This window comes from Mixta mediterraneensis, assembly GCF_014946725.1.
GTDB classification, from domain to species: Bacteria; Pseudomonadota; Gammaproteobacteria; order Enterobacterales; family Enterobacteriaceae; genus Pantoea; species Pantoea mediterraneensis.
Genome location: NZ_JACFXY010000015.1, coordinates 1 through 57671 on the forward strand (window position 1 = coordinate 1; position 57671 = coordinate 57671).

43 protein-coding genes and 7 pseudogenes (1 of these 50 running past the window's edge) are annotated in these 57671 nt (G+C 48.2%); 24 read left to right on the forward strand and 26 right to left on the reverse strand.

All coding sequences use genetic code 11. From position 1 onward, the window contains the following. Positions 1 to 64 precede the first annotated feature (64 nt). A pseudogene (locus H2P46_RS19755) lies at positions 65 to 316 on the reverse strand (DUF3147 family protein); the annotation flags it as partial. Positions 317 to 1366: 1050 nt separating this feature from the next. On the opposite strand from H2P46_RS19755, the gene H2P46_RS19760 reads away from it, so the two are divergent. The 3 genes from H2P46_RS19760 (at position 1367) to H2P46_RS19770 (ending at position 3938) form a co-directional block, all read left to right on the forward strand. Beyond that, positions 1367 to 2575, forward strand: coding sequence for an AAA family ATPase (locus tag H2P46_RS19760; RefSeq protein WP_193406552.1), 1209 nt, complete (start codon positions 1367 to 1369; stop codon positions 2573 to 2575). Continuing rightward, positions 2572 to 3558: a ParB/RepB/Spo0J family partition protein gene (locus H2P46_RS19765; protein ID WP_193406553.1), complete on the forward strand. Its 987-nt coding sequence runs from the start codon at positions 2572 to 2574 to the stop codon at positions 3556 to 3558. The genes H2P46_RS19760 and H2P46_RS19765 overlap by 4 nt, the downstream gene beginning before the upstream one ends. 155 nt (positions 3559 to 3713) lie before the next feature. Then, entirely contained in the window at positions 3714 to 3938 is a 225-nt protein-coding gene (locus tag H2P46_RS19770) for a hypothetical protein (protein WP_193406554.1), read from the forward strand. A gap of 226 nt (positions 3939 to 4164) precedes the next feature. On the opposite strand, the gene H2P46_RS19775 is transcribed toward H2P46_RS19770, so the two are convergent. After that, positions 4165 to 4860, reverse strand: coding sequence for an IS6 family transposase (locus tag H2P46_RS19775; RefSeq protein WP_193405569.1), 696 nt, complete (start codon positions 4858 to 4860; stop codon positions 4165 to 4167). A 72-nt stretch (positions 4861 to 4932) separates the two neighbouring features. Between H2P46_RS19775 and H2P46_RS19780 the strand changes: the two are divergent. Both H2P46_RS19780 and H2P46_RS19785 read left to right on the forward strand, forming a co-directional pair. Continuing rightward, positions 4933 to 5331: pseudogene (locus tag H2P46_RS19780) on the forward strand (NAD(P)-dependent oxidoreductase); the annotation flags it as partial. Between the two features lie 76 nt (positions 5332 to 5407). Further along, the gene (locus tag H2P46_RS19785; RefSeq protein ID WP_193406556.1) at positions 5408 to 6715 is read left to right on the forward strand and encodes an MFS transporter; all 1308 of its coding nucleotides are present in this window, start codon (positions 5408 to 5410) and stop codon (positions 6713 to 6715) included. A gap of 243 nt (positions 6716 to 6958) precedes the next feature. Here H2P46_RS19785 and map read toward each other — a convergent pair whose 3' ends face one another. The 3 genes from map to H2P46_RS19800 form a co-directional block, all read right to left on the reverse strand. Next, on the reverse strand, positions 6959 to 7744 hold the full coding sequence (gene map / locus H2P46_RS19790; protein WP_193406557.1) for a type I methionyl aminopeptidase: 786 nt from the start codon (positions 7742 to 7744) through the stop codon (positions 6959 to 6961). Further along, complete coding sequence (locus H2P46_RS19795) at positions 7744 to 7986, reverse strand: ParD-like family protein (RefSeq protein WP_193406558.1); 243 nt, start codon at positions 7984 to 7986, stop codon at positions 7744 to 7746. The genes map and H2P46_RS19795 overlap by 1 nt, the downstream gene beginning before the upstream one ends. Before the next feature lie 433 nt (positions 7987 to 8419). After that, complete coding sequence (locus H2P46_RS19800; RefSeq protein ID WP_193406607.1) at positions 8420 to 10594, reverse strand: TonB-dependent siderophore receptor; 2175 nt, start codon at positions 10592 to 10594, stop codon at positions 8420 to 8422. Between the two features lie 400 nt (positions 10595 to 10994). Here H2P46_RS19800 and H2P46_RS23100 point away from each other — a divergent pair. Then, a pseudogene (locus tag H2P46_RS23100) lies at positions 10995 to 11132 on the forward strand (integrase); the annotation flags it as partial. A 94-nt stretch (positions 11133 to 11226) separates the two neighbouring features. Here the strand turns inward: H2P46_RS23100 and istB (H2P46_RS19805) are convergent. After that, positions 11227 to 12015 carry an IS21-like element helper ATPase IstB gene (gene istB / locus H2P46_RS19805; protein WP_193404138.1) on the reverse strand — a complete coding sequence of 263 codons (789 nt, stop codon included), beginning with the start codon at positions 12013 to 12015 and terminating at the stop codon, positions 11227 to 11229. Further along, the gene (gene istA / locus H2P46_RS19810; protein WP_193403243.1) at positions 12012 to 13040 is read right to left on the reverse strand and encodes an IS21 family transposase; all 1029 of its coding nucleotides are present in this window, start codon (positions 13038 to 13040) and stop codon (positions 12012 to 12014) included. The genes istB (H2P46_RS19805) and istA (H2P46_RS19810) overlap by 4 nt, the downstream gene beginning before the upstream one ends. A gap of 57 nt (positions 13041 to 13097) precedes the next feature. Here istA (H2P46_RS19810) and H2P46_RS19815 point away from each other — a divergent pair, with 57 nt between their 5' ends. Beyond that, positions 13098 to 13271, forward strand: a complete 174-nt coding sequence (locus H2P46_RS19815; RefSeq protein ID WP_193406559.1) for a hypothetical protein — start codon at positions 13098 to 13100, stop codon at positions 13269 to 13271. Between the two features lie 697 nt (positions 13272 to 13968). On the opposite strand, the pseudogene H2P46_RS19820 reads toward H2P46_RS19815, so the two are convergent. The 9 genes and pseudogenes from H2P46_RS19820 to H2P46_RS19860 form a co-directional block, all read right to left on the reverse strand. Beyond that, positions 13969 to 15182: pseudogene (locus H2P46_RS19820) on the reverse strand (IS3 family transposase). Positions 15183 to 15455: 273 nt separating this feature from the next. Continuing rightward, positions 15456 to 16148, reverse strand: a complete 693-nt coding sequence (locus H2P46_RS19825) for an amino acid ABC transporter permease (RefSeq protein WP_193406560.1) — start codon at positions 16146 to 16148, stop codon at positions 15456 to 15458. A 16-nt stretch (positions 16149 to 16164) separates the two neighbouring features. Next, positions 16165 to 16851: an amino acid ABC transporter permease gene (locus H2P46_RS19830; RefSeq protein WP_202987536.1), complete on the reverse strand. Its 687-nt coding sequence runs from the start codon at positions 16849 to 16851 to the stop codon at positions 16165 to 16167. Between the two features lie 77 nt (positions 16852 to 16928). After that, complete coding sequence (locus tag H2P46_RS19835; RefSeq protein ID WP_193406562.1) at positions 16929 to 17744, reverse strand: transporter substrate-binding domain-containing protein; 816 nt, start codon at positions 17742 to 17744, stop codon at positions 16929 to 16931. A 21-nt stretch (positions 17745 to 17765) separates the two neighbouring features. Next, the gene (locus H2P46_RS19840) at positions 17766 to 18503 is read right to left on the reverse strand and encodes an amino acid ABC transporter ATP-binding protein (protein ID WP_193406563.1); all 738 of its coding nucleotides are present in this window, start codon (positions 18501 to 18503) and stop codon (positions 17766 to 17768) included. A gap of 9 nt (positions 18504 to 18512) precedes the next feature. Next, entirely contained in the window at positions 18513 to 19079 is a 567-nt protein-coding gene (locus H2P46_RS19845; RefSeq protein ID WP_193406564.1) for a peroxidase-related enzyme, read from the reverse strand. Continuing rightward, a complete protein-coding gene (locus tag H2P46_RS19850; protein WP_193406565.1) occupies positions 19076 to 19558 on the reverse strand; it encodes a CMD domain-containing protein in 483 nt (160 codons plus the stop codon). The genes H2P46_RS19845 and H2P46_RS19850 overlap by 4 nt, the downstream gene beginning before the upstream one ends. Next, a complete protein-coding gene (locus H2P46_RS19855) occupies positions 19555 to 21009 on the reverse strand; it encodes an NAD(P)-binding domain-containing protein (protein ID WP_193406566.1) in 1455 nt (484 codons plus the stop codon). Before H2P46_RS19855 ends, H2P46_RS19850 begins: the two co-directional genes overlap by 4 nt. Positions 21010 to 21381: 372 nt before the next feature. Continuing rightward, the gene (locus H2P46_RS19860) at positions 21382 to 22341 is read right to left on the reverse strand and encodes a LysR family transcriptional regulator (RefSeq protein WP_193406567.1); all 960 of its coding nucleotides are present in this window, start codon (positions 22339 to 22341) and stop codon (positions 21382 to 21384) included. Between the two features lie 894 nt (positions 22342 to 23235). Here H2P46_RS19860 and H2P46_RS23540 point away from each other — a divergent pair. Continuing rightward, positions 23236 to 23502, forward strand: a complete 267-nt coding sequence (locus H2P46_RS23540) for a transposase (RefSeq protein ID WP_476738972.1) — start codon at positions 23236 to 23238, stop codon at positions 23500 to 23502. Between the two features lie 116 nt (positions 23503 to 23618). After that, positions 23619 to 24059 (forward strand): DDE-type integrase/transposase/recombinase, encoded by a 441-nt coding sequence (locus H2P46_RS23545; protein ID WP_476738973.1) that lies wholly within the window; start codon positions 23619 to 23621, stop codon positions 24057 to 24059. Positions 24060 to 24114: 55 nt separating this feature from the next. Here H2P46_RS23545 and H2P46_RS23550 read toward each other — a convergent pair. Beyond that, positions 24115 to 24162 (reverse strand): annotated as a pseudogene (locus H2P46_RS23550) (hypothetical protein); the annotation flags it as partial. On the opposite strand from H2P46_RS23550, the gene H2P46_RS23555 reads away from it, so the two are divergent. Then, positions 24150 to 24323, forward strand: coding sequence for an integrase core domain-containing protein (locus tag H2P46_RS23555; protein WP_476738969.1), 174 nt, complete (start codon positions 24150 to 24152; stop codon positions 24321 to 24323). The pseudogene H2P46_RS23550 and the gene H2P46_RS23555 overlap by 13 nt on opposite strands. Positions 24324 to 24463: 140 nt before the next feature. On the opposite strand, the gene H2P46_RS19870 is transcribed toward H2P46_RS23555, so the two are convergent. Together H2P46_RS19870 and H2P46_RS19875 are read right to left on the reverse strand one after the other, a co-directional pair. Continuing rightward, complete coding sequence (locus H2P46_RS19870; protein WP_193406568.1) at positions 24464 to 25435, reverse strand: ParB family protein; 972 nt, start codon at positions 25433 to 25435, stop codon at positions 24464 to 24466. Further along, complete coding sequence (locus tag H2P46_RS19875) at positions 25432 to 26634, reverse strand: AAA family ATPase (RefSeq protein WP_193406569.1); 1203 nt, start codon at positions 26632 to 26634, stop codon at positions 25432 to 25434. Before H2P46_RS19875 ends, H2P46_RS19870 begins: the two co-directional genes overlap by 4 nt. A 1274-nt stretch (positions 26635 to 27908) precedes the next feature. Here H2P46_RS19875 and H2P46_RS23105 point away from each other — a divergent pair. Further along, positions 27909 to 28070 (forward strand): hypothetical protein, encoded by a 162-nt coding sequence (locus H2P46_RS23105; RefSeq protein ID WP_238939043.1) that lies wholly within the window; start codon positions 27909 to 27911, stop codon positions 28068 to 28070. 90 nt (positions 28071 to 28160) lie between these two features. Here H2P46_RS23105 and H2P46_RS19880 read toward each other — a convergent pair whose 3' ends face one another. The 3 genes from H2P46_RS19880 to H2P46_RS19890 are packed head-to-tail and all read right to left on the reverse strand — an operon-like array spanning position 28161 to position 32920. After that, the gene (locus tag H2P46_RS19880) at positions 28161 to 29477 is read right to left on the reverse strand and encodes a TolC family protein (protein WP_193406570.1); all 1317 of its coding nucleotides are present in this window, start codon (positions 29475 to 29477) and stop codon (positions 28161 to 28163) included. Between the two features lie 4 nt (positions 29478 to 29481). Beyond that, entirely contained in the window at positions 29482 to 30702 is a 1221-nt protein-coding gene (locus H2P46_RS19885; protein WP_193406571.1) for a beta-barrel domain-containing protein, read from the reverse strand. Further along, positions 30695 to 32920 carry a type I secretion system permease/ATPase gene (locus H2P46_RS19890; RefSeq protein ID WP_193406572.1) on the reverse strand — a complete coding sequence of 742 codons (2226 nt, stop codon included), beginning with the start codon at positions 32918 to 32920 and terminating at the stop codon, positions 30695 to 30697. The genes H2P46_RS19885 and H2P46_RS19890 overlap by 8 nt, the downstream gene beginning before the upstream one ends. A gap of 565 nt (positions 32921 to 33485) precedes the next feature. Between H2P46_RS19890 and H2P46_RS19895 the strand changes: the two genes are divergently transcribed. The 10 genes and pseudogenes from H2P46_RS19895 (at position 33486) to istB (H2P46_RS19935) (ending at position 52526) form a co-directional block, all read left to right on the forward strand. Next, entirely contained in the window at positions 33486 to 38285 is a 4800-nt protein-coding gene (locus H2P46_RS19895) for an Ig-like domain-containing protein (protein ID WP_193406573.1), read from the forward strand. 389 nt (positions 38286 to 38674) lie between these two features. Further along, positions 38675 to 39379, forward strand: a complete 705-nt coding sequence (locus H2P46_RS23280; RefSeq protein WP_275092440.1) for a Tn3 family transposase — start codon at positions 38675 to 38677, stop codon at positions 39377 to 39379. Positions 39380 to 39399: 20 nt separating this feature from the next. After that, positions 39400 to 39930: a Tn3 family transposase gene (locus H2P46_RS23285; RefSeq protein ID WP_275092441.1), complete on the forward strand. Its 531-nt coding sequence runs from the start codon at positions 39400 to 39402 to the stop codon at positions 39928 to 39930. Between the two features lie 367 nt (positions 39931 to 40297). Continuing rightward, positions 40298 to 44050 carry a hypothetical protein gene (locus tag H2P46_RS19905; protein WP_193406574.1) on the forward strand — a complete coding sequence of 1251 codons (3753 nt, stop codon included), beginning with the start codon at positions 40298 to 40300 and terminating at the stop codon, positions 44048 to 44050. Positions 44051 to 44199: 149 nt separating this feature from the next. Continuing rightward, positions 44200 to 45873 carry a hypothetical protein gene (locus tag H2P46_RS19910; RefSeq protein ID WP_193406575.1) on the forward strand — a complete coding sequence of 558 codons (1674 nt, stop codon included), beginning with the start codon at positions 44200 to 44202 and terminating at the stop codon, positions 45871 to 45873. 217 nt (positions 45874 to 46090) lie between these two features. Then, positions 46091 to 46249: pseudogene (locus H2P46_RS19915) on the forward strand (transposase); the annotation flags it as partial. A gap of 223 nt (positions 46250 to 46472) precedes the next feature. After that, positions 46473 to 47507: an IS91 family transposase gene (locus H2P46_RS19920; RefSeq protein ID WP_420846551.1), complete on the forward strand. Its 1035-nt coding sequence runs from the start codon at positions 46473 to 46475 to the stop codon at positions 47505 to 47507. 787 nt (positions 47508 to 48294) lie between these two features. Beyond that, positions 48295 to 49314 carry a RepB family plasmid replication initiator protein gene (locus H2P46_RS19925; RefSeq protein WP_193406576.1) on the forward strand — a complete coding sequence of 340 codons (1020 nt, stop codon included), beginning with the start codon at positions 48295 to 48297 and terminating at the stop codon, positions 49312 to 49314. Between the two features lie 1398 nt (positions 49315 to 50712). Continuing rightward, positions 50713 to 51741 (forward strand): IS21 family transposase, encoded by a 1029-nt coding sequence (istA, locus tag H2P46_RS19930; protein WP_193403243.1) that lies wholly within the window; start codon positions 50713 to 50715, stop codon positions 51739 to 51741. Then, positions 51738 to 52526, forward strand: a complete 789-nt coding sequence (gene istB, locus H2P46_RS19935) for an IS21-like element helper ATPase IstB (protein ID WP_193403211.1) — start codon at positions 51738 to 51740, stop codon at positions 52524 to 52526. Before istA (H2P46_RS19930) ends, istB (H2P46_RS19935) begins: the two co-directional genes overlap by 4 nt. 681 nt (positions 52527 to 53207) lie before the next feature. Here istB (H2P46_RS19935) and H2P46_RS19940 read toward each other — a convergent pair. The 4 genes from H2P46_RS19940 to H2P46_RS19955 all read right to left on the reverse strand — a co-directional run bounded on the left by H2P46_RS19940 (position 53208) and on the right by H2P46_RS19955 (position 57050). Beyond that, positions 53208 to 54176, reverse strand: a complete 969-nt coding sequence (locus tag H2P46_RS19940) for an IS5 family transposase (protein WP_193406577.1) — start codon at positions 54174 to 54176, stop codon at positions 53208 to 53210. A gap of 63 nt (positions 54177 to 54239) precedes the next feature. After that, positions 54240 to 54593, reverse strand: a complete 354-nt coding sequence (locus H2P46_RS19945) for a hypothetical protein (protein ID WP_193406578.1) — start codon at positions 54591 to 54593, stop codon at positions 54240 to 54242. Positions 54594 to 55288: 695 nt separating this feature from the next. Further along, entirely contained in the window at positions 55289 to 55669 is a 381-nt protein-coding gene (locus H2P46_RS19950) for a sugar phosphate isomerase/epimerase family protein (protein ID WP_275092442.1), read from the reverse strand. 910 nt (positions 55670 to 56579) lie between these two features. Further along, the gene (locus H2P46_RS19955) at positions 56580 to 57050 is read right to left on the reverse strand and encodes a CerR family C-terminal domain-containing protein (protein WP_193406579.1); all 471 of its coding nucleotides are present in this window, start codon (positions 57048 to 57050) and stop codon (positions 56580 to 56582) included. 25 nt (positions 57051 to 57075) lie between these two features. Between H2P46_RS19955 and H2P46_RS22825 the strand changes: the two genes are divergently transcribed. From H2P46_RS22825 to H2P46_RS22830, 3 genes and pseudogenes are all read left to right on the forward strand, one after another. Beyond that, entirely contained in the window at positions 57076 to 57294 is a 219-nt protein-coding gene (locus tag H2P46_RS22825; RefSeq protein WP_202987532.1) for a hypothetical protein, read from the forward strand. After that, positions 57295 to 57432, forward strand: a pseudogene (locus H2P46_RS23560) (hypothetical protein); the annotation flags it as partial. 15 nt (positions 57433 to 57447) lie between these two features. Then, a protein-coding gene (locus H2P46_RS22830) for an HlyD family secretion protein (protein ID WP_202987533.1) crosses the window boundary here: on the forward strand, positions 57448 to 57671 show its 5' portion. Its footprint extends 178 nt past the window's final position; 224 of the gene's 402 nt are visible here — the first part of the coding sequence; the start codon lies at positions 57448 to 57450; its stop codon lies off the right edge, out of view.

Consider the following 57671-nt stretch of genomic DNA (forward strand, 5'->3'; position numbering starts at 1 on the left):
CAACAACGCTCGAATGATTCAAAGGGGGTGGGTCAGTTTTACTTTGGCAGGGTGGGTCAGAATTCGATCGGTATTGACAACATGGAAACAGGATAAACATCGGCAGCGTTGGCACAACGTACCAGAATGTGTACCAGGCATGAGCTGAAATTTTCTCCTGCGCCTGCCCTTCCAGTTTCATTCAGATAAGCACCAAAACGGTTACCAGCGGCAGTGCGGCCACCAGGCCACCTACACGATCGCTGCGTTTCGCCACCTCTGAGATAAACACGACCATAAAAGCAGTTATCGCATATTTTGATATAAGCCAGAGTATTGTTGTTCCCATTAATAATTATTGCAAGCACGGCAAACTATGCAGGACTTCGTGTAGTCAAAACTGTTGCTGATAGAGGCATTGTACCTGTGCTCTGGCCAGGAATGTATCGACACTTGGCCGGCAGATTATGATGATGTACGTCACATATTTACAGCGCTAAGCGCACGACAGTCGATATTTCACTGATGTCGACCATAGGCGTGACAGAGTGGCTCCGCCCTTCATCTATCCGCAAAAATCTTAGCGTTGTATTTGAGCGTACGGTATCGGGTTAAACTGCGAAGCCAGTATTGTATTGGTGGAAACGCTCTAACCAGGCAACGAACAGTCTGCAGCCCTGGTTTTGGCAGTCATATTACGGGCTACACGTCATTAAGGCAGACTATGATTTACTCTACTTAGCGTACCAGTGCAAGATCGTGGCAGGAAAGACCCTATGCTCGCCCTCTCAGCGTATTCATCAGAACGCTGCCGTTTGTAGAAGATAAGTGGCGCTATGGTAATGCGGCCAGCAAAAATTTTCCCTACCAACCCGCGATACCCGCGACATCATTATTGCGGCGCTGAAAGCGCTTATTTGCATCTGGACTGATATCCCATTTAATAACGTTTCAGTGATAGTGCAAATGGAAATATTCAGGTGATTATCGATAATCGCATCTCTGACAGTTTTACTGGGAATTTCAATCTGAAATAAATCATAAAATTACTTATAAATCATCTGCTTATATATGAAAAAAGAGTGGGATAAAATATGCCTTTCCCTCTCCCGTCAGTAATGGTTACTTCATGATCGGAGCAGGAAAGGACAGGGGATTTTTAATTAAGCGCCTGAATTATTCCTGCCGCTATTTCGGTTGTAATTCACTCGTACCTTGAGCTTTCTGTCACTCTATCTGTAAGACCACTGTGTTCTTAACATCTGCACAATCCGAAATGGCATAATCAAAAAATAATGTCACGTACAACTTTTTTTTGAATGACAAAAAATATTGCACAAGTTACTCAGGCGCGTACACTGGCAAAAAATGCTAACGGAGCGGTGTGATGAAGAGTAACTACGGTGGGGTAGACGAAACGGCGCGCAGGGCAAACGCGATGCTACGCAGCATGAGTGATGACATTACCGGGAAACGCCACGAGTTTGGACTCAATCAGTATTATCAGACATTCACCCGTAACTCGGTAGCCAATCTACCCAGACTCAGTCGTCGTGCCGTTGAGCAGGCTATAGATGAGATGGAAACGAAAGGGCATGTGTTTGGGAAAAAGGATGCGGGCAACGCAAAGCATTATGCGCTGACCGTACAGGACGTGGTGGATATTTACGCGCACCGTAAAGTTCCTAAGTATCGTGACATTCACGAAGGCGAAGGTCCTTTTGTTATTTTCGTCGTGAACCTTAAAGGGGGGGTCTCAAAAACCGTCAGTACGGTTACGCTCGCGCACGGTCTGCGGGTTCATCCTGATCTGTTGCAATACGACTTACGCAACCTTGTTATCGATCTTGACCCCCAGGCATCCAGCACCATGTTTCTGAACCATGCCAATAGTATTGGTTCGATTATGGAAACTGCCGCTCAGGCCATGCTCAATGACCTTGACGCCGAACAACTTCACTCGGATATTATCCAGCCGACCATCATACCCGGCGTCGATATCATTCCGGCTTCCATCGATGACGGCTTCGTTGCCAGCCAGTGGAATGACCTGGTTCGGGAACATTTGCCGGGCGTGCTGCCATCAGAAGTGCTTCGACGTAACATTATCGACAGGGTCGGCAAGGATTACGATTTCATTTTTATCGACACAGGCCCACACCTTGATGCCTTTATGCTAAATGCCATTGCCGCAAGCGATTTACTTCTGACACCTACGCCTCCTGCCCAGGTAGATTTCCACTCGACATTGAAATACCTGACGCGCCTGCCGGAGATGCTGGAGCAACTGGAAGAAGAGGGCATTAATCCCCGCATCAAAGGCAATATCGGGTTTATGTCAAAAATGACATCGAAGCGTGACCATGAGATGACGCATGGGTTAGCCCGCGATGTCTTTACGTCTTACATCTTAGATGCCGCCTTACCACGACTTGATGGTTTTGAACGTTGTGGTGAGACATTTGACACTATCGTCAGCGCCGACCCGCAGTCTTATCCGGGCAGTACAGAGGCGCTGAAGAATGCAAAACGTGAAGCAGAGCGGTTCACACAGGCCGTATTTAAAAGAATTGAGTTTGTGAGAGGCATCAAATGACCAAAATAATGAAGAAAATGGGGCGCACGCTCGGCAATTCAAACTTCTCAAAAATGCTGAGCGAAACGGAAAGCGTGCGGGTTTTTGTACTAAAATCAGGTGCAGAAGCGCGCTTCGTCCTTACACGCGTGCTGCATGATGACATTGAAGAGCAAACGTACATAGATGCAGCAGTCAATGGGCGTGACCAGGCTTTCCTTACGCCAGAGTCAGTCAGTGATATTTCCCGTACGATTAAGCTGCAACAGTTCTTTCCGGCAATAGGACGCGAAGTTAATGGACGGGTTGAAGTGTTGGATGGCTCTCGCCGTCGTGCCGCCTGCATTTACAACGATACGCCTTTTGAAGTGCTGGTCACTAAAGATGAACTCACCCTGGCAGATGCCCGCCAGCTGGCGATTGATATACAGACGGCAAAAGAGCATACGCTACGCGAACTCGGTAAACGTCTGAAATTAATGTACCCGGAAAATTTGAATCAGTCAGAGATCGCTGCTGCCGAGGGGATTTCTGCTGCAAAGGTCACGCGCGCCTTTCAGGCTGCATCAGTTCCTGATGAAATAATGGGTGTATTCCCCTCAGTAAGCGATCTTTCCATAGCCGATTATCAGACACTTCTTGATATTGCTGAAAAAGCCAGGGCCAGAAAAATAAGCATGGACGTTCTGGCATCAAACGTACGTGAAAGAATCGAGGGTGACCCGGCATTTGAAACAGATGATCCAGGCCTTAAAAACAAAATCATTGGTTATTTCCGCACAGAAAACGCGGGCCCCAAAAACAATAAAACACAGAAAAAAGTCATTACTGAAAAAATAGCTGACTTCGCTAACAACAAACAGTTCGCCCGCAAGAAAACAGATACGGAAAAGCGCCAGGTTTCCTATGAGTTTTCACGCCTGCCCCCGGTGTATCAGGCTGAACTGGATGCAGCTATCAAAGCAGTAATCGAACGCATGCTGGCTGATACACAAAACGGGTAAGTCTCCTGCTGAATCAAAAAGGGCTTTTCTTTACAAAAACAAAAGCCCTTTTTCGTATCAAAAGTCTGACGCCTTCTCGACATTCCCCAAACAATTTCTTTCTTAACTCGTTGTTTTAAAAAATATAACTTTAAAAATTTCAATTTGAAATTCCCATGGGGATTGCTCGGCTGGACATTACTGCCCACAGTATCGGCTTACTTAACAGTGATATGCGGGTATTGGGCGAAAGTGATGGTTTGCCACGTCTGCCCGACACGCAGATTTATTTATGGATTCGTCCCAGTCAGGAACAGTCGTTAGTCAGGCAAGCATTTGCTTTGCTGGTCAGAGCAAGCATGACAGAGCCGATCGTTAACAACCGTTGCGACAACGTATAAATGGAGGTGCAGTGTTGGCGCTGTGGGATATACGTAGCAGTCAGGCTTACCGCAACGGCCATATTGCCAGGAATGGGTTAACCGGCAAAAACTCCGTGCCCGTTCAGGTGAAAGGACTACGAAGCAGGTGGTTATTATTAGTGAGGATGCTCTACAGGTGGCATGGACAGCAACGGTTCTGTCGCATTAACAGAGCAGAGTCAGCAAACGTTGTGCTGCCGATATTTTAGGCAGCCAACAAATAAAATTGTTCCGCTGGTGACAATCTGTCGCCGGCGGGATGCTGAAGTTGTCCTTTGCGTATCATCTGTAACAACTCGATGCCTGCTAACAACGTCTGCGCCCGGCGGAACGACTTGAATCCCAGCATCGGCCGTATTCGTCGTTTGATATTCCGGTGATCCTGCTCAACCAGGTTGTTCAGGTACTTGCTCTGCCTGATGGTCATCCTTTCTTCTTCTGGTTTGTTGGCGTTAAGTGTGGTCAGGGCGGCCGTGTTGGCGCCACTTTTATCGATAGTCACTACCTCGGGTTCGCCATGATGACGAATGGCCTTGCGAAAGAAACGCAACGCAGCGGCAGCGTCGCGTCTGGCGGTCAGCAGGAAGTCGACGGTTTGACCTGCAGTATCTACCGCGCGGTACAGATATTTCCACTGGCCTTTGATTTTGATGTAGGTTTCGTCCATGCGCCACCGCCGACCCACGGTGCGCTTATGCCGACGAAACGCCTTATCCAGCAACGGCACCAGACGGATAACCCAGCGGTGAAGCGTCGAATGGTCAACAATAATGCCGCGCTCGACCATCATTTCTTCGAGATTGCGCAGGCTAAGGGCATAAGCCAGATACCAGCGAACGCATTGAGCAATAACATCGAGGGGATAGTGCAGGCGTTTGAAGGCTTTTCGTATCAGAGGCATGAGCAGGCAACATCATTAAAAAAAAACAGCATGTTACCCGACGCCGCCTTAATGCGACAGAACCAACCGGACCTGCCTTATGTGCGCCGAGATGATCTCATTTCCCTGGCACAAGACAGTGATTTCCTGGTTATTGCTGCTTCGGGGGGTGATGATACTCGCCGACTGATTGACGCCGCTGTTTTATCGGCGATGCCGCAACATGCATGGCTGATTAATATTGCACGTGGATCTTTAGTTGACGAACAAGCGTTAATCGCTGCGTTACAAAGTAACGCAATTGCCGGTGCTGCAATGGATGTTTATGAGGCTGAGCCGCACGTTCCCGCTGAATTAATCGCCCTTGAGAATGTGGTGTTACAACCCCATGTCGGCAGCGCAACGCATGAAACCCGACAAAAAATGCGTGACGTAGTCTTTGCGAATGTCGACGCCTTTTTTAAGCAGCAAACCTTACCTAACGCAATTTAACCTTCCCTTATCAGCCTAAACGATGTGCTTCTGGCCATCGTTAAGGCCACGTATTGCATAAAATAGAGGGCGTAACATGAACAATAAGATACCCGGAACGCGCTGGATGCGTGTAATAGCCCCGATTTTGATAACCTGTATTATCTCGTTTATGGATCGCGTTAATATCAGTTTTGCCTTACCTGGCGGGATGGAGCAGGATCTCGCTATTACCAGCCAGATGGCGGGTATTGCTAGTGGCATCTTCTTTATTGGGTATCTTTTTTTACAGGTGCCAGGTGGTCGCATTGCGGTTAATGGTAGCGGTAAACGCTTCATTGCCTGGTCATTAATCGCGTGGATGGTGGTGTCGATCGCCACTGGCTTTGTTACTCATCACTATCAGCTGCTGGCGCTACGTTTTGTGCTGGGGATTTCCGAAGGCGGAATGCTGCCAGTGGTGTTAACGATGGTCAGCAACTGGTTCCCGGAAAAAGAACTCGGTCGTGCCAACGCGTTTGTTATGATGTTTGCACCGCTTGGTGGGATGTTAACCGCACCGATCTCCGGCATGATCATTAATATGGCTGACTGGCGCTGGCTATTTATCATTGAAGGTTTACTGTCCGCAGCGGTGTTACTGGTATGGTGGTTAGTGATCAGCGATCGACCTGAAGATGCCCGTTGGCTGCCCCAGCGTGAGCGTGAATATCTGGTTCTAGAGCTAAGCCGTGAACGCAATGCTCGTCTGTCTAATCAGCCAGTTAGCAAAGCGCCTCTCAAAGATGTGTTTCGTAATAAAGGCTTGATGAAATTAGTCGCACTGAATTTCTTCTATCAGACCGGTGATTACGGCTACACCTTGTGGTTACCCAGCATTTTAAAAAACCTGACCGGTGCAAATATGGCAAATGTGGGGTTACTGGCGATATTACCGTTTATCGCCACCATGATCGGCATTTATCTTATCTCGCTATTTAGCGATCGCACTGGTAAACGTCGTCTGTGGGTGATGATTTCATTATTTTGTTTTGCTGCCGCACTATTGGCATCGGTAATATTGCGCGATCATATGGTGGCAGCTTATATCGCGTTAGTGATATGTGGATTTTTCCTTAAGGCGGCAACCAGCCCATTTTGGTCAATTCCTGGCCGTATTGCATCGCCGGAAGTAGCCGGTAGTGCACGTGGCGTTATCAACGGATTAGGCAATCTGGGTGGATTTTGTGGCCCTTACCTGGTGGGGATAATGATCTATCTTTATGGACAAAACGTGGCGGTCTGCGCTTTAGCCGCCTCGTTAGTCATTGCCGGACTGATCAGTATTTCTCTGCCGGCCTCTTGTGACTTGCATGAATCATCTCAGCGTGAAAAGCAGGGTCGGCATCAACCGCATCAGGTCTGATTGAGATAGCAGAAATTGCCGGTATTACGCGTTTTTATTCGTACTAAGCGAGGGTCTTTTAGGTTTGAGGTAAAAGGCCCCGGCTTTCGCCTGGGCCTTTGGCCGCCATGTACACGCCGCGTATCTGACGCTGCCGAACAGCGGTCATTTAAAAATGACAATGATACTGTTGGTCACGATGCGGGGGGATAGGGCTGCTGGCAGGAAGAAGATTCCTGCGTGTTTCGGCGATGTATTGCCGGATTAGATCGCCGGGTAATCACCTGTACCGTCCGGCCATGGCGTTAACAAATCGAAACCGTTTTCTGTTACTGCCACGGTATGTTCCCACTGTGCGGAAAGTGAGCGATCTTTTGTCACTACCGTCCAGCCATCTGAAAGCAAACTGGTTCCGGCTTTACCGGCATTGATCATCGGTTCGATGGTGAAAATCATACCCGCTTTAAGCGGCATCCCTTCTCCAGGCGAGCCATAATGCAGAATTTGTGGATCGTCGTGATAGATTTCGCCAACACCGTGACCACAATATTCACGGACTACGGAAAAACCTGCATTTTCAGCCACGCGCTGAATAGCTGCGCCTATATCGCCTAACGTGGCGCCAGGACGCACGGTTTTAATGCCTGCAATCATGGATTGATAAGTGATTTCAACCAGACGTTTTGCGCGTACAGAAGGTTGCCCAACAAAATACATCCGGCTGGTATCGCCATACCAACCGTCCTTAATGACTGCGACGTCGATGTTAACAATATCGCCCTCCTTCAGTTTTTTCGCTGCCGGTATGCCATGGCAAACGACGTGATTAACTGAAATACAGCTTGTCCGGGTATAACCGTGATAACCAATATTGGCAGGTGTAACGTTTAGTTCATTAACGATGAAATCGTGACAGATGTCGTCAAGCTCTTCCGTTGTGACGCCGGGCCGAACGTGCGGAGCGATCATTGCCAACACCTGAGCTGCGGCATGTCCGGCGGCTCGCGCCAGTTCGATTTCCTGCATGGTATGAATTCTTACCGAGCTCATTATTCATTTCCTTGTGAAATAGAATTGTCGTGAACAATCAGGTTACGAATATCTGACCCGCCGTTCAGCTCAACACGAATAAGCTTTTGCGCCAGCTCATGCTGGTTAAGCTGCGGATATAACTCAGCCAACATGCCCAGCTTTAACCAATGTTCAGCCTGAGAATTAATGGAGCGGCTCATTGCCTGACTGGCGATGCGCAGATTTTCATGCATCAGATCGGAAATTTTTACGATACCCATATCAATCCTATATAAAACGCATATGTTTTATATATTGTCACAGGGGCAGAAAAAGTTCAAAAGCAACAGCAACAGGCGACAAGCCACTTAAATAACCGTCCTAACCATTAAGGTAAACATAGTAAGGTGGGGAAGTCTGAGACGTTATCTGGAAAAACCGGGTATAACTACGTGGTTAATTTATTTCGGTAATAAAAGAACGATGGATTCAGTCATGTACTGATTTTCGTAGGCAAAAAATCGTTCGGAAAAATTTTAATTTTCAGTAGGATAACGTCAGGCGAACAAAAAATTCCTGAATTACCCGGCACGTTGAAATCAGAACCAAAGCGGATGTTGTTAATCTCTGAATAATTTAATGGAAGTAAACCCTCAATCGCGTGATGACACGCAAACGGTTTAATCGATCAATAGACTTTTTTAGTCATGTCTGTCAGAACGTCATAGTCAGACCGGCATAATATGCCCGACCCGGTTCGTTATAGGTTGAAGCGCCTTCAGCTTCACGATAAACACGTTTGTCTAACAGATTACTGATACCGGCGTTAGCCCGCAGATTTTTGGTGATGTCGTAATTGAAGTTCAGGCCAAGCACAGAATAGGCACCCACTTCTTTTGTCGATAATGAATTTGCTTCAGTACGTGATTCGGCGTGTTCACGTGGCTTCTGACGACCATACATTGTCCAGTTCAGGTTACTGGAAAAGTTCTGCGTAACCTGCCAGTCCAGCATAGTATTGATGGTATACTCAGGAATGATGGAAAGCGGATTGCCGGTATCTTTATCTTTCGACTGAAGCATGTAAGTTGCGTTGGTGCGCCATTCCAGCACGTCACGGATAACCGGAATGGTCATATTACCTTCGAGACCTTCAACTACCGCTTTGCCGCCGTTGCTCCATTGCAGAATATTATTACCATTCGAGGCGTAACCTAGCACTTCGGTGCCCGCAACAATTTTATTTTTATAATCATTGCGGAACCAGGTAATACCGGCGACGTAGCCGTCATTAGCAAATTCAATGCCTAATTCCTTATTAACACTGACTTCCGGGTCGAGATCTTTATTTCCCAACAGGTAGCAACTACCGGAGACAATGCCGACTGGACATCCGTTGCCACGCGTTGAAAGTAGATAACCTTCAGTAGACTGATAAAGGTTAGGGGCCTTGAATGCACGAGCGATACCGGCTTTCACGGTGAAATAATCGCCTAATCCTTGCGAGATATTCAGGCTTGGGCTCCAGTTAGCACCAAAGCTGTCGTGATAATCGAAACGCAATCCGGGAATAATTTCCGTGCTGTCGGTGGCGGCAATATTGTCTTCAAAATAAAGTGAGCTGATGGTGGCAGAGTTGGTGCTGCTACGCGAAGAGCCGTCACCGCTAACATCGCCGATAACCACGCCGGAGGCATTCGTTGCCTGCATGGATGCCGGATCGTTTAGTTCATCACGGTTCCACTCAGCACCAAGCGTAACGGTTTGATCACGCAGAAATTCTATTGGGAAATTTACCTCACCGCCTGCACGATAACTTTCAAAACGGCTGGTGGAGTAAGTGTTGCTGTTGATGCGACCCTCTCCGCTACCTGATGTACCTTCCTGCAAGCGCGTGTTGTTTGTTTTTTCATAATTGAAGGTCAGTTTCGACTGGCCCCAGTCCCAGATTCCGTTATGCGCCAGGCCATAACTCTGGCGATAAAGACGGTTGGTTTCATCGCCTTCAAGTGATTCAATCAGTGCATTTCCTGCGCCATTACTGTATTGGGTATCACCAGCGTAAATATTGCCCTGACGGCTATAGCCATAAGTAAAATCAATGATTTGTAATGGATTGATTTTCCATGAAATCACACTATTTATATCTTTATTACGTACGCCTTCACGACCCGCAGCCGCAGACCCATTTTCTGCCGTGTTGATGTTGAAAGCATCAGCATCGGTTTTATTAACGTTGCCGTATAAACGCATAGTTAACGCTTCGCCCGCTAACGGACCACTCAGATTAAAGTTAGCGCGTTTAGTTGCACCTTCCTTGTCATCCTCTGGCTGGTTCGTATAAAGCGATAACGATCCATGCCAGTCATTCGTCGGACGTTTAGTAATAATATTCACTACGCCGCCTGCCGCACCAGAACCGTAGCGTGCCGCAGCAGGACCGCGAATAACTTCGATACGTTCAACCATCTCCGGTGGAACCCAGTTGCTGTCGCCGCGCGAATCGCGCTCACCACGCCAGCTATAACGCACCGAATTGCGTGAGGTCGCAGGTACGCCATCAATCAGAATTAGAGTGTTTTCCGGACCCATGCCACGAATATCGATCTGGCGATTATTACCGCGGCTACCGTTGGCCGTATTGCCGGTGAGATTGACGCCAGGCATTTTACGAATGATGTCTGAGAGGTCATTAACAGGAGGACTTTTCTCAATATCCTGCGCCGTAATCGTTGAAACACCCGGCTGCTGTTTTAGTTCCTGTTCAGCGGTGACTAACATGGTTTCATCATCAGCCAGTTTTTCAGTTTCTTCTTCATTAGCACCGTAAGCAGAAGTACTTAACAGTCCAGCCAGCAAAAGCGCGACGGGATGCTTTTGGACACGTATGGTTACATTCACTTGAGAAAACTCCCTGTTTAATTAACTTTTGTAAGCAAATGCATATGATAATGATAATGCTTATCATTGTATATACGGTTGGGAAACTTTTACCTGCGTCAACCGTGAGTCGATTAATGAGTAAAAAACCTGCATAATGTGATGATTTTGTTTGGGTAAACTGTGTAAGTGAATAGAGTAAAATGGGTGCGAACCGGTTATTGTGACGGCAGACCCGCTCATGCTGGAGCCTACATTTGATGTTGGCGAAATGTGTTTCCTGAATCGTTAAATTTTCTGTAACTGGCTACTTAAAATACAGCGTTAACTTCACTGCGCGTGATGCGCCACAGTCCTGTCTAACGGCATATTTAAACAAGTATCGCGTTAAATGAATTGCAGACTACACGGTTTAGGGGCGGAATTGTTTTCGGCACGTGATGTATGACGCACCGCACGTTCCAGATTATTAGCGTTAAATATAGACAGCAATGTCGCCAGGAAAATTATGAGTTATGCACTGGAAGGTAGCGATCGCGTATATAATTATTAGTGCAGATGCGTGAAGCACCGGAATGTTGTCAATACCGATCGAATTCTGACCCACCCTGCCAAAGTAAAACTGACCCACCCCCTTTGAATCATTCGAGCGTTGTTGCTTTCGTTTTCTTCTGGAGTTGACCGCTTTTCAGCTTATCTTTCAGTCGATAGCTTTGGCCGCTGATTTGGGCGATATGCGCATGGTTAAGCAGCCGATCCAGCATCGCTGCCGTCAGTGTCTCGTCATCACCAAACGTTCCGGACCACTGCGTAAACGGCAGGTTGCTGGTCAGGATCACGCTGCCTGACTCATACCGTTTAGCGACTACCTGGAAGAACAGGTTCGCCTCCATTTTACCGAACGGCAGATATCCCACTTCGTCGATGATCAACAGCTTAGGTTTACCTACGACGCGGTTCAGGTAGCCCTTCAGGTCACCCTGACGATGTGACGCCATCAGTTGCAGCATCATGTCGGCGGCGGTAATGAACCGAATGCTTAAACCCGCCATCGCGGCCTTATAGCCAATGGCGGTCGCCAGGTGCGTTTTGCCGACGCCAGAAGGCCCGAGCAGGACAACGTTCTCCTGACGTTCGATAAATGTCAGACCCGCCAACTCCTGGATCTGACTTCGTGGAACGCCACTGGCATAGGCGTAATCGAACTGCTCCAGTGTTTTTATCACCGGCAGGCCTGATAACCGCAAAATGGTCTGGCGACGCCGTTCGTTCTGGCCATCATGCTGGAGCTGCAAAACGGCTTCCAGGAAGTCGGCATGCGTGCCGCTGTTGTCGATGGTCGCCTGTGCCACACCCGGCCACTCTGCCGGCAGGCGGTCGAGCTTGAGTTGCTCGCAGAGCGCGGCAATACGATCATGTTGAAGGTTCATGCTGGCACCTCGAGCAAGGCCTGGTACGTTGCCAGAGGATGTTGCAGGCTCTCGGTCGGCACCGGACGCTGGCTGAGCGCTGGGACAGGTGCAGGCAATGCCAACGTGACCTTCGGTAACGGCAATAGCGCAGCACGCTCGCGCGGCATGCGCTGCTCAGGCGGTACGCCTGTGGTGCCATGCACTCGTGTGTTCGCGACGGTGACCAGCCACTCGCCGATGCGTGTGTTGGCAGCAGGTACATCCAGTACCAGCCCGGCCTGCCGGAAGGTCGCGGTAAGAGGCACGATAAAGCTGTTCTTGAGGTAATGGTTAAACCGCTCAACCTTACCCTTGGTCTTGGCGCGATAGGGTCGGCAGACCTTGGGAGTAAAGGCATACTTCTCGGCGACGTGCATCAACTGCGGGTTCCAGCGATGCTTACCGGGGCCGTAGACATCGCGCTCAATGATGATGGCCTTGGCGTTGTCGAACAGCAGCTGATGCGGCGTCCCGCCGAAGAACCTGAGCGCAGACTCAATGCCGTCACACCAGGCAGCGGAGTCCTGGTTGCTGTAAAACTTGACGAAAGTCGCGCGGCTCCAGCCCAGCGTGGCGACAAAGGCCAGCAATGGGTTATGACCGAGTCTGATGATGGTGAAATCAACTTGCATCTGAAAGCCAGGCTCGGTCTCGAAGCGTGTTACCTCTTCAGTGACGGGCTGCTTAATGGGGTGCAGGAAAGCGGTCAGCATGCTGTAACCACCCTCGTAACCACGCTGACGGATCTCGCGCAGCAGCACACTGGCGGGTATCCAGAGGGGCCTGGCAGCGGCCACGCGCTCAAGGATATAGGTCTTGAACGGGTCAAGCTTGCAGGGTCTGGGTGCGCGAGGCTTGTAGCGCATATCCGCTACGGGCAGCGGGCTACGAATATATCTGCGAACGGTCTCACGAGAGCATGAAAGCTGGCGCGCGATGGCGCGTATCGACATGCCCTGACGGTGTAAAACACTAATCTCCACTCTGGTCTCCAATGTCATCATTGGCAGTGCCTTAAAACTGCCATTTTTACCCTAGGTGGGTCAGATTTACATCGGCAGGTGGGCCAGTTTTACATCGGTAGCGACACCATGTCTTTACCAGCGCGCTGGTTTCTGGCTCACGCTGGTAATATCTTGCGCGATAACAGTGGTGCTGTTTGCGCTATGGGCGTTTCTACTGAAGCGGTATGGCATTATCCTAATGTAAGAAAACCAATACTGTGCCTGTCTTAACTTTTGATCGCGCTACGTCAATGCTGGCAGGTATCAACCAGCCATACCCTAAAGCTGAAAAAAGCGCGAAATATCAAAAATAAACCACTTGACCTAAAAACCCCCGACCTACCCCCGATTGATAAATGCACCGAAATGTTAATGATGCCCGCTTTTGACACTTCTCTGACGATGAGTAAAGATCCAGAACGGTTATAAGCGAATAGCCGACCCTGGCGATTCAATGAACTTTCCAGGCGTGGAGGCTTCGAACAGGCCTCGCCTTGAGGACAGATACTGTTTAACGGACCAGGGATATTCCAAATTTAAAAATTTTAATTATCGGAAATAAGGAGCGCATCTGCTAACGCGCCCCTTATTTCATTACTGCTGGTTAAACCGGTTTTTTCAGGGTTCGGTCACAGTCCTTACGTGTAAAACGGTGCCGTTCATATAATAAATACCCTTAAAAGATACCGGGAGAAGTTTGCGGAGAAGCTTTTTGGGCTGAGCGGACTCAGGCACCTACGCCCTTCATGCCTTCAGGGGAATAACGTTCTCCGGCAATGGGAAGGGCGGACAGGGCTGTTCGCAACTTCTTCAGCTCAGCTCAGCTCAGCTCAGCTCAGCACAACACAACACAACACAACACAACACAACACAACACAACACAACACAACACAACACAACTGAGCTGAACATCCAGTGCATGTAGTGGTCAAGTAATATTGGCCACGGTTTTACAGTAAAAACGATATCTGTTCTCTGATTCTTCCGGCGTCAGCCCTCCGTTGTAATGGTGAGGCCTGACGCTGTTGTAGTAATTCAGGATATAACCGCTGATTTGTCGCCGGGCTTCGTCCTTGCCTGCGTAACCATTCACCGGCACCCATTCTGTTTTCAGACTGCGGAAGAAGCGTTCCATGGGACTGTTATCCCAGCAGTTTCCCCGCCGACTGACGCTTTGTTTTATTCTGTAACGCCAGAGAAGCTGTTGATATTTCAGACCGGCATACTGGTTTCCCTGATCGCTATGGAACATGACATCATGCGGTTGACCACGCGTCTCATATGCCATCCGCAGAGCGTTGCTTATCAGTGCGGTATCGGCATTCGCTGACAGACTCCAGCCGATAACCCTGCGGGCAAAAAGATCCATAACAACCGCCAGACAGCATCAGCGATTTCCTGCCCGGATATATGTAATATCTCCGCACCATACCCGGTCTGGCTCTGGTACAGCGAACTGACGCTCAAGCAAATTTGGCAGGCATGTATGTTCCTGACGGAAATTTTTGTATTGATGTTTGCCGGGCTGACAACTGCTCAGGTTCAGGTATTTCATCAGACGCCCGGCACGGTAACGGCTCATCGGGACGCCGTTGTGGGTCAGCATGTCAGCCAGAGTGCGCGCGCCCGCAGAGCCCCGACTCTGATTCCACGCCCGGCGTATTTCGCTGCACAGCCTGACTCGCGCCGGATTAACCGTATCGCGTCGTTTTCGCCAGTATCGGTAACTGCTGCGGTGTATTTCCAGAGCAGAACACAGGCTGACAACCGTGTGGCTGTCACTCAGTCTGGCAACTATCGTGAACCGTTCAGTGAGTCGGACATCAGGAGCGCGGTAGCCTTTTTTAATATCGTATTCTGTTCCTCCAGGCGGCGAACCTGCTTTTCCAGCTCGCGGATACGTTGCTGGTCTGGAGTAACAGGTGTGGCAGAGGGCGTAATCCCCTGGCGCTCTCGCCTGAGCTGGCGCACCCAGCTCTCAAGCGTGGTAGAACCGACATTCATCGCTTCACTGGCTTGTCGATATGAGTAGCCCTTATCAACAATCAGCTGTGCACATTCCAGCCTGAACCCGGGGGTGAAAGTACGCTTAGTTTTCTTGTTCATTAAGTCACCTGTTTTGTGTTGAGGTGAGAATATCACCTTTAATCAGGTGGCCAAATTTACTGTGCCACTACATTCATAAAACTGGAAGGCCTGGAATTTACAGTCAGGATGCGCCGGTGGACTCATGAGCTTTGACTGGGATACAGCCGCAGGGAATGCAGGACAGGCTAATTTAACCTGGTAACATCAGGATCGGTTCAGCAGAAGACTGAAGCGTACAGGGCGGCCAACAATCGCACGAAATAACATTTAGCACAAACAAAAACGGCAGCCAAACCGGGCTGCCGTTTCATCTCATCACTCACAAACTCAGGTACGTACACGCAAAAACGCTTCAATTTTATCGGCGATTTTGGTCACCACATAGGCAATCACCATATAAAACACCACCGCGATCAGGAACGCTTCCAGGTAATAGAAATTCAGCGCCGCGGTCAGCTGTGCCTGGGCGAAGATATCCACCACCTCGATGGCAAAAGCCAGCGACAACGCTTTCATGATCACCATAAAGGCGTTCGCCAGATCCGGGATCGCCGCCACGATTATCTGCGGGAACATCACGCGGCGGAATAGCTGACCGCCGCTGTAACCGAGCGACAGTGCCGCGTCCGACTGGCCGCTATCGAATGAATTCAGCGCGCCTTTCCACACCTCTGCCTGAAAAGCCGCTACGCAGGCGCTGAGCGCCACGATGATAATCGCCCAGTTCGGCAGCGAGCGCGCATTGACTTCAACGCCAAACAGCGTGGCAACGAAGTGCAGGGCGGGTGGCAAACCGTAATAGGCCAGGAAGATTACCACCACCATCGGCACGCCTTTGAAGGCAATCTTGTAGGCAATAACCAGCTGGCGCAAAACCGGAATGCGGCGATGCTCGATAAAGGCAAACAGACCGCCGAGCAGCGTCGAGCAGATAAATATCGTCACCGCCATCAGCAACGTCACCGGCACTGCATCGAGCATGCTCCAGAAGTCCGGCAGCAAAACCTCACTATTAAACATGGTTTTTCTCCCTCACTCAGACGCTGGCGGTCAATTTCACGCGCGCCGCTTTCGCGCTGTACTTCGCGTGTCGCTGTTCAAAGAAACGCACAATCAGCCACGCCACCAGGCACAGCAGCGAATAAATAACCGCCAGCACCAGATAAGTACCGAACTGATACTGGTTGTAATCGCGTTCCATAATCAGGTGCGCCGTTGCCATCACATCCGCTGCGCCGATATACATCACCAGCGCCACGTTATGAACCAAATAGATAATGGCGTTGCCGTAGCCTGGCAGCGCAAAGTGCACCGCCTGCGGGCCAACGATGCGCAGCATTTTTTGGCGGAAGCTGTAGCCCATGCTGTCGGCGGCATCGTGCTGGCCGCGTTCGACGGCGAGAAACGCCGGGCGCATGACTTCAGACAAATAGCCGCCGTGATACAGGCTCAGGCCAATCATCGCCGCCACGTTGGCGGTGAAAAAATCGCTCATGCCGAGGTTATCGGTAATCAGCGGCAGGCCGTAAAAGGCGACAAACAGCTGCAGCACCACCGGTACGCTGCGCGCATAGGAAACGTAGAGATCGGCCAGCTGGCTGATCACGGGAATGCGACGCACGCGGAACACGGTAGCGATCAGCGCCAGCACAAAGCCCACCAGCATGGCGACCAGCATTATGCCGAGCGTCAGCGGCAGCGCTGACAACAGCTCAGGAATCATTGCGGAAAGATTCACGGTGAAACACTCCTGCTAATAAGGACAGCATGCGCCGTGCATAACACGGCGCAGTGAATCTGTTACTTCATGTACTTCGTGACGTCTTCGCCGAACCACTTCTGCGCCAGCTTATCCAGCGTGCCGTCGGCTTTCAGCTGTTGCAGTGCGTTGTTGACGTCATTGTTCAGCGCCTGGTTTTCAGCCGAACGGTGAATCAGCACATAGGTGTTGTTGATCGCCACTGGCTCGCTGGTTTTGATCGCCAGCTTCTGGTTGTCGATAACGGTCTGCTCGCCCAGGTTAGATGGCAGGATCAGCGCGTCATATTTGCCGTTCTGTACTTCCTTCAGGCGATCTGGATAAGGCACACCGGCGCTGGAGGCTTTGATGGTAATTTTTTCGTTCGGGTTATCCTGCTGCCACTGAGTCACGAATTTATACACGCCACCGCCTGCGGTAACAGGCACAATATTTTTGCCAACCAGATCTTTCATGCCGTTGATATTGCTATCGCTGCGACTGTAGATCTTCATCAGGCTGGCACCCATCGGCGCATCCGGAATCAGGAACTGTTTGCTGCGTGCAGGCGCTTTGTAATAGCCGCCGGTTGCCATATCGTATTTACCGGTGGCCAGGCCGGTTTCCTGGGCGATATCCGCCGCGCCTTCCATGACAAATTTGTACTGCGGCAGTTTAGCGTTGATGGCTTTCAGTACGTCCGGCTCGTAGCCCTGCGGCTCGTGACCGATTGCGCCCCACGATAGCGGTTTGGATTCTGCTGCGGTAGCGATTTTGATGGTGCGCACCGCGTCAGCGAAGCTGCTGCCGCTCACCAGCGCGAGGGCAATGATGCCTGGCGCAGCCAGACGACGTAACGTAGTTTTGATTGCAGGCATGTCATTGATTCCTTTTAATTATTAGAGGACGTGTTCTGTATTGAGGAACTGGGCAAGGCGCGGCAGGGTAGGATTATCGAAAATTTCCGTCGGGCTGCCCTGCGCGGCCACCACGCCCTGATCCATAAATACGATGCGGTTCGACACGCTTTTGGCGAACTGCATCTCATGCGTCACCAGCAGCGAGGTAATGCCGGAGGACGTCACATCTTTAATCACCTTCAGCACCTCGCCCACCAGCTCGGGATCGAGCGATGAGGTAGGTTCATCAAACAGCATCACATCTGGACGTATCGCCAGCGCGCGGGCAATGCCGGTACGCTGCAGCTGACCACCAGAGAGCTGTGACGGATAGTGATCAAGTTTGGCACCGAGCCCCACGCGCTCCAGCTCCTGCACGGCGATATCGCGCGCCTGCTGTTTGCTTTTGCGCTGAACCACCATCAGCGGGTCCATCACGTTTTCCAGCACTGTCATGTTTTTGAATACATTGAACTGCTGAAATACCATGGCGGTGCGCAGACGGATCGCCTGGAGCGCCGCTTTATCCGGTGACTGATAATCCATACGTATCTGCTCGAGTTGAATTGTGCCCGCCGACGGCTTTGCCAGGTAGTTGATACAGCGCAGCAGCGTGGTTTTTCCGGTGCCGCTTGGGCCGATGATCGACACCACGTCGCCGCGTTTAACCGACAGATTGACGCCTTTCAGGATCGGATTGTTGCCGTATGACAGAGTAACATTGTTGAGTTCTAACATGGCGTAACCTTACTTATTCAGGTCAGCATGGCCGAGCACATGCATCAGACGGTTGGCCCAGCCAAAGATAGCGATAGCGTGGATCAGATCGACAATCTCCTGATCGTCCATGCCAGCCGCGCGCAGTGCTGCCACATCTTCCGATGTTGCTTCTGATGGCGTCACCGACAGGCGGCGCGCAAAATGGTAGATCGCCGCATCGCGTGCGCCCAGCACATCGGCGCGTTCAAAATAAATCGCACTTACCACCGCGTCGTTCTCTGCCAGCTGTACGTGGCGGCGCGCATGCACCACCGCACAATATTTGCAGCCGTTGACGATCGACGCCCCCAGCGCGCCCAGCTCACGATCGGCTCGATTCAGTCCGCCTTCGACATACATAATGGCGTTGAACAGCGCGGTGCGCGCCACATAGCTTTCTGGATCGTGCACCAGCGTGCGCACGTACTCGGAGATTTTCTTATTAGAAGGCGTAACCTTCATGGCTTCCAGCTGAGCTGGCGTTGCAGCTTCCACTTCAACCGGCTCGATATACGGATGCCAGTGCAATGGCTTGAGACTGACTGACGGAATCATGCGGACCTCAGTAAACGTAAGCCAGCCGCCACGCGCGTCTGGAAGTTAACAAACGCAATCAACTCCGACAACGCAACGATTTGCGGATGGGTGAGTCCGGCCTGTTCCAGCAGGCGGATATGATGCTCTGTGGCCTGCATCGGCTGCTGAGTAATTAAATCGGTGTGGCGTGCGATGGTCGCCAGCGGTTCGCCTGCAGGCACTGCGCCTTCTGCCAGTGCCTGCAGCTCCGCAGACGGCTGATGCTGCGCCAGCTGCGCCTGATAATCGCGCTGCAGCCCGGCATCATCATTAAGCTTTGCCATACGCAGTGCCAGCGCCAGACGCAACCCGGTTGCTAAACTCTGGTCTTCCGCTGGCGTCAGTACCGACTGACGGCACTGCTCGGCACCGTCCACAAACTCCGGACGCAGGCGGCGCGTCTGGTACAGTGCATCCTGGGGTGTCAGCCCTGCGGCTTGATCAATGGCGTCGCTCACAACGCGTTCTCCTGTTTCAGTAAAGGGGTAGCGTCCACCCATTCATCGCCCTGTAGTTCAAGAGTGGCAAAAGCTTGCAGGCTGGCGTAGTGCTGCTCAACGTCTTCGCTAAACAGCGATGCGGTGATGCCGCGCACCAGGCGATCGGCCCCGGCACTGACCGCCGGAATATCGCCGGATACCTTGCCGTGTGTCAGCATCGCGGCATCGTTAAAGCAGTAAATGTGCGCCAGTATCGGACATGCGCCCGGCGTGCGTTCGCGGAATTCAAATGCCGGGCCGAGATCCGGTGCTTCCAGCATGCTCTGACGCGCCGGTCCCATAATCGGCTGATAGCGACCATCGGCCCAGCTGCGAATATGTGGCGCAATGGCCGCAAATTCCGGACGGCCGTTAAAATCGTTGGTGAAGCCGGTGGCGGCAATCAGATAGTCGTAGTGCAGCGCGCCCTGGGTAGTTTCGATTAGCAAACCGTTTTCCTGCTGCTGCACGGCTTTGATGCCGCAGTCGAGGAAGAAACGCGCATTAGCGTGACGAGATACGCGCAGCGTTGAAGCGCGCGGCGGCGGCGTTTGCGTAGTCGCAGTGTAATCGACAAATTTCCATTTCCACGCGTCCGGCAGCTGATGCATGCCGTGTATCACGCCCTGACTGCCGATGCCGGTCATTTTGTTAATGCGCGGCATCTCTTTGCGGCGAATCAGCAGGTCAACCGCCGCAGCGCCGTATTCCAGTGCGGTGGCGGCGTTATCCATTGATGACGCGCCTGCGCCAATCACCGCCACGCGTTTGCCGCGCAGCGCGTCGAAATCGATGTTATCGGCAGAGTGCGCCCAGAAGCGGCGATCAACCTTGCTCAGGAAATCCGGTACGGCAAAACCGCCCAGCCCGGAGCGCCCGGTCGCTAGCACCAGCCGCCGGGAATAGACGCGGCCGGTTTCTGCGCCGCTCAGGTCGAGGGCGATCAGCTCACCCACCTGCGCAATACCCGTGACGCGTACATTGTTATGCACCGGCAGGTTCAGCACCTTGCGATACCAAATCAGATAATCCATCCACTGATCTTTAGGGATCTTATCCAGCGCCTGCCACGCGGCTTTGCCCCATTGCGCGGTAAACCACGCGCGGAAGGTCAGCTGCGCCAGACCGAGCGCCGGACCATGCAGATTTTTCGGTGAACGCAGGGTTTCCATGCGCGCAAAGGTCACCCACGGGCCTTCCCGCCCGGCGGGCGCGGCATCATACGCCACTACGTTGCTGATGCCGGTGAGTTGCAGCCTGGCCAGTGCCGCCAGACCACACATGCCTGCGCCAAGGACCACGACGTCGCGCACCGACTCGCCATTATAAGTGTGCGCAGGCACCCAGGATTTGGCGGGCAGTTCGAGGTATTCCAGATCCTGCTGCAGCTGGGCTTCCAGCGCGGCAAGGCCGTCGGCAGCTTGTGTCATATCAGTATCCCTGGTGTCAGCGGCAGCCAGAGGGCTGTCGAAATGACTAATGCGTAGAGTATTAACTCTGCTTCTTACTATTCTTAAAATGCATATTCACAGGTTAATAATCATTATTACGCATAGTAAGAGTTAAGGCTTTGCATCTTCCTCCTGGCCTGAAAAGGAGTCAATAATCGCGCTCAGCTTTTAATCAATGGATTTCTTATATGTTATGCATAAATTGATATAAGCGTTGATATAGCAGGATTTTTTGCATGCCGGGTGGGCATTAATGCGCACCCTACAATAATGTACAGATGTAGTCGGGTCACCTTTGATGGCGACCAGGTGGATAGTCACGATGTGATATTCAACGATTTGCAGCGTCACTCAAACCTGATTAATCAGTCGCATAACGCGTGGATGCTCGCTGGCAGCCAGACATTCAAAGTCCGGCAGCAGCTCGGCGGCGGCGTTCGACAGCGCTTCCGTCAGCGCCTGCACGGCAGTGGAGATTTGTCGCCCCTGCGGCGTAATCACGCCAAAGTAATAGGGGATCTCTTCTTCCAGAGAGCGAATCGCGACGCCCGTCAGCGGCATACCCCAGGCCGTAACCGGCTCGAGGATCGCCACGCCCAGTCCGGCGCGCACGCAGCCGAGGATATTGGCCGAAGAGTTGGTTTCAATGGTTTCCAGCAGCGGTGCCTTGACCTTTTTCAGTGCTTTTTCATAGCGTCCACGCAGCCGCTGCGGGCTCCACGGCGCAATCAAACGGCGTCCGGCCAGCTGGCTGAGCGACAGCTGCGCCTGTGCCACCAGTTCGTCGTTCTCAGGCAGCGCCACAACACAGCGCGACTGGCCAATCCAGTGCAACTCTACGGCATGATGCTCCAGCGGCAGGCTGCACAGGCCAAGATCGGCTTCGGCGGTAATCACGGCATGCGCAGTCTGCTCCGCGGATTCACTGATGATTTGCACTTTGTTCTGCAGATCGAGCGCGGCCAGCGCCTGCGGCAGTAAACCGGCGGCCAGCGCGGGCGTCGCGGCGATAATGAGCGGACGGTGCTGCTGGTGCGCTATCTCCTGCGCGCGCAGGCGAATCTGCTGCAATGACAGCAAGGCTTTTTGTACGTATTGATGCAGTTGCAGCGCCTGTTCAGAAGGATGGATGCGCGGGCCATTACGGATAAATAGCGGATAACCGAGCGACTGTTCCAGTTCCTGGATCTGACGTGACACTACCGGCTGCGATCGGTTGAGCGTTTTGGCCGCTGCCGTCACGCTGCCCGTCGCAATTACCGCCGAGAAGGCTTCCAACTGGCGCAAATCAAGGTCGTTTAATAAGGTCATCGCGTGGTGCTTCCCTGAGTTCTAATCGGTCCCGACATTGACACGGGAAAAAGCCATCATAGAGAGAGTCGCGTGAATTCGCTACTGCGCGGTGTACGACTGCGGAAGGGCGGGGCTGCCCCTATATCCGCGATTCTGGTGCTCGCGGTAATGCAGGGAGCGTGATAGCTTTGGGTATACGAACGACAGTGATTTTCTGAAGTAGTCTGCAAGGCATCTAATCCAGAGGAATGATCTATGACGTTATCTACTCAATATCTGATCACGCCCGGACTCGGGATCATTCAGTTATCTATTGAGCTGTTTTGAACAGTAATTTTTTCACCTGATGTTGTCAAGACTCGAAATTTGACCCGTATTTTATTCCGCCTGTTAAATACCGATGGTCTAATGGTCGTGCGGAAGCCAAATTACTTGCATGATCAGGTACAAACATCGTTTTCACCGATCTCGACGAGACCAACGACATATCAGCGGCTGAAGCATTCTGAGACCAGGTGATTTTCGTCCACCATGATGTTTCCTCGGCGTCAGATTGGGAGCGAGTTATCGCGACCACTATCCCAGTGATCGGGTACATCAGTCCTGGTTACGGAAAGTCGTATCGTTGGCGAGAGAGGCTGACAACCGACGCCGATACTGTGTCGGAAAACAGAATATTATTCTATCGAAAGCTGTTCCGAAAAGATTTCGGTCTCATAATCCGACTGAGAGAGAGTATCTGGCTTCGAAAAGTACAAACCAGGGATAATTTTAACCGGGCAATACCGGCTCATTATGCATAAAGAGAAAAAATGACTATGAAATATGTCAGTGAAATGAAAGGTAATCCTCCCGAAAATCCGGTGTGTTGATAGGTAGAATTTTCTCGTAATCTGAACCGGGGAGATACCTATGAAAAAATCACGTTTTACTGACAGCCAGATCATGTCCATCCTGAAACAAGCCGAGGCCGGAACGCCAGTGGCTGAACTGTGCCGCGAACACGGCATGAGCAGTGCCAGCTTCTACAAATGGCGCTCGCGCTATGGCGGGACGGATGCCTCCATGATGGCCCGCCTGAAAGAGCCGGAAGACGAAAACCGCCGCCTCAAAAAAATGTATGCCGAAGAACGCTTTAAAGCGGAAATCATTCAGGAGGCCATGGCAAAAAAGTGGTGAAGCCATCGCACCGAAAGCAGATGGCACAGGACGCGGTCAGAAGCCGAAGCGTCAGTATACGTTTTGCCTGCCCGTTGTTTGTTGTCAGCGAAAGTTGCTGTCGCTATCAGCCTCAGATGAATGAAGAAAATACCGTCATTGCCGACTGGCTGCTTCGCATCACTGACAGCCAGCGCAACTGGGGATTTGGCCTGTGCTTTTTGTACCTGCGTAACGTAAAAGGCTTCCGGTTCAACCACAAAAGGGAGTACCGAATTTACTGCGAGTTGTCGCTGAATATGCGAATAAGGCCGAAAAAACGACTGAAGCGGGATAAGCCCGAACCGCTGGCGGTGCCTGAAAACAGCAATGAATGCTGGTCAATGGGCTTCATGCATGATCAGCTGTCGGATGGTCGTTCTGTCCGTTTACTGAATGTTATCGATGATTTTAATCGTGAGGCACTGGCCATTGAGGTGGATTTTTCCCTGCCGGCAAGTCGGGTAGTCAGGACGCTGGCTCAACTCATTGAATGGAAGGGAAAACCAGCAGCCATTCGGTGTGATAACGGGCCATAATACACAGGTAAGCTACTGATGTCATGGGCGGAACGGCAGAATATAGTGCTTCACTTTATTCAGCCCGGAAAACCTCAGCAGAACGCTTATATTGAGCGATATAACCGGACGGTGCGTTATGACTGGCTGGGGCAGTATCTGTTTTCCTCACTGGATGAATTGCAGGACTATGCCACGCGGTGGCAATGGTTTTATAATCACGAGCGTCCGAATATGGCGTTAAATGGCTACACGCCGATGCAGCATATTCAGCGCATAGCCTGATTCTACTTATTGCCTCCGTTAAAAATGGGGAGATTACCGAAGAGGTTATGAAATTAGGCAGCAAAAAACCGGCAAATAGCCGGTTTGTTTAAAACATCGAGTGAAAGCAGAAGAAAAAATAATTTCCGCTCCTGTTAGCTTTACTTTATCGTCCCCAGTATTTCCCTGATTGACGCGTCAATTTTCTCGGCGATCTCTTTTGGTAAACGACTAAATTCATATTGTACTGTGCGCTTCTCGTCATTTGTCTTACGGCGCGCATAAGTATTTGCGGTACTAAAGGTGGCCAGTTTTTCTGTGACCGTTTTGTTGGTCGGTACGGAAACTTTTAGCTGACGCTTTGCGGATTTAAAGAGACCAAGGATCATCGCTTTCTTTTCGTCAGTATTGGTGCTCTCTGGCAGCTCAGCTTCAGTGATTTTTTTCTGAATCTGAGCAGCAACATCGTTTACCTCAACAGCTTCGGCTTTGGCTTCTTCCCAGACATCCAGTAACAACTGGTAGTCTTGTAGCGTCAACTCTGAAACCACCGGGAACATCTCAATGAATTCAGCCGGAACCGCGGCAGCCTGGAAAGCACGCGTCACTTTGGCGTTCGAGATACCCTCAGCTTTGGCGATCTCACTCTTGTTCATGCCTCCTTCATTCATCAGCTTAAAGCGCAACCCTAGCTCTCGTAAGTTGTGCTCTTTTGCCGTCTGAATGTCGGCAGCAAGCTGGCGGGCGTCACTCATATCCAGTTCGTCGGCGGTTACTAATACTTCAAGGCTGGCACCGGAGAACAGGCATGCAGCGCGACGACGCGAGCCATCCATAATTTCGATGCGATTACCCTTGATACGGCCTATCGCTGGGAAAAACTGCTGCAGCGTGATAGTACGCGTAATGTCTTTAACCGATTCCGCGGTCAATGTGCTCTGGTCACGCCCATTAATCTGTGGATCGACATAGGTTTTCGCTTCTATATCATGATGCGGGATCAACTGGCGGACAAAAGTCGCCGTTTTTTTCGATTTCAGCGTAAACACGCGCGAATGGTTGTTGCTATCAATGATGCTGGCAATAGCGGACTCGCCAAGGGTACGTCCGATGCGCTGTATAGGCTTGCTCACAGGGTGCTCCTGATATATTCAATACGATCAAAAACAGCCCGAGAGAACTGCTCAGCTTCATGTTTAGCTTTACGTAACGCATCAGCGCTACCGGGATAAGATGACGGATTGGCGCTAATAACCGTATCAAAGGATTCGCCACAGCGCTCAAAACCGTCCAGTCGCGGCAAACTACAATCAAGCATGGATTTGGTAAAAACTTCGCGGGCATAGCTTTGAGAAGTCAGATGGTCATGCTTCGATGTCATCTTCGACATAAAGCCGATATTGCCTTTTAAACGCGGTTCCACGCCTTCTGATTCGATACGCTCCAGCATTTCTGGTAAGCGCGTCAAATATTTCATTGTTGAATGGAAATCGACCTGGGCAGGCGGTGTTGGCGTCAGTAATACATCGCTGGCAGCAATTGCATTGAGCATAAACGCGTCAAGATGTGGCCCTGTATCAAGGAAGATGAAGTCATAATCCCCTGCCAGCCGATCGATAACGTTACGCCGTAATACATCCGAAGGCGCGACGCCGGGAAGATGCTTCGCTACCAGCTCTTCCCAGTCACTCGCCACAAAGCCATCGTCGATGAAAGCAGGTATGACATCAACGCCAGGCATAACGGTCGGCTTAATAAACTGACTGCGCAATTGTTCTGTATCGAGATCATTAAGCATGGCTTGTGCAGCCGTCTCTAACACCGAGCCGATGCTATTGGTGTGACTCAAAAACATCGTGCTTGATGCCTGCGGATCGAGATCAATCACCAGAATACGCAAATCATTGTGCAGCATCGCCGGATGCGCGCGCATACCATGCGCCAGCGTTACGGTGCTAACCGTTTTGGACACACCCCCTTTCAGGCTCACCACAAAGACCACAAACGGGCCTTCATGTTTATCACGATATTTTGGCACTTTACGGTGTTGATATATATCGACGATATTCTGGATAGTCAGAGCGTATTGTGAAGTGCTGCCGGTTTGCCGCTTTCCAAACTGATACCCGGCCTCTTCCATGTCATTAATTGCCGCTACGACAGCGTGTTTACTCAGTAACGGCATATTGGCAACAGCATTGCGAGAAAACGTTTGGTAAAAGCCTGTCTGATTAAATTCCTGTCGCTGCTGTTCAATATGACTGCTTAATCCATGTAGCATGGAATTAGCTCGCGTAGCCATTTCTAGCACACCACCATAATCACGCTTCATATTCGCCTCATCGATAAATTTTTCCGCATACTACACAAAAAGCCGTTATCTGCCAATTTCTCAGAAAAAAACTAAAAAATTGGATTTTTCTCAAGCAGGTGAGCTTAATTACTCAATACGGATGGATGGATTAGGCTGGATAAATAAGCAGGAATATTCATACATACCTTATCTGTCCGAAAAGGCTGTAATTTTTATAGTTTGTATTTCATTATTCTCTGTCGCCTTAAGGCTGTCATAAGAATCTGTCTAAAAATCTATCAATAATCTAATTTTCTGTGTCTATTAATAGTTATTTAGCACGGTCTCGTCTATTCGCTTGATTTTCTATTTATTACTTCAGCAAGCGTTATAAGCGTAGTTCCACGTTATAGTGGTATTTAGATTACAATCCTGCATCAGGACAACTGACCACATTACATTCGCAAAAACGGTTCAAGCCATGGTGTTTTCAGCATGAAAATTTTTTTAAAAATCATTATAAATCATCTAGTTGAGGATGAAAATATTTGGTGAAAACTTCCCGACAGTGCCAGCCTGAACGCGAAGTGATGTTATCAGAAAAGACGAAATAGAGTGGTGAAAGTCAGATATGACATCTGTTTATCTTCAACGAACTTTTCAGAGACAACAGGCCGTTATAAATCGATCACCCAGATCGCGCACCCCGTGCTTTACGTCTGGGGAACTCTATTAATCCGTGAAATCTGTTTTATATGATTTAGTCAACTGCAAAGAGCGTTAGCATTTAATATTTTCTGAGTTTACAAAAATAGCGTCCAGCTTTTTGATTTCTCAAAGCAGTAGGCTTATAAGCACGACGTGTTGGTTAGTCTGTTCGATATGTACAAACATCAAACTTAGAGCGTTTTATAAACCGGTTATATCTTCAATGAGTTAATGAGCAAGGGCATATAACATTATGTTCCCTTCAGCGCTTCAGTAACGTTTCTCAACGCTTCATATGGAAAACAGGGTGTTTTCATCGTGAAAATTACAAAAAAATATTATTTATTCATATAGTTAAAGGTAATTCTTGCTGGTGAAATTCTTTGAAAGCCAATAGGTTGAATCACGGTATAAAATGGGAATTAGCGTTCAGGTTTTTTAAAAAGAACATACCCTCTGCATGGATGGCTTCCTTGAGCCGTAATAATCTACAGCCTGCTGCCAGCTGCATAATGATTTTCCCCGTTACGTTTAAAACAGGAAAAACCCGATGCGTTCAGCCTTGATACACAAGCTCCTCTGATCGGCGTCCTATTACTCAGCATATGGAAGAGGGTGATGTGTCCCCAGCAGAGCTGTTTTATCTGCTGTTTGCAAAAAAACAATCAGGCCCGAATTTCAGCGAGCTGATCACATCAATGCGACAGCACCAGGCAACGCTTCTGTCAGTATTGACTAACGACGCTTTGTTTACACGGGCCGACTAAAATTCGTTTAGCCATTTAATATAATGCGGTGTATATGCCGGGAGGGCAGAAAAAACACCCAAGCCATAGTCTTAGGTGTTTATCAGGGATCTAGCGGGGATGGATATTAAGCCATTCGAACAGCATATTGGCCATGGCGATAAGCGTAATATTATTGCTGTAAACATCATGCTCAGCATTAACGGCGGCAATATGGTTGTTGTAGCGGTCGTTTTCGGCGGTCAGCACATCCAGCAGGGTTCTTTTTCCCAAGCGTAACCACTGTTCGTAATAAATCTTACTCACCTTGTCCGTCTCCTGGCTGAGCTTTTTATACTCCCGCGCCTGCATTTCGGCGGTATCCCGACTCAGAGTCAGGTTTTTTATCTGGTACTCCATATCCATACGCGACTGGGTATATTGCGACTTACTGGCCGAAGCACGAGCGGAAGAGGCCAGAATGGCCGCTTTGTCAGAGCCACCAGAAAAAATATTCCACTGCACATTTAGCCCGGTGTACCACTGCTCATCGTTGCCATAGCTGTCTTTAGCCGTATTTTTAGAGACAACCCAGTTGATTTGCGGAAGGCTACCCGCCTTAACGGCGGCAGCCTGATGTTCCGCCGCGCTGCTCTCAGCCTGTGCTTTTAGCAGCGAAGGGTGGTTCGCCAGTCGGCTCATCACCAGCGAAGGAGGAATCGGGCGCATGGTCCAGTCGAACTTTTTCGGGAGCGTAACGGACCGGCCAGTCAGACGAGAAAGTTTTATTTCCGACTGTCTGAGCTGCTCCCGGACTCTTTGCAACGCGGTTTCGGCCGCTAATAGCTTCGCTCTGGCCTGCACCAGCTCGCTGTATCTCCCCCTATCCGTTTTAGTAATTTCGTTCAGCATATTCACCAGCTCGCGCATGCGCTCGACGTAGCGCAGCGTAATGTCCTGATTCTGCCGGTAGCGACTGAGATCAATTAATTCGTTGACCGTGCTGTAGGCGATTTGCTGGCGAGTGTAGTCATATTGATGCACAGACGCTTTGGCCTGCTGCGTCGCACCGTCTATGCTTTCGCTGTTTTTGCCCCAGTCGAAAAGGGTGGTTGTAACGCTTACCGCAAGGCTACTGTCCCCAGGACGACGTTGTCCAGGCGCAGCCCCGCTACCAAAAGAGGCCATCGGCGCGGTAGTGCCCAGCTGTACCTGCGGCCAGCGCTGCCCTTTTACCTGATCGATGTCATAATGCGCCGCGCTGCTGTCTGCATCCGCGACTTTAATTTCAGGGCTGTAGACCAGCGCCTGGTTAATCGTCTGTTCAAGATAGGCGCGGGTACTGCCGCGAATAAGATCGTCTTTGCGTTTCAAATCGCCTGTCGCCAGCGAGGCGGCACAGTCGAAGCTTATCGCCAGTAAGCTTATGATAAAAATGTTCCTTCGCATTGCATTATCTCTCCCTGAATGCTTCACGCGCTTTTAAAACCGGCTTGAGCAGGTAGGACAGGATCGTTTTTTCACCTGTTTTGATCTCCACGCTTGCCGTCATCCCTGGAATAATAGGGAAGCTCTTGTCTTTGACATGTAAATCCGATCCGTGCGTCCTGATATAGACCCGATAGTAGGTCGCATCCTCGCGTCCAGAACGGGCTTTGGTTTCATCGATAATAGTGTCGGGGCTGATGCTCTCGATAACGCCGCTAAGACCGCCATAAATGGCAAAATCGTAGGCAGAGATTTTTACCGTGGCTGGCAGACCAGGATGCAGGAAAGCGACTTCTGAAGGTTTGATCTTCGTTTCCAGTAGCAGATTATCTTCTGAAGGAATAAGCGACATAATCTGGGTGCCGCGTGAGATAACTCCATCAATGGTAGTGGCTTTAATGCTGTTAATCGTGCCTCTTACCGGTGCTGTAATCAGGGCGTATTTTATCACGTCCTTGCGTCCAACCAGCCGTGCTTCAGCCTGTGTTAAATCCGACTCCAGGCGGGTAAGCTCGCTGTTAGCCTCGGAATGGTATTTATTGGTACGATCCGCAATCTGCAGGCGGAGATCGTTAGCCTGACGCCGCAGACGCAGGATTTCCATATCCGAAATCAGACCACGTTTCGCCAGTGGCTCTGAAAGGTTGACCTCTTGCTCGGCGAGTTTCAGGTTGTTCGACAGCGCATTGATACTCTCATCCAATAGCTTGCGCCGCGTCTGATACGCTTTGGTTTCATCCTGAACGATGGTATGAACATCCTGAATTTCCTGCGGAAAGATCAGCGGTAAATCATAGGCTTCCGCGCGCGCACGTGAGATAGCACCTTTAAGGCTGTACGTTTTCGATAACTCTTCCTGGTAGCTCGCTTCCGCGCGGGTGGAATCCAGCTTAAGCAATGGCTGCCCCTTTTCCACCAGATCGCCTTCTTTAACAAACAGCGTCTCCAGCGTGCCGTCTTCAAAGCTTTCAATGATCTGTTCATGGCTGGCGGGGATCACTTTGGCATCGCCTTTGGTTACCTCTTCAACGCGGGCAAAATGGGACCACACCAGCGCTGAGATAACGATGACCACAATCAGCCAGAGAACGGCCATGCTCCTTGGATGCTTTTGCATCACAATCGCGTTTTGCAGATCATCCAGAAACTGCATATCTGCAGACTGCATTTTAGGTTGTTTACGCATTGGCAGCAGCCTCCTGGTTACCTGCCACTCCGGAAGCGGAGCGGACAACGTTTTGCTCGGCGGTGGCCTTGCGCGGTGACTGGCGCAACTTCGCCATAATGACGTCCTTCGCACCGTCTGCCAGGATTTTTCCATCCTCCAGCACGATAATGCGGTCAACCAGTTCCAGCACTGCCGTGCGATGAGTAACGATCACCAGCGTTTTATCCTGAACGACCTTCTTTAGCTGGCCAATAAATAGCGCTTCGGAAGCTGTATCCATCGAGCTTGTCGGCTCATCCATTAATAAGATGGTGGGATCCAGTAATAAGCATCTGGCCAGTGACACCTGCTGGCGCTGCCCACCTGAAAGCCCTTGTCCCATTTCGCCAATCGGCATATCGTAGCCTGCCGGGTGGCGGCGAGAGAGAGCATCGATTCCCGTCAGCCGCGCCACCTCAAGGAAGCGCTCCGTGCTGACAGCAGGATTTCCTATCACGATGTTATGGCGTAACGTACCCTGAAATAACCGATTGTCCTGACATACGTAGCCGCAGGCAGAGCGCCAGTCGGCCGGATCTATCTGATTAACATCCAGCCCGTCCATGGTCATTTGCCCCTGGGTTGGCAAATAGAGACGCGCCAGGATTTTTAACAGCGTCGATTTACCGCTGCCAATGCTGCCTAAGATCGCGACCCGCTCGCCGGGACGGATTTGCAGATTCAGGTCGTGCAGAATGTGTTGCGGATCCTGAATGCCCGTTTTGGGGTAATGAAAGCCAGCCTGATTCAGCTTAATTTCCCCTTTCAGTGGCGGGGTCGGTAAAAAATGGGCCTGCTTATCGCGCTCCGTGGGCATCGCCATAAGCTGATTCAGAGAAGTTAATGCGGTTTTAGCCTGCTGAAAGCGAATCGCCAGATTGACCACTGCCGCCAGCGGCGACAGCGAGCGCCCGGAAAGAATCACCATCCCAACCAGCGCCCCCATTGTCAGTTCCCCTGCATGGATAAGGTACACGCCCCACAGCACGATAAGCACCGTGCATACCTGCTGGACGTAGCTGACAAAGTTGCTGGTCAGGCTCGACAGATAGCGCGTTTTCATTGATGAAGCAGCGGCGAGGGCGCTGAAGTCGTCCCAGCGTTTTTGCATTACTCCTTCACCTTTTGCCGCCTTAAGCGTTTCAAGGCCCACAATGGTTTCGATAACGAGGCCCTGCTTCTGCGAGATTTCGCTGATGTTTTCCTTCATATAGCGCGACAGTGGCCACTGAATAACAATCCCGGCAATAATGATGACCGGTACTGCCAGCATCGGAATAATGACCAGCTGGCCGCCGATCATGAACATCACGCTCAGAAAGAGCAGGCAGAAGGGGAGATCAGAGAGCGTAGCAAGCGTCGCCGAAGAGAGAAAATCCCGGACGGATTCAAACTCGCGCAGCTGGTTGGCGAATGAACCAGCCGACCGGGGTTTGCACTCCATTCTGATGGCCAGGGTCTTGCGAAACAGGCGCGAGCCGACGAGAAGATCGGCTTTTTTCCCGGCGCTATCCACCAGATATGTTCTGATTTGTCGGGAAATAAATTCAAAGCTAATAGCGATGAGTACACCAATCGCCAGTGACCACAGCGTGGCATAAGCGCCTGTAGGCACCACCCGGTCATAAACGTTCATGGTAAAAAAAGTAGTCGACAGTGTCAGAATGTTTGCCAGCAGCGCTGCCAGAGCGGCGCTATAAAAGTACTGCCGGTAGCGCCAGAGGTTAGAAAACAACCAGTGCCCCGCCTGAGAAGCATCGGGTAAAATATCGTCATCTGCTCTGGCTGTTCGCGTGACCCTGGTCTTCGAGAACAGGGCGAATCCGGCGTAACATTCGGTCAGTTCCTTGCCAGTGAGATGGCGAACTTCCACTTCAGTGGGTTCCAGCAGCGAGAAGTGCTCGCCGTCTCTGCCAAGCAGAATGGCATATTCTCCAGTAGCAGTCGCGATAATGACGGGGAAAAGGGAGTCTGCAACACTTAACAAATCTCTTTTCATCCATCCGGCATGAATCCCCACCTGCTCTAACATCCTTACGGCAAAATCCGGCGTTAATTTCTCGCCTCTTGGCAATCCTGCATGGAGCACATCCTGGCTCACCGACTTTCCGTGTTTGTTAACTATCCAGACGACCGCATTAAGCAGGGTATCCTTCCCCGCAGGTGCAGACGAGTGCGTTCTGTTATTGTCTTTCATAATGGGATTTTCGAATCTCTGAAGGTTGGTAATTCCGTTACCTTTATTTATGTGGCAACCCTGGTATTTCTGGTTTAAAGAAGAAATAACATTATTAATATTTTTTATTTAGGTGATTCATCTCATTATTGTTGAGAACTTTCTTTTTTTATTTTTACGGAAAATAAAAGAGCGTTATATCCAGTGAAAGATGATGATGCTCAATATTTAACCTTAATTTATACCTCGTAATTCCGGCCGGAGAAATAATTAGCGTAAAGCAGGGTAATAATATAAACAATTAATCCAAGTGATTAATTCATGATTTCATCATTACGACCATAAACAAATAAATTTACCCCTTTAAAATTAAATAGATAAACAATTATTTACATATATAGCCGCTCTGTTTACCTGATTTTAATAAGAGAAACCTCATAGTTATAGCAGTTGCAGAATATATCAATACGCTTATTCGTCATTTATTATTAAATACAGGCGGCATGTTTTATTAATGCACCTAATTTCTGTATTCACTCACAGAGCACATAGCAAAACCATTGAAACTTGTAACCAGGGATAGATTATGACGATCTCATCGCAAACTGAAAGCATGTTGACGCATGCAAAAAATATGCTTACTGACAAAAATAACATTGTTATAAAAGTTGAATCGTTAACACAGTTAACCATTCAGGCGCCTGTACAGGGCAATATCGTCATTAAAGGCGGAGAGGGAATCACTGCCGTTAAAAATCTCAAATTTGTGCGCCATGGTGACAACTTAACGATCTTTACTGAAGACGGGCATCATCCCGTCGTGGTCATTGAAGGCTATTATGCCCAGGAGCAACTCAGCGACATTTATGGCATTGATGATAAAGACCAGCTCTATACCTGGTCAGGCGCGAACAGTACTTCACAGGTCAGCGCCCTGAGTGATGGGGAAAGCAGTGTTGAGCAGGCTGTCCCTGCTCAGGACAGTTCCGCGCTAGCGGAGGAAACGCAATCCGCAGCGGCTGAACAGCAAGATAACGATAATGATAAAGGTGCCGCTGGCCTGTTCGGTATGTCCGGCTGGGCTGCGGCGGCTGCAGGCATCGCGACCGCAGCTGTCGCTGGAGGCGTTATCGCGGCTTCCCGACACGGTAGCCATACCAGTGGTGATAATGGCGACAGCAGCTCTTCGGAAGCCTCCTCGCACCCCGACAGCGCCACTCATGTTCAGCTAACGGATGAGAAAGGCAATGACATTATCACCTCCAGTACAGTCAACGAAAAGTCGCACCTGCTGATTAGCGGACAGGCGACCCCAGAATGCTCCGTGATCATCAAAGACGGCGATAATGTCCTCGGCACAGCACCGGTGGATGAAAACGGCCACTGGGACCTGCCGCTGGCGCTGAAAAGTGGCGCGCATCAGATTACAACTCAAGTCACCGATAACAGCGGTAACACCAGCGATCCAACCGCGCCTATCAGCATTGACGTGGATTTAACGCCTCCTGACGCCGCACATGATATTACCCTCTCCAGTAAAGACGGTAATATCCTGGAGGGGACAACCACCAACAGCAGCACGCCGACGATTCACGGTAAAGCCGAGCCAGGCACCACGGTAACGCTCAAAGAGGGCGATAAGGTCATCGGTTCCGCTGAAGTGGATCAAAACGGTGACTGGCAGATTATCCCGGCCGACGCACTGGCCGAGGGGGAAAATAACCTGACCGTTGAAGTGACAGACAATGCCGGCAACAGAACATCGTCTGCGCTTGACGTCACTGTCGATACGATCCCACCTTCGGGCACCCTCAGCGACATCCAGATCATCAGCGGTAATAACCCGGATGATCTGCATCCGGTTACCAGCGGACTCACCAATGACAGCACACCAGCGCTGAGCGGCGCTGTTGAGGGGGCTGAAGCTGGCGACAGGGTGGTGATCAAAGAGGGTGGCGTGGTAATCGGCTGTTCTGACATTGACAACGACGGGCACTGGTCATTCACGCCGACATCACCGCTGGGCGAAGGCAGCCATCATCTGAGCGCAGAGCTTCAGGACAGCGCTGGAAATGTGGGTGACGCCCGGCCGGTTGATGTTACTGTCGATACCACGGCTCCTGACGCCGCGCAGGCTATCACTGTCTCAGATAAAGACGGCAACGACCTGGATGGCACCGCCACCAACAGCAGCACGCCGACGATTCACGGTAAAGCCGAGCCAGGCACTACGGTAACGCTCAAAGAGGGCGATAAGGTCATCGGTTCCGCTGAAGTGGATCAAAACGGTGACTGGCAGATTACCCCGGCCGACGCGCTGGCCGAAGGGGAAAATAACCTGACCGTTGAAGTGACAGACAATGCCGGCAACAGTACAACCTCAGATCTGGCTGTCACCGTTGACACCACGCCGCCTGGCGGCACAACCAGCGTAACCATTACCAGTGATGCGGGTAAACTTGTCGATGCTGCTCATCCGACCAATGACACAACCCCGACGCTCAGTGGTCACGTGGAGGGCGCCCAGCCGGGCGACAGAGTAGTGATTAGGGACGGCAATACCGTTCTGGGCACCGCGTCCATCGCTGATGACGGTAGCTGGACATTTACTCCACCAAACGCGCTGATCGACGGTTCGCACAGCATAACCGCAACAGTTACCGACGCCGTGGGTAACGCGGGCACGCCGTCCGCAGCCACAGACTATATCCAGAATACTGTAAAGCCTAATGCAGCCACGGATATTCATGTCACTAACGACGTCACTAATACCGAAGTGCCAGCAAATGGTATCACCAACGATACCACGCCAACGCTGAGCGGTAAAGCCACCGCAGGCAGTACCATCAACATTCTGGATAAGGACGGCAATATCCTGACAACAGTCCAGGCAGATGATAAGGGAGAATGGCAAACGTCTGTGCCTGTGCTGGCAGACGGACTTTATGATGCTTTACAGGTCCAGGTCGTTGATAATGCTGGCAACCACGCTGAAACATCCGTGCCAGCTTTCACAGTGGATACGGTTAACCACAACACGACCAGCATCGAAAGCACTTCCGGTAAAGCGGACGCGACCCCAACGTTTAATGGGCAGGTTATTTTGGCGGATGGTGATACCTACCAGACCGTCACCGTGACCATTAAAGATGATAACGGCGCCGTCATTGCCAGCAATATTCCTGTCAATGCCGATGGCAGCTGGAGCTTCACACCTGACGACGAACATCCACTTACCCCGGGTGTGCATCACATTAGCGCCGTGGTTGTCGATAGCGCTGACAACGAATCGCAGCTGGGTTATCTGAACGGTTCTTCCGATGGTAGCATGACCATCATACCCTCCGAACCTGTGGTTATCTCCAGCAGCGCGAAAGAGGGAGGGGCAGATACCTTTGGCTATTCAATCGCAGCCAGCGACAATTACATTTACATCAGTGCGCCACGAGCAGGCACAAACGCGAACGGCGGTGCTAATTATCAAGGCGTTATCTACGCTATCTCTAAAAACTATGCCCATCTGATTACCCAGAGCTGTGATATTGAAACGCTGCTCGGGAATCATCCTGAAATGGGAATCATCATTCAGAATAACAGTGCCGTACATAACGCTAATGGTGATAATAGTGACTTAGAAGGATATGGTCTTAAAGCGCTAGATGGCGGTTGGGTAGCTATTTACTCTCACTGGAACGACAAAGTGTTCTTTATCAAAGAACCGTTGCCGCAGAATTTGGATCTGAAAGATATTTCCAATGCGCCAGACGGGTATAACGAACATGGTTTCATGATAACCGATAATGACTGGGCTAGGTATTTTGCCTTCAACGTGGGGTCCATTGCGAATAAAGACGGTACGTTGACGTTTCTTATCGGCGATATTGCCTCCGCCAGAGGTGAACACGGCGCTATCACCACCGTCACGTTCGATCCTGCAAACGGCAAATGGGGCAATATAACCTTGAAGGCTGATCCAGCTAATGGTACAGAGCATGCCGGATGGGTTCCTGAAAGCAATCTACCGGAAGGCATGAGCGTGGGTCATATTGACCATGAAGACCGGACGACTACAGGTACGACGCAGAACAACAACTTAGGTTCCGATATTCAGATGCTCGGAGATATTTTGGGCGATGGTCATCAATATCTTGCCATTCAGGATGCTGAATCAGCGAGATTGGGACTGAACGGCCGGGGCACCTGGTACCTTTACCAAGTGCCGGAAACAGGGATGCCAGCTAATCTCAGCCTGGCTGATGTTGATACTTCTCAGATGATTCGTATTAACAATATTGGCTCGGGATATTTAAACGAAATTAATTATCGCCCTACTCCAGACGGCGGTGGTGCTGAGCAGCTTCCACACACTCACAATATCGCGAACCTGGGTGGCTTCAGTAATGACACTGATACAGATATTGCTATCGGATCGTCAACAGATAACTATAAATCGACAAACGGTAAAGTCTGGATCCTCCACGCGAATAAGCTTGATGGCAACATTAACATCGGCGTGAACGATCAATCTCAGTCCTTTGATACCAAATATGGGTATGCCATTGTCAGCACCAATCACGGCGGCGGGCAGGGTTTTGGCCTTAACGTTATCGGAGGTTATGATTTTAACGGCGACAGTATCAAAGACTTAGTGATCAGCGATCCAAACGCTAAGGATCCGAACGGTAATACCACCGGAGCCGTCTATGTCGTTTATGGTGGACACGAAGCCGATTATCAGGGCTATCTTGCCAGCAATAATGGTCAGATCGATATTCAGGATATTCTGGATAAAGGCTGGGGAGAAGTGCATTACGGTAGCGTGAATAATCAGTTGTTTGGCTGGTCGGTTGATGTTGTGGATATGAATGGCGACGGACGTCCTGATCTTATCGTTGGCGCCCCATCATCGACGACAGGAGACAGTAACAGCGATTTGTACAATGGTCAGGTATACGTAATCTACAATACACACGACGATCAGCCTGCTCCGCACGCCATCGATACATTTGCGGCGAATAGCGATACGGATATGGTTAATTATGATGATACCGGCGCGGCGCTGCTGCTCGATGGCGACCATCAGAACATCGATTTGGCGAATCTGACCTCGGCCTTAAAGGGCCATCATAATGTGGATATGTCTGATGGCAACAACACGCTGAAAATGGACAACCGCACGCTGGATGCCATAGCGAGTGAAAACAATGAGGAAAGTACTCCATTGATCGTAACGGGGGAAAACGGCAACGTTGAACTGGGCGGCGGAGCTGAAAACTGGCATTCCAACGGAACGGTGACTGTTGACGGTACGGTTTATCAGGAGTTTCAGAGTAGCGGTCAGTCAGAAGTACTGATTGAAGACCGCGTTCATGTCACTATTCTCTAACATTTAACGTAAGCAGTAAGGGCATAACGTGTAATGCGTTATGCCTTTTTTATTGCTGACTGAAAGCGAAGCCTGAAATCCAGCTCAAGCGACTGGAAGATGACCTTATAGAGCAAGGTTATTGGGAAAAGAATAAATCGACTTTGATAGAGAAGACCGGACTTGTACGACTTATTACACTAATAACGCAGACTCTTGATAATCTGGAGAATATCTTTAACAAAAAGCTTGATCGTATAACTATTGGCATAAAATCAGATGCTAATGTTTTTGTAAAAAAACAGCCACAGTCAAACAGATTACAGTGGAGTCTGGCCAGTAAAAAATGGAAGACCAACATCGATAATCCGATTTACAATCAGATAAAAAATATCGGGATAGTCGACGTAATGAAGTATGTAAACAATGAGACGGATTTTTTATCTGTGTTCAATGCCGTATCATCCAGAAAGAATAGTCTGGAAGCTGACTGTAATAATCTTCTTGCCTGTATATTTGGTAACGGAGAAAATTATGGTGTTCATAGAATGGCGACTGCATCAGACCGTAGTATTGGCATACTACGTGATGTAAATGACAAATTCATTCACCCCGATACAACTGGAATAGCTAACACAGTAATATCTGACACAATTGCAAACCTTTCGGTGTATAAATACTGGACAATAAATGAAGAATCTCCATTTGGAAGTGTTGATGGACAGAAGCACACTTGCAGAAAAAATACATTCAAAGCCCGTTATTCTGCCAAGTATTTCAGAAAAGGAAAAGGTGTTTCTGCGATGACACTGGTATCTAATCATGTACCATTGGCAACTGTGGTCATTTCTCCAAATGAATATGAAGGACACTTTGCATTTAACCTGTTATATAAAAACACCAGTGAAATACAGCCAAAACCATTAGCTACTGATAATCATGGTATTAATAACGTAAATTTCGCGATACTGGATATGTTTGGTTATCAGTTTTCACCACGTTATGCAAAATTCAAAAAAGCATTTAATGAGTGGTTTGAGGTTATACTGGAGGATGAGCAAATTATTATCAGGCTTAAAAAGCAATTTAATTTTAAGCTCATTGCACAGGAATAGGAAAACATCCAGCATATTATTTGTCTTTAAGCAGAAAAATAACCGTCCAAAGTACGATAGTTAAGAAATTATCTAATGCAAAGCGTAGTGGCAAGACATTAGCAGCGCTCCGGGAGTATGACCGGATTATAAAATGCATCTATGTCCTGGACTATGCTGACAATAAAACTTTAAGGCAATTTTTTCAGCAGGCTCTGAACAGAGGTGAAGCTTATAATCAACTAAGAAGAGCAATAGCATCAGTCAACGGAAATCAATTCCGTGGTGGCGATGACTATCAGATAGATCAATGGAACGATTGCGCGAAACTGATAGCTAATTGTGTAATCTACTATAACTCAGCAATATTATCCGGACTGGTCGAGAAATTTGAAAAAGAAAATAATAAAAAAGTGATAGACGTTCTGGCTAACTTAGCACCAGTAGCATGGAGACACATTCTCCTTGGTGGGAACTATTCTTACGAAGATCAAGTAGCGATCACGAATCTGAATAGTCTTCTGGAGGGGGTGGATCCACTAAGCGATGAAGATGACACGGAGTATGAATAAAAATTAACTACATGATAAATAATATTTTTTATGTGAAAGATGGGACTTTTGGAGGAAATGGGCGCGGAACCCCAGATTCTAAATGGATTAATAAAATATTATTTTTACCAGAAATTTTAATTGATAGCATCATTTTATATAAAAATCAATCATTTAAGCATTAACGCGGAAGGACTTTACAAAAAAACAATTAAATTAATTAACTTTCATTATATTAGTACAGATAAATTTTACCACAAATATTTACCTTCCTCATCACAATTATCACAATTTATTTTTATATATTTTATAGACAGAAAATGTTAATAAAATTATTCTATAATAGCCGACACTTGCTTGTATTAATCCAATGTTTTCAGAGGTACTGATGATTCAATTTATTAATAGATGTAACACCTTTTCATTACCACGTCCTGCACAAAACAATACAACATTAAATCATAACATTGACTCATCGTTTAATGAGTATTTAGAAAAATTAAAAAAACCAATTTCAAAGGAAAATAATAACTATAGTGAAGATGATATAAAATATAAAAAAACTATTTTAGGCCAGATATTCACAAACTACAATTTATCTGATTCCGTTGACTTATCTGAGATAGACTTACAAAACGTGGATGTTAATGATATTATATATAATATAAAACCCTTTCTCATTGGCAACCATGTTATTACCAATATTCTACTCAGTATTAACAGTATTGACGACAAATACAGTCAGCAGAAAATTCAGTTAGCTCATGACATAGTCGGATGGTTACGTCAGGAAAAAGATATTTTATCTCTGGATTATCAGGTGTTTGAAATATTATCCCATTCACTTTATACAACTGATGCGGATATATCAGAATATGTTACCTTGTCCTGTAATAAAAACTCAGATGAAGAGGGTATAACCCCCTCTGAGATTTCACTATCAAACACAACAAAACCCGAAGAAAATATATCTACGATAACAGGTGTATTGATTAACCTAGTAATGGACACCGTGATGTACATGACGGGAGAATTAATTATCCCAGAATTTAACAAACTATATACGGGATATAATATATATAACAAGTTAACTCTTATTTACCAGGATCCTGAATCAGGAAAGACCGAAAAGCTACGTCAGCTGGGCTATCAACTGGATAAAATAGCCCCAAATATATCCTCTTCTGATATAAAAAAATATATCAAATTGTTCTCTTCATTATTGGTTGATACAACTATCATATGGGATAAGTTGCAAAACTTATATCAGCAGGATTCTCTATTACAATCAATTACAGAAACACTAAATTCTGTTTCTTTATCTATAAAAAAAACTTCGCTAACCGGGAATCAACTTTCTGCCCAATGGAGTAATATTGCAAATATTCTGCATCTACTGGCAAATGGATTGTCGCTGGTTAATAACTTATGTTCACTTCCAGAGAACAGTACAGCAGAACACTATTTTGACCTGTTTTTTAAGTCGACCTCGCTGGTAAATTCTATGCAGCCCTTACTGGATTTAGGGAAAAGCCTGTCTGTACTGAAAAACTATCCCTGTCAGGGTTCATCGGCTGAACAATTGAGCTGGTTATTAGAAGGAATTTCTAACCCTGAACTCTCCCCCTATATTGAACCCGTTACTGGAAAAGCACCGTTAGCATTTATTAAAAGTGCCGCTGAATTCCCGGCAAATGGAACATTGAGTGAACAGATTGAAAGTGCATACCATTTACTGGGTAATATGCCAGGAGTCAGTACATTTAGTAGTGCATTTCGTGAAAATCTCTATATAGATGAGATAACGCACTTATTAACTATGCTGATAAAAATAAGTAAAGGAGAAGAGTGCTATACAATTCTCACATCATTATGTACGACAGGCGAGGGAAAAAATATCCTGTCTGCGGGACTGCACTCTGCTGCATCAATGGCCATTCCTTACATGGGTCCCATTCCACAATTTCTGAATAGTGGCTGGCAACTCTGGAATAGTTTACTTTCGAACCAAAGCTGCTCTGATATCACAAAAAATATATTAAGCATACTGACCGAATCGCTTATTGCCCCCATGACAGATCCTCTTGGCGAAAGGACACTGCGACTGGCACAAGCTATCGCACAACATAATAGCTGGGAAGAAACAATTACACATATTATCCTGCAAGGAAGTAACGCTGGCGAAAAAGACATCAACTTTTATAAGCAATATTTGAATTTATTACTAGGATGGAAAATTTATCAGGCATTTCAGGAAAGTGATCCGGATAAGCTAAAAAGTCAATTATGTCATATCAGCTTTGAGCTAAAAAAATTGATCAATGTACCAGAATGGACCTATCTCAACACCCTTATCGATTTTATCCCGCTGCTGCCTGCACTACAGAAGGCAGATATCAGCATTCCCATGCAGAATGAAAACCTGATTACATGGGCTAACCGAATGCTTCATACATTGTCAAACAGCACCGATCTCGGCATCGTGACACTGCGCCATGACCTGTCTGCACAAATCACAAAGTGGACAGCTGAGGCGCTTATAGCTGGATTTTCTGCGATGATAAGTGGCGCTGTTTCACCTGATCAGACGCAAAAAAAAGCCATGCCCTCTCCTGCTGAGGGATGGGGCCTGAGCGATATTGCCCACGGTACATCTCATTGGCTGGTAACAGTCGATAAAACACTCGATAATGCCATTAATAGCATTTTCCCCTGGAAAGTTGTCGATGCATCACCGTTACCCGAGACGACGCCTAATAGTGAAACAGCAGAAACCGTCATTGATAGTGAACAATTCTCTGTATCTAATCACAATCTGATCTCAGATGTGGATAAAACAGGTATCGATCACATACAGGATACCTATAATGATATCATCACTCTATATGATGGTTTTATTCTGGACTTTCTGGAAGAGAATGAAGAAGATGAAATAAATAACCCATGGCGGCAATATGCTGAATATACCCTTATGGGGACCTGGTGGGCATTTGTCGCTTATAAAACTCTGCAAACATGCAAAAAAAATAAATACACAGAAACCCTATCAGCAGACACCCCTTTAACAGTATTTTCAACCAATGGAGAAGGTGAACAATCTGAGACGCTGTTAAGCTTGCCAGAGACAACTAAACCCAATAAGACCGGAATTATCAGCCAATACAAAACCCCACTTATGATGGCTGCTGCGGGTATTTTTATCCCTGGATTATTATGGTATCTTCGTTCTGAGTCGTCAGGGGCAAAGGAAAAAGACTTCCCGAAAATACAGCTGAGTGATGAAGAATTTAATGCGCTTTCAGCAAAACTGTCAAATGATGAAAAAGAACTTTTCGAAAAAACTGCTTTTAATCATGCTCCTGAGCATCATATACAAAAACGCGTGGTTTATCATGATCTTTCTTATACTTATCGCGATCTACAATATATACAAGAAAATACTGTACCTGTTCATCTTACGTTAGGTAATTTCATTCATCGCATGGAAGAAAAACATAAAATAACTATATTTAATAGCCTGAATAAAATCATGGTGAAACGTTTTATATATGATAATAAAACCGATAGTGGAAGATATCATGAAGATATATCACTACACAGATATTTAATCACAGGGCCTGGTGATTCTGTTGAACAACATATTAATTATAAACTGCCATCTACCCTCCCAGAAAGGCTGGCTAAAGATCTTCAGCAATATCACCGACGCGATCAAAAAAGAATTCGTATAGCTAAAGATCTTTATCGTAAATTAGAATATACTGAACGCAGAATTGTTAGTGAATATAAAAATGATTTTCCGGGCTTTATCAGATATTTACAAAGGCGCCATCATCTGAATGATTTTATTAATAAATCAAGTTATGTAACTTATTATGAAGAAGGAACAATAAATGAAAAAAAATGCAGTTTAGAAGATGCATTAACAAAAATTGATCGGAATCATGTCATTATATATGAAAGATGGTTTTATCATCCCAAATTTAGAATCTTGATAAAATATTTTGAATATTTCCGTGAAATATATGAACAAAAAAATAACCTAGTAAAAAAAAAGTTGATCAGGATAGCTCCATTAATAGAAAGCATAAAAGAGTTTCAAACATTAATAAATCTGTACTGTATAAAACAGAGAAATTAATTAAAAATATAAATAATTATCATGGTGAAAATACCATAGCAGATAAAGATGAATTTATCATTGGTTATCATGAGGTATATGGTGATGGAGAGGATGAAAATAAACCAGAAGTCGCTAATTCAGCTTTCTATGCCAGTGTACTCTATTCAGTGCGTGCACAGGAAGAACAGGCATTCAGTAAATTTAAAAACAAAAAAATCACTGTTAACAGTATAAATGAAACATATGATAATTTGATAAAAGAAGCCAACTCTCGGCTAATGAAGTATATAGAAGAAAATCAGTTCAGCGATGATTATATTAGTAAAGAGGAGATTGCTTTACATGGAATTAAAGAACGTAAAGCACAATTTTACCATCTCAACAGAGATTTGGAAAATCTGGAGCTTCCTGTTGCTGACGGTAAATTAACCACTTCGCTGGTGCTGTCTGCCAGAACCGCCGCCATGCGCCATTTATTACGTATGGATTCGTATATGGAGCACTTTAATATTAGCGGTTTTAGTGATAACAATATTCTTCAGGCCGCCACTGAAATATTGCAGACGGACAGTTCAATAACAGGTGTTAATGGCAATATTCAAAGCCGGCTTCTTGATCTGGAAGTCATTTATTTTTATTTTATTAAACGTTCTACTGAAAAAGGTTTTGATGAAAGTTGTTCATATAAATATAGTGATGAAAACTGGAAATGGGGAAAACCAACCAGAACAGTGATGGAAACATTCGATATTTTCAATAAGGACAAAAATCTTCCAGCAGATATTCATTTTTTCCGTGATTTTTATGCTAAAAACTCACGAACATTCAGTCTGCACTTAAAAGAATTCCAACGCTCTGATAATTGTATAAGTTTTGACAGTTATTATGCGCAATTCAATGAATATATACAGAAGCATCTGGTGAACGATGCAAGCATGCTCACACAGTCACGTTTATTAAATCAGGCTGGTGATCCTAACCAGACTCATGTTCCACTTAGTAAAATAAAAAAAATTGAAGATATTACTTTTTCTACTTTTACCAGTAACGGAACTTTTAATCGGGTTTTAGCAAGGGACTCCAGTAATCCTAAAAAATGGATAGGTATGCGCAAGCCTGTGACAATACCAAAAGTTGGAGTACATACCAATATCGTTGCTCATATTATACAGACCCAGGATTACCGCTGGTTTCTGGTTGAATCAATGGAAGGACCTATGGCACCAACGATAACAGAAATTTCATTAGCTGATTATCAAAAAATGAAGAGAAATGCCACCTTATATCTTGGCGATTTATTTCCAGACCGGGAGCCACTGGAGGCCGAAAATTTTTCATTATCCACAGGCAGTAGTACATGGATTAATAAGACAGTTGAAGAATTAATGCATGGGATGATTAAGAAAACGATTGAAAAAAAAATAAATGCAGATAAGAAGTCACTTCTGGATAAAAACTTTTTTGATGAAATCCGGAGTATGATCCCTTATCACGATACCATTAAGCGAATGATTCATGATCCAACCTATTCTCCTGGCTGGGAAGATCTGTTTTGGGATACAGCAAATTTAGTCCTTACTGTAGTCTCAACAGTTGTTCCTGTGATCAAAATTGGGATGGCTGGATTCCAGGCGGTTAAAACCGCACTGCTGCTGAGTGCAAAACAAGGTTTAACCGGTTTTGCATTAGCGCGCCTAGGTTTCAGAGCCGCCGTACCCTTTCTGCGTTCGGCGGCCCGAGAAGTGGGACATAGCACTGCAGGGTTTGTGGTGCCATTTTATCTCCCGGGACGCCATGCTTACCTGAGACTCAGGGAAGTCAGAGCACTGAGATCAATCTGACAGTCACATAACCTGTCTGCTCCCGCCAGCCTGCATCCTAGGCGGGAGAATTTTTTGCAACCTTCTTTGGGGTCTGATGGGCGTTGGTGCACGGATGGCTAAATTATGTCAATGTGGTTGGGGTTCTATGCCGGAACCCCAGATTTTTCCGTTATCCCAGTTTCAGCCCGGCAATCAGCGCATTGCATCGCCCTGGAAATCCTGGAGACTAAACTCTTTGAGAAAAAATACGCGCTTTTCCCCGGAGGTCCGTCAGCGGGCCGTACGTATGGTTATTGAAGGTCAGAACGACCACGACTCACAGTGGGCCGCTATCAGCTCCATCGCTCCGAAGATCGGCTGTACCCCGGAGACACTGCGTATCTGGCTGCGTCAGTAGAACAGGGCAGCCTGACGGCTGCAAATTGAAAATCCCACCATCAGCCGGCCCCTGAGTTGCCATAACCTGAGGAAAATATGTATGATCTGACGACATATTTTCCTCAGGACCGTTCCCCATGATGACCCGTAAACATATCGATACCGTCCTACTCTCCGGCTCTCCCTGCGTAACTGGGACTGGATTAAGCTGATGAAGTCTATGGACCCGCATCACCGGCGTGGAGGAATATGACTGCGATAATCCCGGCTGTCACCACGTAAAATACATCACTAATGCCTGCCACAGCCGCGCCTGTCCCTCCTGCGGGAAAAGGCAACCGACCTGTGGATTGCCGCCCAGCTCAACCGCCTGCCGGACTGCGACTGAATACACCCTGCCCGACACGCTATGGCCCCTGTTTGAGGTCAACCGCTGGCTGCTCAACGACCTCTGCCGCCTGGCCGTCGATAACCTGCTGTACGCCGCCGGCAAACGGGCGCTGGATATCGGTATTTTCTGTGCCATTCACACTTACGGGCGTCGTCTCAACTGGCATCCCCATGTTCACGTCTCCGTCACCTGCGGCGGTACCGATGAGCACGGTAAGTGGAAGAAAATTAGCTTCCGCAAGGACACCATGCGCGTCCGATGGATGTGGAATATCCGTCAGATGTTGCTGAGCGTCTGGTCTGAAGGTATCGCGCTGCCGCCGTCACTGACACACATCACCACAGCATCACAGTGGCGCAGGCTGGTGCTGACCGCCGGAGGCGACTACTGGCATGTGTACATATCAAAGAAGACGGCAGGAGGCAAAAACACCGTGAAATACTTGGGCCGGTATCTGAAAAAGCCGCCGATAGCGGGCTCCCGGCTGGCGCACTATGCCGGCGGTGCCACGCTGAGCTTCCGCTACCACGACCACAATACGGGTAAGCAGGCGACGGAAACGCTGACACAGCATGAGATTGTGGCGCGGCTGAAACAGCACGTCCCGGAAAAGTTCTTCCGGATGGTGCGGTATTTTGGCTTTCTGGCCAATCGGGTATGTGGAGAGAAGCTGCCGGTGGTCTATAGCGCGCTGGGGATGGAGAAACCGGTGCCGAAGGTATGCTATGCGCAGATGAGTAAGCCGTTCCTGCGGCGTGATCCGTTCGAATGCGTGCTGTGCGGTGGGCGTATGGTCTACCGTCAGGCGGTGGCGGGTCTGAATGTTCAGGGGCTGAAAATCCACGCGCGGGAGATAAGCCTGATGAGGTATATCCCGGTCTGACGCAGGGAAGATTTGCCTTGTGCACTCTGTCAGCCTGAAAAATGGCCAGAAAAAGCACAAATCATCACCAGTCTGCATGGCGCAGACAGTCCCTGCAGCATACGAATCGAATGGTGGTCAAATTTCAACCACCTTCTGCTGGTGCTGGCGCAGAAATAGTTTCAATTTCCTATACGTGAACAGAAACGCACGCTAAATACATTTTTGGGACAGCCTGATAACCGCGGCGCGGTGGAAAATACGGATTTGTTAAATGCTGCTGTGGATCTTTCAGTTATGGCGTAATGTAAGAAATTTGCTGCTTTGTTAGCAAGCTGAGGAGGCAAACGTTATCAAATTAACCTTACCATTGTGAAAGTTTCTTCTTTGTTGCGGATACTGCCTGATTTTGATGCTCTGGCAATAAATCAGGATGGGTCTCCATCTGCTAACGTAGCGCACGTCTGTTCTTCAGGTGGCTGGTTATGTTATTCCTTCATCAGAATTGAGGATCGAGTTATCCCCATAATTAACAGGGTAGATCCAGTAGTATGATCTTAATACGATCTCAATACGATCCTATAACTACCAAAACGATCCCCGCATCCTCGTAGAGCTTGTCACAACTGGCTTAATCCCTGATCGAGGTTATCAGTTATATGCTAAATGTTATCAGTCAGGTGCATTTTGTTTTCGCTCATATGCTAAGAGTTATCGGTTATATGCACTTTGATTTCCGCTTGTATGCTGGTAAAGTTATCCGTCATATGCAAGGGCGGTTTTTCCTGTTAATAAGTGAATCTTTGTTATGACCAAGAAAGTCAAAGACTTAGATAGTATGACGGACGAAGTGAATAAAAAAACGGGAGAGGTTGTCCACTTAAATCCCACGGCTAACGCAACGGTGCAACCTGTAGCGCTAATGAGACTCGGGCTTTTTGTTCCCAATACTGACCATGCGAAGGCGAAGAGCTCGGTAAATACTGTTAAATCGACGGTTGATGCTACTGAAGATCTTTATCATCTGGAAGTGGTTAAAAGGGAAGGGTACAAAGACATCTCCATTCGATCTGAACGCCTTGATATGGCGACAGATTTCAGGGTCTGGCTGGGGATCATCCGCTCCATTTATGATAATGGCACGTTTGCAGGTAAGCTGAAGTTACCTTTCACAAAATTCCTGCAGAACTGTGGATTTGACTCGAAGCGTTCTAATAAAGATATGAAAAAGCGCATAGATGACTCTCTCATGCGTTTACGCGGCGTAACCATACAATTCCGTAATGACACCGGCTCGTTGACTACCGGCCTTGTTAATAGCGCTCATTACAGCATGACGAAGAATGAAGTTGAGATCGAAGGGGATCCCCGCCTTTCTGACCTCTATCAGATGGATTACAAAGTCTATCTGCGTCTCAAAGCTATTGATCATTTGCCCAGAAAAGAATCAGCACAAGCCCTGTACACATTTATCGAGAGTCTGCCCAAGAATCCAGCGCCTGTGTCTATGAAACGCTTGCGTGAACGGCTTCGTTTGAAATCCCGCACGGCTTATCAGAACCATATCGTTCGTAAGGCCCTGGAGGAGTTGAAAGAAATCAATTACCTCGAATACAGTGAGTTTAAGCGTGGACGATCGGTGTATTTCAACATTACTAAGCGCAATCCAAATCTGATCCCTGATAAGTCACCAAAGCTCAGCGATTCAGGGATGGCTGAGCCGCAGATTGTCGATGAACAGATGATTTCTAAAATCACTAAGCTCAAAGACTCGGGTTTTAGTGAAGAAGAAATCGCCAAGATCCTTATCAGCCTTGATTCTGAATGACTGGCTGATAAGTAAAGTAAGCAGCATACGACCGCCAACCTTGTTAAAATTTACAGCTTATTCAAAAGGATATGAATGAGATGTTCCTGTTATCCAACAAAATAACTCTTCTCTCTTCTCTCATCTCTCTTAACTGAATGCAAGATCCTATGTATTCAGCATATGACTGATAACCTTCGGAACAGATAGTATTGTATGTCTACATCATTAGCATACGACTGATAACCTATTGCCTCGATTTGCTGGTCATATCCGACCATGAAATTTAAGATGTTATATTTACTAAAGTCTGCAATAACAAACAGTTAAAAGCATTAAGAGTTTGATTAAACTGATCTGAGAATTCGCTGATCAGCATATGACAGGAAACCTTACGGCATATGACTGATAACTTTATGCAATCCATGCCGCCTTTCCGTATGGGACAGAGGGGAAATTTATTTCAAATGCTTGATATTTAAATGCATTATGTCTGAGTTAATGGATTATTTAGCTTAACCTTAAGCGGGCAGTGTTGTCGGAATTAACAGGTTAAGCATACGGCCGATAACCTTTGCATATGACTGATAACCTCTGGATGCAATCAGGCAGTTGTTTGCGTTATGTTTACTCTGTCCTCAACAACTGCTCGTATAAATACAGGTGTCTACAGCATACGAGCGATAACCTTTTGCATACAACTGATAACCTTTGTTTGAAACCCGCTCGTTTTCGCTTAGCGTATCCTCAATGAAAAATGAGGTGATTACTGCATATAAGCGATAACCTACAGCATACAACCGCCAACCTTTATTACCTCGCTTTTGATTATTAATTATTTTAAAATCAATAGGTTAAATGGAATTTAAAAGGTGTTCACCTTATAACAACCTTATCGTTACAACGAGATTTCTTACAGAGGCGATTCATAGCAGTAGTCATGTATTTGCATACGAGCGATAACCTGCATTGTTTAACCTTTCAAAACGTAACCAGATTAATTTTTTGACTTTAATAGGAAAATATCAAGACATCCATACGGATGAAGCGCTTTTTAGCATACGACGGGAAACTTCTTATTACTGATGCCGGGTAACCTGTATTCGTCCTGATAAGCAATGCTCGTTACTCAATGAGTGGATTTTCAGCATACGATGGGAAACCTTTTGAAGAAGTAAGGTGCTGCTCAGAGCAGATAAGCCTGCCGAGAGTTTGCTCTGTAGCGCATACAGCAAAGTGTAATCATACGCACGCTATCTGCCTTTTTACCTTTTTTGTCGCTGCCGCTATGGTAACTGGCTTTGCAGCTATACCCGTTTCGCTGAATGATTTACTGTCGCTACCGATGTAAAACTGGCCCACCTGCCGATGTAAATCTGACCCACCTAGGGTAAAAATGGCAGTTTTAAGGCACTGCCAATGATGACATTGGAGACCAGAGTGGAGATTAGTGTTTTACACCGTCAGGGCATGTCGATACGCGCCATCGCGCGCCAGCTTTCATGCTCTCGTGAGACCGTTCGCAGATATATTCGTAGCCCGCTGCCCGTAGCGGATATGCGCTACAAGCCTCGCGCACCCAGACCCTGCAAGCTTGACCCGTTCAAGACCTATATCCTTGAGCGCGTGGCCGCTGCCAGGCCCCTCTGGATACCCGCCAGTGTGCTGCTGCGCGAGATCCGTCAGCGTGGTTACGAGGGTGGTTACAGCATGCTGACCGCTTTCCTGCACCCCATTAAGCAGCCCGTCACTGAAGAGGTAACACGCTTCGAGACCGAGCCTGGCTTTCAGATGCAAGTTGATTTCACCATCATCAGACTCGGTCATAACCCATTGCTGGCCTTTGTCGCCACGCTGGGCTGGAGCCGCGCGACTTTCGTCAAGTTTTACAGCAACCAGGACTCCGCTGCCTGGTGTGACGGCATTGAGTCTGCGCTCAGGTTCTTCGGCGGGACGCCGCATCAGCTGCTGTTCGACAACGCCAAGGCCATCATCATTGAGCGCGATGTCTACGGCCCCGGTAAGCATCGCTGGAACCCGCAGTTGATGCACGTCGCCGAGAAGTATGCCTTTACTCCCAAGGTCTGCCGACCCTATCGCGCCAAGACCAAGGGTAAGGTTGAGCGGTTTAACCATTACCTCAAGAACAGCTTTATCGTGCCTCTTACCGCGACCTTCCGGCAGGCCGGGCTGGTACTGGATGTACCTGCTGCCAACACACGCATCGGCGAGTGGCTGGTCACCGTCGCGAACACACGAGTGCATGGCACCACAGGCGTACCGCCTGAGCAGCGCATGCCGCGCGAGCGTGCTGCGCTATTGCCGTTACCGAAGGTCACGTTGGCATTGCCTGCACCTGTCCCAGCGCTCAGCCAGCGTCCGGTGCCGACCGAGAGCCTGCAACATCCTCTGGCAACGTACCAGGCCTTGCTCGAGGTGCCAGCATGAACCTTCAACATGATCGTATTGCCGCGCTCTGCGAGCAACTCAAGCTCGACCGCCTGCCGGCAGAGTGGCCGGGTGTGGCACAGGCGACCATCGACAACAGCGGCACGCATGCCGACTTCCTGGAAGCCGTTTTGCAGCTCCAGCATGATGGCCAGAACGAACGGCGTCGCCAGACCATTTTGCGGTTATCAGGCCTGCCGGTGATAAAAACACTGGAGCAGTTCGATTACGCCTATGCCAGTGGCGTTCCACGAAGTCAGATCCAGGAGTTGGCGGGTCTGACATTTATCGAACGTCAGGAGAACGTTGTCCTGCTCGGGCCTTCTGGCGTCGGCAAAACGCACCTGGCGACCGCCATTGGCTATAAGGCCGCGATGGCGGGTTTAAGCATTCGGTTCATTACCGCCGCCGACATGATGCTGCAACTGATGGCGTCACATCGTCAGGGTGACCTGAAGGGCTACCTGAACCGCGTCGTAGGTAAACCTAAGCTGTTGATCATCGACGAAGTGGGATATCTGCCGTTCGGTAAAATGGAGGCGAACCTGTTCTTCCAGGTAGTCGCTAAACGGTATGAGTCAGGCAGCGTGATCCTGACCAGCAACCTGCCGTTTACGCAGTGGTCCGGAACGTTTGGTGATGACGAGACACTGACGGCAGCGATGCTGGATCGGCTGCTTCACCATGCGCATATCGCCCAAATCAGCGGCCAAAGCTATCGACTGAAAGATAAGCTGAAAAGCGGTCAACTCCAGAAGAAAACGAAAGCAACAACGCTCGAATGATTCAAAGGGGGTGGGTCAGTTTTACTTTGGCAGGGTGGGTCAGAATTCGATCGGTATTGACAATTTACCGCTGTTTCTGGAGCATAAAAGCAGAAAGTCCGAAGCGTATCTTTGCCATGTTGGGGTATAGAGATGAACCCAGCCAAAGCCTGTTCCTGCCCCTGCCGGCATGTAGGCGGTTGCCATACAATAAACAAGATAAAGGCGTTACTGAAAGCAGTGACACCGCCTGAAAATGTTAAAGCGTTAAACTTATGCTCTTGGTAGGTTTAAATCTTTGTGGTGCAATGTGGTGATGTCCTAAGTTTTAAGCTGTCTCTGTCGGCATTATGGAGCGCACCCTTTCAATCCGTTATTGTCAATCGCGCCAGACGTTCTATCCATGACCGATAAAGCATCGGGGAAAAGTCCGGGTAAGACACAAAGGATAAGGGTGCTATGGCCAGTCGGACAGGTATCGCCCGGCAAGAAACAGATCCGTGTCGCGACTCTGCAGGTCTCATGATGTAAAAGGTTGAACCACATGCGTGCGATGAAGTGTATGGCTGGCTTCGCAAAGCGTGTGGTTAAATACAAAATGTTATTGACCCTACGAGTAAAATTTTAGCGCGGCTCAGGTTATTAACGGCTTTGTTGAATAAATCAGCTTCAGGACGAGTGACTCTGTAGCTGACCGGGTTTTCAGGCAATACGCACGCTTTCTGGCATACCAGCCTTCGTTATTTTATTCAGCGCACGCACCATGCCCAAAGCCTCTGCTACCTGACCATCGTAATCACGCAGCGTCAGTGAACCTCCGAACAGTTGCTTTACCCTGTACATGGCCGTCTCCGCTATCGAGCGACGGTTGTAATCTGTTGTCCATTTCCACCGGGCATTACTCCCGGTCAGCCGCTGATTCGCTACTGCACGGTTACGGTCTGCGTACTCTACGGGCCAGTAACCCGCTCCTTTTCGGGGCGGGATGAGGGCACTGATTTTCTTGCGCCGCAGTTCATCGTGACAGAGTCGGGGGTCGTTAACGCCGTCTGCTTCGGCTGCCCTGGTTTTTCTGTGTGTCTTCCGGATAAGAACCGGGAAAGCTTCTGAGTCCGTGACGTTGTTCAGAGACAGGTCCGCGCAGATGACTTCATGTGTTCTGCTGTCAACGGCCAGATGCAGCTTCCGCCAGGTACGACGGCGCTCTTTGCCGTGATTTTTGACTTTCCATTCGCCTTCACCAAAAACCTTCAGCCCGGTGGAATCAATCACCAGGTGTGCGATTTCACCCCGGGTGGGTGTTTTGAAACAGACATTAACCGACTTTGCCCGCTTGCTGACACTGCTGTAATCCGGGCAGCGCAACGGAACGTTCATCAGGGCAAAAATGGAATCAATAAAACCCTGCGCAGCCCGCAGGGTCAGCCGGAACAGGCGTTTAATCATCAGGACGGTGGTGATGGCAAGGTCAGAATAGCGCTGAGGTCTTCCCCGTGATGAAGGCGTTGCCGACTCATACCAGGCATGAGTCGCTTCATCGTCCAGCCAGAAAGTGAGGGAGCCACGGTTGATGAGGGCTTTGTTGTAGGTGGGCCAGTTGGTGATTTTGAACTTTTGCTTTGCCACGGAACGGTCTGTGTTGTCGGGAGGATGCGTGATCTGATCCTTCAACTCAGCAAAAGTTCGATTTATTCAACAAAGCCGTTATTAACATGATCTATTCTACTCTCTCGTTTATTCAGGATACTTTTTAGATTTTTTATATGGGCAGACGGGTATTTTGCAAATAATTTTATGCTTACATACACCATTTATGATATGCCTTTCACATCCCCCATAGCTCTTGATGTTTTTCCAGTGATCAGCAGAGTAACGGTAGGTTTTTAAAGTGGTGACTGATGCTACTCTTTGTGCAGACTTAAAAAAAATCCGATCGCGATATAAAAATACTTCGCTACTGATCATCAAACCAGCATCGAACTCGGTCCAGAGAATGATCTTTTGTCCTTTTTTATCATTCAGGAGCAAAAATAAAACACGAGATTCCGGACTTAACATCTTGTCCTCAATCGTGAAATAAGTATTCAAATTACTTCCTCCGAACGGGTGTTCCCTTTTATGCAATGCATTTTAAGATCCCTTTTTAGTTACTTTAGACACTGTATCTGTGAGTCGTGAAAATTCGTTTCGATTATAAGTGATTAATTTATTTAGTAATTGAAGTAGACCGCCGAATAACATTTCGCATAATTGTTAGCCAGCCAGGCTGAAATTAAGCCTTTCTGTAACCGCAATGATTAATTCTACCTATAAGATAGATGATCTTTATAGAATTTTCTTGAGTCGTGTCAGGTTTCTATGCAGTCATCTCAAAATTAAAAGAATGGACATTTTATGATCAATTTTTATTTAAATTATACTATATCATAAGTAGGAGTCCCCGAATGTGCGCTTTACCTGGACCGGGCTAATTACCTTCCTTCGCATCCTTAATAAACTCAACGGTTACTCACCAATGATATAAATGGAGGGGGGCCTGTATTTGGTAAATTAAAATGGCTTTATAAAAATAGCGTTGCCATATATGTATTACGCTTTTAGAATAAAAATAAGAGGCGGAAGGTTAATTTTTCAATATAACTACGTAAATACGCCGTTTTGGACTATCTGTTACTGAAGAAGGAGTTTATTACTGATAAATATATTCCAGAGCTAAGCGAGGCTTCTCTGAAATAATCACTGTGGTGTGTTATTATTAACGCCACGATGACGCGGCGCTGAATTCAAACCGTAATACCGTACTGTTTCAGGCTTTGCATACTGGCCTGGCCAGTTTCAAATAAATCTTTTTCCCACGCATGTGGACTTAACCATTCCGGCGTCCAGACACCATCATAGCCAGTGGCACGTACCGCGTTTAGCCAACCGTGAATATCAACTTCGCCCTGGCCGGGTTCGTAATTGCGTTGTACCCGCTCATCCCTGGCTTCACCAGCACGTGCGGCGCGGCCATCGCAGTAGTGAATACCGTAAATCAGATTCACATCCATCTGGGCTACTTCTTCAGGACGCGTATTGCCGCCCGCGTGCAGATGCCAGAAATCAATGACCAGCCCAACGTTGTCTTTACCACAGGCGGCGATCATATTCAGACCTTGTTGCAGCGAATTGAATGGGGTGCTTCAACGAAATTACTGCAACCCACCCAGCTAATGAAAAATAGCACAGAAAATAAGCCTGAACATACTGCAGGACGCAATTATCTATCGGTAGGGTTTACTATGTCCGATCAGCCAGCAACTGTTATAACAGGCAGGTGGGATGTCTTTAAGGTTAACAAATATACGATGGACATTATTAACGCTACCATAGCCTCCGCCCTGGCAACGACGATAACGTCCAATACGATGCTGAGTAATAATGATTAAGCTTCGCCAATACAGCGGCGGGCTTGCTATTTTTTCAGCAGAAAAATCAGAAAAGCTTTAAAGACCTGCACCATATAGAACTGATTTATATTTAGTGCAGCAGTAATTAATTTAAACGCGCTTTCAATCGATAGAGATTTTAATCTATTGATCCTGTCACGCATCTGCTGCCTCAAACGCCTGTTTATTTTCAGCCTGGCGGCCGCGGCACAACAGCAACAGAGCATGAAAAGGACACTGCCGATCGCTGCTTCGTACCATTTCTTACTACTGATGTGGTACCACCTTATAAGCAAATAACTGACATATCTCATCGTAATTTTCATCGCGCGGCATTAAGCAATTTGAGTTCGCTTAGTCAGAAAGTTACGTAGTAATCCCTCAGACTTAAGCTGTTCCATGCCGTAAATGGAAATTAGCAGATCAGCAGCGTTATTTTTCCCGGCAATGTTGGATTATGTCGCCCCAGGCTATGGCAAAGATTTGCAGCGGTGGGGGAGGAAAGTCAGCCTTTAATGCAAAAATAGAAAAGTGGTTATTGCCATGCCAGCCAGTAGGAAGCAGAGGATAATGACTGGCTTTATCGGCAATAAAATAACGGTGAAAAACTATTGTATACCTTATTTTTTTCTGTGCGATTGAGGTTTTATTTAATGTGATGGAATGCTTTGGTTGCCTTCAGACCTGCGAGCGAAAATCGTTTAAAGTGCTCAGTCAGTGACTTTGTCTGCATTGCGGTAATTTCTCTGACGGGCCCTGGGATTCGGTTACCCGCCACTATAAACATCATGCACGGGGCCATAACACTTAACATGCAGGGTAACAAAGCCGGATTGTTTTCGCTGATACCTGCCGCTTCGCTGATAATTTTCCGCACCGACTGAATTTTTCCCATGCATTCGCTGTTCACAAAGTCTGAGAGCTGGACCGAAGGAGCCAGCAATTCTCGCACAAATACCCGCCCGTGCCAGCCATTTCCTTCATTCAGTTTTGAAAGAAAATTTTCCAGAAACACACCCAGTTTTTCTTCCAGTGGCAGATTGCTTGCAGCCAGCGCCGCAAGTTTTTCTTCATCCAGGTAAGGTTGGTGTGCCAGTGACAGGACAGCAAGATACATCCCGTCCCGGCCGCTAAAATGATAATTGATAGCGGCCAAATCAACCTGTGCTGCACTGGCTATTACTTTGTTTTTAGTGGGGCAGGTGGTGGCGAAACTTGATACGCGTGCGCTGAAAATCCAGGAAAAACAGGCAGAGGCCCGGTTAGATGCTGAAAAACAAAGCGTGCGTGAGCAGCAATCAGGTGCCCGACCAGAAGAAATCGTGCAGGCTAAAGCTCAACTGGCTTCTGCACAGGCATAACTGACTAAGGCTCGTGAAGACTTCTCGCGCATACAGCGTATCTCCTCCAGCACCGCCGGCAAAGGCGTCAGTAAACAGGAACTGGATACCGCCAGGAACAACCTGAACATTGCCGGGGCCAGTGTTAAAGAACGACAGGCCAGCCTTGACCTGATGATTAAAGGGGTTCGAACGGAACAACGCAAAGCGACCGTGGCTCAGGTTAAAGCGCTGGCGGCCGATCTTGAGTTATTACAATACCGAATTTCACAGGCAGAGTTACGCGCGCCGGTTAATGCTGTTGTGAGAGCGCGCCTTCAGGAACCCGGAGATATGACCAGCGCGCAGAAGCCTGTCTATACCCTGGCGCTGACTGAACCGAAATGGGTGCGCGTCTG

Coding starts and splice junctions, on each gene's coding strand:
- H2P46_RS19760 (WP_193406552.1), top strand. CDS start 1,367: ATGAAGAGTAACTACGGTGGGGTAGACGAAACGGCGCGCAGGGCAAAC.
- H2P46_RS19765 (WP_193406553.1), top strand. CDS start 2,572: ATGACCAAAATAATGAAGAAAATGGGGCGCACGCTCGGCAATTCAAAC.
- H2P46_RS19770 (WP_193406554.1), top strand. CDS start 3,714: ATGGGGATTGCTCGGCTGGACATTACTGCCCACAGTATCGGCTTACTT.
- H2P46_RS19775 (WP_193405569.1), bottom strand. CDS start 4,860: ATGCCTCTGATACGAAAAGCCTTCAAACGCCTGCACTATCCCCTCGAT.
- H2P46_RS19785 (WP_193406556.1), top strand. CDS start 5,408: ATGAACAATAAGATACCCGGAACGCGCTGGATGCGTGTAATAGCCCCG.
- map (WP_193406557.1), bottom strand. CDS start 7,744: ATGAGCTCGGTAAGAATTCATACCATGCAGGAAATCGAACTGGCGCGA.
- H2P46_RS19795 (WP_193406558.1), bottom strand. CDS start 7,986: ATGGGTATCGTAAAAATTTCCGATCTGATGCATGAAAATCTGCGCATC.
- istB (WP_193404138.1), bottom strand. CDS start 12,015: ATGAACCTTCAACATGATCGTATTGCCGCGCTCTGCGAGCAACTCAAG.
- istA (WP_193403243.1), bottom strand. CDS start 13,040: ATGATGACATTGGAGACCAGAGTGGAGATTAGTGTTTTACACCGTCAG.
- H2P46_RS19825 (WP_193406560.1), bottom strand. CDS start 16,148: ATGTTTAATAGTGAGGTTTTGCTGCCGGACTTCTGGAGCATGCTCGAT.
- H2P46_RS19830 (WP_202987536.1), bottom strand. CDS start 16,851: ATGATTCCTGAGCTGTTGTCAGCGCTGCCGCTGACGCTCGGCATAATG.
- H2P46_RS19835 (WP_193406562.1), bottom strand. CDS start 17,744: ATGCCTGCAATCAAAACTACGTTACGTCGTCTGGCTGCGCCAGGCATC.
- H2P46_RS19840 (WP_193406563.1), bottom strand. CDS start 18,503: ATGTTAGAACTCAACAATGTTACTCTGTCATACGGCAACAATCCGATC.
- H2P46_RS19845 (WP_193406564.1), bottom strand. CDS start 19,079: ATGATTCCGTCAGTCAGTCTCAAGCCATTGCACTGGCATCCGTATATC.
- H2P46_RS19855 (WP_193406566.1), bottom strand. CDS start 21,009: ATGACACAAGCTGCCGACGGCCTTGCCGCGCTGGAAGCCCAGCTGCAG.
- H2P46_RS19860 (WP_193406567.1), bottom strand. CDS start 22,341: ATGACCTTATTAAACGACCTTGATTTGCGCCAGTTGGAAGCCTTCTCG.
- H2P46_RS23540 (WP_476738972.1), top strand. CDS start 23,236: ATGAAAAAATCACGTTTTACTGACAGCCAGATCATGTCCATCCTGAAA.
- H2P46_RS23545 (WP_476738973.1), top strand. CDS start 23,619: ATGAATGAAGAAAATACCGTCATTGCCGACTGGCTGCTTCGCATCACT.
- H2P46_RS19875 (WP_193406569.1), bottom strand. CDS start 26,634: ATGAAGCGTGATTATGGTGGTGTGCTAGAAATGGCTACGCGAGCTAAT.
- H2P46_RS23105 (WP_238939043.1), top strand. CDS start 27,909: ATGGAAGAGGGTGATGTGTCCCCAGCAGAGCTGTTTTATCTGCTGTTT.
- H2P46_RS19880 (WP_193406570.1), bottom strand. CDS start 29,477: ATGCGAAGGAACATTTTTATCATAAGCTTACTGGCGATAAGCTTCGAC.
- H2P46_RS19885 (WP_193406571.1), bottom strand. CDS start 30,702: ATGCGTAAACAACCTAAAATGCAGTCTGCAGATATGCAGTTTCTGGAT.
- H2P46_RS19890 (WP_193406572.1), bottom strand. CDS start 32,920: ATGAAAGACAATAACAGAACGCACTCGTCTGCACCTGCGGGGAAGGAT.
- H2P46_RS19895 (WP_193406573.1), top strand. CDS start 33,486: ATGACGATCTCATCGCAAACTGAAAGCATGTTGACGCATGCAAAAAAT.
- H2P46_RS23280 (WP_275092440.1), top strand. CDS start 38,675: ATGAAGTATGTAAACAATGAGACGGATTTTTTATCTGTGTTCAATGCC.
- H2P46_RS19905 (WP_193406574.1), top strand. CDS start 40,298: ATGATTCAATTTATTAATAGATGTAACACCTTTTCATTACCACGTCCT.
- H2P46_RS19925 (WP_193406576.1), top strand. CDS start 48,295: ATGACCAAGAAAGTCAAAGACTTAGATAGTATGACGGACGAAGTGAAT.
- istA (WP_193403243.1), top strand. CDS start 50,713: ATGATGACATTGGAGACCAGAGTGGAGATTAGTGTTTTACACCGTCAG.
- istB (WP_193403211.1), top strand. CDS start 51,738: ATGAACCTTCAACATGATCGTATTGCCGCGCTCTGCGAGCAACTCAAG.
- H2P46_RS19955 (WP_193406579.1), bottom strand. CDS start 57,050: ATGTATCTTGCTGTCCTGTCACTGGCACACCAACCTTACCTGGATGAA.